A 55,720-nucleotide genomic window follows, 5' to 3' on the forward strand; every position below is an offset into this window, starting at 1 on the left:
TATCGTCGCCTGCCAGATCGGTACCGCCCTCGCCGCCCGCACCGAGCGCACCTCGCTCCGCGCCGTCGGCCTGGTGACCAACCGCCTGCTGCTGTGGGGAATCGCCTTCGAACTCGCCTTCGCCGCCGCCATCGTCACCGTCCCCCCGCTACAGGCGATCTTCGGCACCGCCCCACCCGACCCCCTGATGCTCACCCTCCTGCTCGCCTTCCCGATACTCGTATGGGCACCCGACGAGATACGGCGAGCGGTACGCCGCGCCGGAAGTCGCTGACGTCCCCGCGTCGGTGGCCCATGACATCGGGCTCTTGGTTGACGACATCACGCGCGCGGTGCCGGGAGGCCCCCCTCTGATCCCCCCGATCCGTGCCGCCATGATGCCCGCGCCGATGGCGCTTCCGGCCGCCCCACGGCAGAACGCCGGCGTAGGGGTGGGGGACTCGGGCCGCCGTCGACCCGGCTGAGGACGACGGCGGCGCAGATGGCGTACGCGAGCACGCTGCCGGCCAGAGATCTCCTCGGCTTTATCCCGGCGGGTAGATCCAGCTTCGAGCGCGACTGCCCGCCGTCGTGGCTGGCGGCTACAGGTTCGGCGGTGCCGAGTAGATCCGGCCCGTGTACTGGGCCACTTTGTGTTCCCCGAGGTGGGTGGCGAGGTCCGCCTCGCTGATCATCCCGACCAGCTGCCGGTTCTCTATCACTGGCAGCCGCCGGATCTGGTGCTGTTCCATCAGCCGCAGCACCTCGTCCTCGGGGGCCTCGACGTCGACCCACACCGGCGTGCCCTGAGCCAGCTCGCGTGCCGTGGTCGTGCGCGGGTCGCCTCCTTCGGCGATGCACCGGATGACGATGTCCCGGTCGGTGACGATGCCGTGCAGGCGCTGATCGCCACCGCAGATCGGCAGGGACCCGACCCGCAGATCCCGCATCTTCCGCGCGGCCGTCTCGAGGGTCTCGTCCTCCCGAATGCACTCCGCGCCGCGGTGCATGATGTCTCCGGCCCTGGCCATCCTCATCCTCCTGATCACCGAACGATCTTGGGCAGTGTCGTGGGTGCCGCCATTCAGCAGCGGCAGCGCGGCATCCCCTAGGGGTTGGTCATCAAACATCCGGCGTGCCGCCCGACGGCTGGTTGACATCCGCCAACCCGGGCAAGGTGCCTGTTTCACTGCGAACCGTCGTGAAGAGTACGTAGGTTTGCCGCAGGGGCAGCGGGTGCGCGGGGGTTGGTGTGATGGGTGAGCCGCGGGAGGCGTTCGTCGAGTTGCAGGACCGTCTGCGCCGGCCGGGCACGGGGATGTTGGATCGGCTCCGGCAGGCGCAGGTCAAGGATGGCCGCATCGACGCCGAGGACCTAGAACGGGTCGCCGGCGGGTTCGGCTGGCCGGTGGCGGCCGTGACAGGTTCGGTGACGTACTACGCGGACTTCGCGGAGGGTCGCCGGGGCCGGCGGCACGTGCGGGTGTGCGAGGGAACCTCGTGCTTCGTGAGCGGCCGGGGCGAGCACATCGCGCGGCTGGAGCGGGCGCTGGGCGTGCGGCTGGGCGACCGTGCTGCGGACGGGTCGGTTTCGCTGCAAGGGACGCGCTGTCTCGGGTACTGCTACGACTCGCCCGCCGTACTCGACGGGGAGCTACCAGCCAGTGGGGAGACTCTGGGCGGGCTGTTCGGTGACCCATTGGCCGCGCAGCGGCGGACGAGGCCCGGTTGGGTCGAGCCGTTGAAGATGCGGGCGGCCGACATACCGTACGTGAGCGCGGTCGATCGGCCAGTGGTGCTGGCCGGGCTGGTCGGCGGCGAGGAACCCTGGGCGGTGTGGCCCAGCGTGGTGGCGACCGGTTCACCGAAGAAGGTGATATCCGAGGTCGCCGCCTCGGGCTTGCGTGGGCGGGGCGGGGCCGGTTTCCCGGTGGCGAAGAAGTGGTCGATGACCGCCGGCGAACCCGCGCCCCGGTACGTGGTGGGCAACGGCGACGAGGGTGATCCCGGCTCGTACGGGGATCGGCTGCTGATGGAACGGGATCCGCATCGGATCCTGGAGGGCCTGGCGCTGGCCGGTTTCGCGGTGGGCGCGCGGCACGGGCTGATCCTCGTGCGCTCGGAGTACCCGGCGGCCGCCGAACGGCTGCGTGCCGCGGTGGTCGAGGCGCGGGAGGCAGGTCACCTGGGCGAGCGGGTGCACGGCTCGCCGGTCGACTTCGACGTGGAGATCGTGGTGGGCGCCGGCTCGTACGTGGCCGGGGAGGAGACGGCGTTGCTGCACGCCCTCGCCGGGTTGCGGGCGGCGGTGCGGGCGCGCCCCCCGTACCCGACCAGCCACGGCTTCCTGGGACATCCGACCGCGGTCAACAACGTCGAGACGCTGGCGGCCGTACCGTGGATCGTCCGGCACGGCGGAGCCGCCTACGCACGGCTGGGCCACCCGGACGAGCCCGGCACCAAGCTGGTCTGCCTGAGCCAACGCTTCCGCCGACCCGGCGTGTACGAGGTGGAGTTCGGCGTGCCGCTGCGCCACCTGGTGGAGGAACTCGGTGGCGGGCTGCGGGAGCCGTACCGGCTGCGCGCGGTGCAGGTCGGTGGCCCGCTCGGCGGCTTCCTCACCCCCGACCAGCTCGACCTGCCGCTGCTGTCCGAACCGCTCGCGGAGGCCGGGGCCGCGTTGGGACATGCCAGCCTCGTCGCGGTCGACTCGACCGTGCCGGCGGTGGCGATCCTGCGACACGCGTGGGCGTTCGGGGCGGCGGAAAGTTGCGGAGCCTGCACACCCTGCCGGGTCGGTACCCGCCGCGGCCTCGAGCTGGTCGAGCGGATCCGGGAACCCGCGCAGGCCGCGGCGGCGCTCGCCGACCACGATCCCCTGCTCGAGGTCTTGGATGTGGCGAGCCTGTGCGCGTTCGGGCCTGGAGTGGCCTGCGCGGTGCGCAGCCTGCTGCGGGTGTACTCCGACGAACTGCACCACACGGCCCCCACCAGCAAGGAGGGCGAGTAGATGCGGTTGTCCGTCGACACCATCGGCGTCGAGGTGGCCTCGGGAGCCACCGTGCTGGACGCCGTACGGGCGGCCGGGGCCATGGTGCCGACCCTCTGCTACGACGAGCGGCTCACCCCGCAGGGATCGTGCCGGGTCTGCCTGGTCGGAATCCGGGGGCGGGCCATGCCGGCCTGCACCACACCCGCCACCGACGGCATGGACATCCGGACCGACGACGACACCGCCCGCAGGGCGGCACGGCTCACCCTGGAACTGCTCGTCTCCCAGCTGCCCGCGCGAGCGCTCGACATCCCCGCCGAGCGCAGCGAGCTGGTCCGCGCCTGCCAGCACTTCGGCCTGACCAGCTCCCGGTTCGACGGTGCGACCCGGAACGGGGGCGTCGACCACTCCCACCCGTACGTGAAACTCGACCGGGACCTGTGCATCGCCTGCAACCGCTGCGTACGCGTGTGCGCCGAGGTGCAGGGCACGTTCGCGCTCTCCCTGGCTGGGCGCGGGTTCGACACCGTCGTCGTGGCCGGCACCGGCGGGCCGTGGGTGACGTCTCCGTGCGTGGCCTGCGGCGGCTGCGTCGACACCTGCCCGAGCGGGGCGCTGTCCGAGCCGGGGCTGGCCGACCCGCGTCCCATCGGCAGGACGACCACCACCACCTGCGGCTACTGCGGAGTGGGCTGCACGCTGCGGGTGCACGTACGCGACGGGGCCGTCGCCGCGATCACCCCGGCGCACGACGGCCCGGTCAACCGCGGCCACGCCTGTGTCAAGGGCCGCTTCGCACACGCCTTCACGCGGTCCCGGGACCGGCTGACAACCCCACTGGTCCGCGACGGCGGCCGGGACTCGCCGCTGCGGCCCGCGTCCTGGCAGGAGGCTCTCACCTTCGCGGCGACCCGGCTGGCGGGCATCCGCGACCGCCACGGGCCCGACGCCATCGGCATGATCTCCTCCGCTCGGGCGACCAATGAGGAGAACTACCTCGCCCAGAAGTTCGCCCGCGCCGTGCTCGGCACCAACAACATCGACAACTGCTCCCGGCTGTGCCACGCCCCGTCCGCGGTCGGCCTTGCCGCCGCGTTCGGCCACGCCGGCGGCACCAACTCCGTCGACGACCTCGACGACACCGACTGCATCCTGATCGCCGGGGCGAACCCGACCGAGGCCCACCCGGTCATCGGGGCCCGGATCAAACAGCTGGTGCTGCGCGGCGCGCGGCTCATCGTCATCGACCCCCGGCGCATCGACCTCGCCGAGATGGCCGACGTGCACGTGAAGGCCAGACCGGGATCCAACGTCGCCGTGTTCAACGGCATCGCCCGGGTGCTGCTCGATGAGGGGTACGCCGACCAGGGCTTCCTCCGCACCCGTGCCAGCGGGCTCGCCGAACTCACCGCGCTGCTGGCCGACCATCCGCCCGACCGCGCGGCACAGCTGGCCGGCGTCACGCCGGAGACGCTGGTTGCGGCGGCCCGCCTCTTCGGGGCGGCACGCCGCCCGGCGATCGTCTACGGCCTCGGCATCACCGAACACGCCCACGGCACTGACGGCGTACGCACCCTGTCAAACCTGGCCATCCTCAAGGGCGCGGTCGGCACCCCCGGCTGTTGCGGCGTGCTGTCCATGCGTGGGCAGAACAACGTCCAAGGCGCCTCGGACATGGGCGCGCTGCCGGACATGCTGCCCGGCTACCAGCGCGTCACCGACGCGGGCGTGCGCGCCCGGTTCAACCGAGCCTGGCGGGCGGAGGTGCCGGCCCGGCCGGGGCTGCGCATCCTGGACATGTTCGCCTCAGCCATCGCCGGCCGCGTACGCGCGATGTACGTCATCGGCGAGGACATCGCGCAGACCGATCCGGACAGCGGCAACGTGCGCCGGGCACTGGCCGCCTGCGACCTCGTCGTCAACCACGACGTGTTCCTCTCCGCCACCGCCGAACACGCCGACGTGGTGTTCCCCGCGGTGCCCTTCCTCGAGAAGGACGGCACCTTCGTCAACTTCGACCGACGGGTCCAGCGGGTTCGCCCGGCGCTGGACCCACTCGGACAGGCCCGCAGCGACTTCGACATCCTGCACCTGCTCGCTCGCGCGATGGGCGCCGACCTCGGCTGCCCCACTCCCGCCGACGCGATGGCCGAATGCGCCGCGCTGACCCCCACGTTCGCCGGTATCTCACACGCCCGGCTCGACCGGGACGGGCCGCTGCACTGGCCGTGTCGCAGCCCCGACCAACCCGGCGAGGGGCGGCTCTACCTCGACTCGTTCGCCACGCCCGACGGCCGCGCCGCGCTCGCCGCCCGGCCGTACCTGCCGCCCGGCGAGCAAGCCGACACCACCTTCCCGTACGTCCTGATCACCGGCCGCCGGCTGGTGCACTACAACAGCGGATCGATGAGCCGCCGCACGCCCAACCACCAGCTCCGCCCGCACGAAGTGCTCGACCTGCACCCGGACGACGCCGCGCGGCTCGGACTGGGCGACGGCGACCTCGTCGAGGTGACCAGCCGCCGGGCAACCGTCACCTACCCGGTCCACCTGACCGACACAGTGACCCCGGGCCAGCTGTTCACCACCTTCAGCTTCCCCGACACCCTCACCAACGCCCTCACCTCCGACGCCACCGACACCGACACCGGCTGCCCCGAATACAAGATCACCGCGGTGTCCCTGAGCCCCGTCCCTCATCGAGCTGACAGCCGGGCGGCCGGCCGCTGACTTCTCCGACGCGGGGACCACGCGTACATGGGATGACCGATCTGGCATCCATGTCGCGGTGGTACGCCGATAACAACTGACCGATGTGGGCATGGCCACGACGGCCAGCCACTGGTACAGATCAGGGCCTGCCGTACGTGCGTGGCGGTCGGCACGCCCTGGCACAGCAGCCGCAGCGCATCGACGGTCACGAGGTTCAGATTCCCATCTGGTCAGTGCTGGCCTGACCGCGGCGAGCGCGGCGGCCGGGTCGGCGTGGAACCGGAGGATCTCGATCGCGTAGCCGATGCTGGTCATCCGGGCGAGGACGAACCGGTTGCGGATGGCGTCCGCGGCGACGCGGCTGGCCAGGACGGCGGAGCGGTCATCGGCAGTGCCCGGAACCGGTCGATGTGCCGGTGGCCGGGGCCGTCGGCGAGTGTTACCCCGGTCTGGGCGGTGCCGAACGCGATGGGGAGGTCCCGGATTTCCGGGCAGCGCGGCAAGGGCGACGCGCAAACAGGTTGTCTTCGTCAGCTCGCGTCGGGCGCCAGGCCTGCCCGTTGATTCGCCTGTGCCTTCGGCACTCCGGATGCTTGCAGCAGTTCGCTGATGGCAAGGCGTAGCCGCGAGGCGAGGCCCTTGCCGCAGAACCCGATATCGTCGGCGCATGCCTGGTTGACGTCGTCGATGGCCTGTTGTGCCCGCGCACGCGCACGGTCGGGCTTGCGGCCGGCGAGGAAATCACGATGCAGCAGCCGCACCGCCTGGCCGAGGTGCTCGATCGAGGCTGGAAGGCTCGCCGGTATCGGCTCACCCAGCCGTACCGTCGATATGACCCAGTGCGCCATCTCGCGGCTGTCGGAGTAGGCGAGTTGGAGGTGCTCGGCGGCGTGCTGGTAGCGGCGCAGGATTTTCAAGCGTCGCCACCGCCACGGTGAGAGAAGGGCGATCTCCCCCGCGGCGGCCACCATCTCGATGGTCTTGTTTTTGTGCTTTTCTGCCGCGACCAAGCTCCGCAGGGCGCCCTCAGCCTGGTGGACGTCACGCTGTCCCAAGGCGCGAGCGACCGCGGTGAGGTCACGGGCGACGATGTCCAACGTCGGACCGGCAGCGCGATGAACGACGCGCACGGGGTTGGCCGGCATGATCAGCAGCGCCACGGCGATGGCCGTCACCCCTCCGATCAGCCCGTTGGCGGCCCGCGCCGCGGCGAGGTTCTCCGTGGTCAGCGTTCCCAGCAGCACAGCGGTACTTCCGGCGTGCACCATGACGGCGCCGCTGCCCTGAATCACGGCTGCCGACGAGATCGCGAACGTCACGATCAGCGCGGTCTGAACCGGTCCCGTCCCGATAGCCTCGATGATCAACTGTCCGGTCACCGCGCCCAGGATCACCCCGGCGATGAGTTCCGCCGCTCGCCCGATCCGATTGCCGAGGGCAGCCGCGACCGTGCCGATCGACGCCGCGGGCGCGAACAACGGCTGCGGGATGTGCAGCACGTCGTCCGCGATGAACCAGGACAGACCGGCCGCCACACCTGCCTGGACCGCGATGATGAAGTAGCTGCGAAGCCGCTCGTAAGCCTCCCGGCTCTCTCGCTGCACCAACTGCTCTGGCCGCCCACCCTGGTATCGGCTGCGCACGTCTGACCTCCCGCAGGGGTGGTGCCACGGCCCGCGGGCAACCGATGCTGTGCGATCCCTTGCCGCTGGTGGCTGGGGATGCAACGACGCCGGGGGCCAGGCCGTCAATCCCCGCACGGTCTGGCCCCCCACGACCGCGTCCCGTTCGCAGGCCGAACTGCAGGGCGCCGTCGTCGTCAGGCGTCGGGCATGACAACGATCCGGTTCTCCACCGACATCACGCCCGGCGTTGACCAGGCGACCCGTGCGGCTTCTTCGCGTTCACGCCAGGACCGGACCACGCCGGTCAGGACGACCTTGTCGCCCTCGATGGTCACGCTCAGCCGTTCGCCGGGCGTGTCCACGGCGCGGATGAGAGCCTCCTCGATCCTGTCTCGCGCCGCCGCCACGTCCACCTTCACCCGGGGCCGCAGTGAGATCTGATTCGTGACTCCCCGTACTCCCGACAGGCGCCGTACCGCCCGCTTCGCGGAGCGCCGCTGGAACTCCCACTCGACCTCGCCGCTGAGGGTCACCCAGCCCTTGGTGACGGTGACGTGGATGTTCTGGCTCGGCACCAGCGCGTCCCACTCCAGGGCCCGGGTCGCCGCGGCCGCCAGGTCCGCGTCGGTGCGTTCCGCCGCGGTCGGTAGCCGCACTTCGAGGTCGTTGGCGACCGCCTTCACGCCCCGCACCCGGTGCGCCGCCTCCTCGGCCGCCCACTTCTTCACGTACGAGTCCACCCATCCGGTCAGGGTCACCACACCGTCCTTGGCGGACACGCCGATCTCGTTCGGGTGGACGCGGGCGTCCCAATGCATCTCGGCCAGCACATCCCGCTGCAGCTGCTCGTCCGTCCGGGCCATCGTGGTGGTGGTCATCGCGCTCCTTCCAAAGTTCGCGTCGTCGGCTTCACTGTGAACCACCCGCACTCGTAGGGGTGGACGCACATCGGGACGTCGCGCTAACGAGCGAATCACCACAGTTACGGGGACCAGAACCCGTACCTCTGTTATGGAGGTCCGGATCTTGCGCCGACGAGAGGCCGCATACGCCGCCTCGCTTCCGCCGGACGTTCCCGTTGACACCGGAGCCAACCAGCGGTGTTGTTGACGGGGCTGAGGCTGACGCCTCGTGTCGTGCGGGTTCGGCGTTCGCCGGGTGGTGGCTCGTGTCGCGCCTACGATGGGAGCATGCCGCCCTCGAGACGGGAACTCACGCGCGAGCGGGAGACGTTCTTCCGGTCTCTGTCGTCTCGGGCGGGGCCGGTGCTTCCCTGCTGGGCCGCCGGCGTGGTGTTGATCAAGGTGGAGGAGGGTGACGGCGGGGAGTTCTGGCGGGTGGCGATGCGTGACCGGGCTGTCGTCGTGGACAGGGGCAGCGAGCCGGCCGATGCCACGGTGGTGCTGTCGGCTGACCTGTTCCACGACTTGATCACCGGCGCTGATCAGTTGATCGCCGCGTTGCTGCGTAACGAGGCGACGGTGGTGGGGGAAGTCGCGCTGTTGTTGGTGTTCAGGCGGTTCTTCCCTTCCGCGCCAGGGTCGGGTGACCCGAGGGACGCGGTCGGTGGCAGTCGTTGGCGGGAGCGGATGAACGAGACCGTCACCCGCAGCACACCAGCGGAGCGGGCATGAAGCCGTTGGTCAACATTCTTGACGGCAACACGTTTCTGGTCAGCGACCGGCAGGGGGATGTCGATCCCTCGCCGGCCTTTCCCACGGGCCTGTTCTCCTACGACACCCGCTTCTTGTCCACCTGGCAGTTGACCATCAACGGTGGCCGGCTCACCGCGTTGTCAGTGGATGACCTGCAGTACTACGAGAGCCGGTTCTTCCTCGTGCCCGGTGAGCCGACCCACTACGTGGACACCGACATCTCCGTGATCCGTCACCGCACGATCGGCGGGAGCTTCGATGAGGATCTCGCGGTGCTCAACGAGGGCAACGAGCCGGCGGAACTGGTGGTCAGGGTCGAGATGGGCGCGGATTTCGCGGACCTGTTCGAGATCAAGAACCCGGCCCGCAAGATGGCGCCGGTCACCGTCACCGTCCGCGACGGCCTGCTGTGTTTCACCTACCGTCGGGGCAACTTCGAACGCCAGACGGTGGTGTCCAGCAGCGTGGCCGGCGATGTCGACGAGCACGGCATGACCTTCCGGATCCAGGTCCCCGCGCACGCGGAGTGGCGCACCCGCTTGCATGTGGCGACGAACATCCTGGGCGCGCAGGGGCGGGACTTCCGGGACAGCCTGCGTCTGCACCGCCCCCGGTCCGCGGCGCAGATCGCCGAGGCGCTGACCAGATGGCTGGACGCCACACCGCGGCTGGTCAGCGACAGCGACACGCTCACGTCCACCTACCGTCGAAGCCTCACGGACCTCGCCGCGTTGCGGTACACCTCGGTCAGCACCGCCACTCACCTGGTCGCCGCTGGCCTGCCGTGGTTCATGACCCTGTTCGGCCGCGACAGCATGTTCACCTGCCTGCAGTCCCTGCCCTTCCTGCCGCGTCTCACGCCGCCGACCATCACCGCGCTGGCACTGGCCCAAGGGTCCCGTTTCGATGACTTCCGCGACGAGGAACCCGGCAAGATCCTGCACGAACTGCGCTACGGAGAGTCAGCGGGCTTCGAAGAACAACCGCACTCGCCCTACTTCGGCTCCGCCGACTCCACCATGCTGTTCGTGATCCTCCTCGACGAGTACCACCGGTGGACCGGCGACGACACGCTTCCGAAACGGTTCGAGATGGAGGCCCGCGCGGCACTCGACTGGATCGACACCTACGGCGACCTGCTCGGCACCGGATACGTGTGGTACCAGACGCGCAACCCCGAGACAGGATTGCAGAATCAGTGCTGGAAGGACTCCTGGGACTCGATCTCCTACGCCGACGGCCGGCTGCCCGGCTTCCCGAGAGCCACCTGCGAGTTGCAGGGGTACGCCTACGACGCGAAGATACGCGGCGCCCGGCTCGCCCGGCTGCTGTGGGACGACCCCGCCTACGCGCAGCGGCTGGAACACGAGGCGGCCGAGCTCAAGGACCGGTTCAACCGCGACTTCTGGATCGGCGACGGACGGTACTACGCCCTGGCCCTGGACGCCGAGGGCGGGCAGGTCGATGCCCTGTCCTCCAACATTGGGCATCTGCTCTGGAGCGGCATCGTCGACCAGCAGCGGGCCGCCGACATCGTCGGCCACCTACTCGGGCCGCGGCTGTTCTCCGGCTGGGGAATCCGCACCCTCGCCACCGGCAACGGCCGCTACAACCACCTCGGATACCACGTCGGGACGGTGTGGCCGTTCGACAACTCGATCATCGCCTGGGGCCTGTGGCGCTACGGGTTCCGGGAGGAAGCCGCCATCGTCTGCCAGGCGATGCTCGACGCCGCCCGATACTTCCAAGGCCGCCTTCCGGAGGCGTTCGCCGGATACGATCGGAAACGAACGAAGTACCCCGTGCAGTACCCCACCGCCTGCAGCCCACAGGCATGGTCCGCCGGAACGCCGCTGCTGCTCATACGGGTGCTACTCGGCCTGCAACCCCACGGTGACCATCTCGTCGTCGACCCGGCGCTTCCCGACAGCATCAAACGCATCGAACTGCTGGACATCCCCGGCCGGTGGGGAGTCGTAGACGCCCTCGGCCGCCGCCGACCGGACACCAACCACAACGAACGAGACAGCAGCTCCCGCAGCTGACAAAACAGCCCGGAAACCCGTCGGAGGAGGGCCAAAAGGATGAAAACCGCCAACGAAATCTTCCTGTTCGAACTGGCGGCGATGCAGGACCTCGAACGGCAAGCTCGCTCCATCCTCGGCCTCCTGATCGGCACCCGCATCCACGACCCCACACTCAAACAAATCATCGAACAGATGGCCAGCGCCAGCGACCGGCACTCCGACAGGATCGACACCTGTCTACAGCACCTCGGCGCGGCGCCCCTGCAGACCCGATCCGGCCCCATACGAGGAGTCCAGGACGACTTCCAGGAATTCCTCCGCGGACCTCACAACGACGCGGTCCGCGACCTGTTCGCCCTCAACGCCGCCCAACGCATCACCAAGCTCGCCATCGCCGGCTACGAACACCTCACCGACTGGGCCACCACCATCGCCGCCGTGACCTGCACCCAGTGCCTCCTCAAGAACCTCGTCGAAAAGACAGAAACCTCCCAACAGCTGAGAAAGCTCAACCAAACCCTCAGCGAACAACTCCTCACCACCACCACCACCACCACCTGAACCCACCTGAACCGGCCCGTTACCTTTTTGATCGTCCCCAGCCGGGGACCCTCGGTCGCTCGGCCCGGTGCGACTTTCTGCCCTCCCCCGGCCGGCGCGGCAGGGGCCGAAACACGTCACGATCGATAGAATCACCGTCTCGACGGTACGGCCGCCGGGGTGCCGTTCCGGCTGCTGGCCAAGGACCGGGCGCTGGCGGTGTTCGAGGAACTCGATCCGGTGGATCAGCAGGCCATCCTTGCCGGGCCGCGGGATCAGGCGTTCCGTGAGCTGGTCGAGGGGATGGACCCGGACGACCGGGCGAGGATGCTGCGCGAGGCGCCGGCCAAGGTCGCCGAGCGGGTCCTGTCGGGGTGTCGGCGAACGAGCGGCAGATGACCGCCGCGCTGCTGGGTTATCCGGCCAGGTCGGTCGGGCAGGTGATGACACCGGAGGTGGTGGAGTTTCCCTGGCAGCCCACGGCCGGACAAGCGCTGCAAGCCGTGCGGTACAGGGGCGCGCAGGCGGAGACCGTCTACGCCCTGCCGGTGGTCGACACAGGTCGCCGCCTGGTCGGGTGACCGGGGTGCGCGACGTGGTGCTCAGCCCGCCCGGGCGGCCGGTGGCCGAGCTGGTCGACACCGGGTGCCGCGGTGATCTGGCGTGAGGCCCGGGTGGCACTGCTGCTCGGCGCGCTGCTGGCTCTGGTGGGCCTGACCGTCGGCGCTCTGGTCGTGGGTGGGAAGATCGCTCTGGTCGTCGGCATGTCCCTGGTGGTCATCTGCGCTCGGGCGGCCACCGTTGGCGCGACCATGCCGCTGCTGGCCAAACAGCTGCGTGTCGACCCGGCGGTGGTGTCCGCCCCGATGGTCACCACCCTCGTCGACGCCACTGGACTGATCATCTATCTCCTCGTCGCGCCCGCCGTGCTCAACCTGTGACGGCCCGCGCGCGACGCCACCGTACCGCGTCGGGCACACTGATCGGCTGTGAGCCCGACAGCGCCGCAACCGGTACCGGAGCACGCTGCCGCGGACCGGCGGTGGTTGACCCCCGGCGTGGCCGGGATCGGCGCGGCGAGCTGCCTGGCCGACGTCGGTCACGAGGTGCCCACCGCGCTGCTGCCGTCGCTGCTGACCTCGACGCTGGGTGCGCCGGCGGCGCTGGGCGTGATCGAGGGCGTGTCCGACGCGGCGCGGCCCGATTCGCCGGCGGCGCCCTCGCCGACGACCCGGCTCGCCGGCGGACGGTTGCCGTCGGCGGGTACACCGCCACGGCGGCGCTGGCGGCCGGCACAGGCGCGGCAACGTCGGTGTGGCAGGTCGGTGCGCTGCGCGCCGAAGCGTGGGCGGCGCGTGGGCTTCGGGTGCCGGCGCGTAACGCGCTGCTGGCCGACATCGTGCCCGCCTCCGCGTACGGGCGGGCCTACGGGTTCGAGCGGATGATGGACAACCTCGGCGCGATCGCCGGGCCGCTGCTGGCCCTGGGCCTGGTCGCCGCGGTCGGCACCCGCTGGGCGATCGGCCTGTCCGTCATCCCCGGCCTGCTGGCAGCAGCGGCGATCGTCTACGCGATCCGCCGTGCTCCGACGGCCGAGCCCCGCCCACGGGTACCGCTGCGGATCCGGGTGCGGCCGGTGCTACGCGGCGACCTGGGCCGGCTACTGGCGGCGGTGGCGGCATTCGAAGTCGGCAACGTCGCCGCGACCCTGCTGATTCTCCGGGCCACCGAACTGCTCAGCCCCGACCGCGGGCTGCGGGCCGCCACCACCGTGGTGCTGGGGATGTACGTCGCGTACAACGTGGCCGCGCGGCGGCCGCGTCAGTGCCCGCCGGTCGTGCCGCCGACCGGCTCGGCCAGCGCGGACCCGTCCTCGTTCTCACCGTCGGCGTAGCCGGGTTCGCCGCCGCGTACGCACTGCTCGCTATCCCCAGCCCGGGCCTGTGGGCGCTGGTGGTGCCGTTTCTGCTCGCCGGTGCCGGTATCGGCGCCGTGGAGACCGCGCAGCACGCGGCGATCGCCGCACTGGCCCCACCGCAACTGCGGGGGTCGGCGTTCGGGGTGTTGGCCACCGTGCAGTCGCTCGGCAACCTCGCGGCCTCCGCCGCCGGCGGCCTGCTGTGGACGGCCGTCTCGCCCACAGCCGCGTTTGGTTACCTGATCGGATGGATGCTGCTCGCGATGGCCGGGCTGCTGCTGGTGGCCCGCCCGCGGAGGCATGCGTAACCCCAACGACCACCGGTCACGCCAGGCGCCAGGAGGGCGGCCTCCCGGAGGGCACGCCGCAGCGTGTCCATCGGCGCTGCCCCCGGACATGCGCCTACCCAGCCGGTACAGCCGACAGGCCAACGCAGGCCCCTGGCCCGGCTGAGGGAACACATCCCGCCCTCAAAGAATATGCTGGGTGAGCGTCCAGGACGCCAGCGTTGTTCGTCTGCAGTCGGTAAGCGAGCGCCAGTCGCAGACGGAGTGTCGGCGGGGTCCGGAACCGGCGACGGTGGACGTACTCGGCCGCGGCGACCTCAGCCGGGGTGGGGTTGGGGCGGGCCGTGGCGATCATCCAGCGGCGAGGGTGCTGATCTTCACCAGGTTGTGGGCCAGGATGCCGTGTCCGCACCAGGTGCGGGTGCGGTCGAGCCCATCGACGTGGCTGCGGGCCCAGCCGTATCGGTGCTTGAGGTGGCTGATGCGTCCCTCGCTGCCGGTGCGCCACTTGACGAGTCGTCGGAAGGCGGGTGTGTGTTCCTGCTGTTGCCGGGCGGCGGGTGGTTTTCCTTTGCGGGGTATGGCGACGGTTCTCACGCCGAGATCGTGTAGGGCCTGGTCGACGGCGGCCTCGCCGTAGCCGCGGTCGGCAGTCGCGGCGCGGGGCGGGGCGGGCGACCGAGCCGCTGGGTGATGCGTTCGATCGCGGGCGCCAGCTGCGGGGCGGGGTTGCCTTGGTCCACCGTGTAGTCCACGACGACGCCGTCGTCATTGTCGACGACCTGGGCTTTGTAGCCGAACTCTACGCGCCGGTTGATGCGCCCCTTGGCGATCGGGCGGGCATCCGGGTCGTGCAGGCTGACCAGGCGGGTCGCGGGCGGGCATGTCACCGGACAGGCGGCGGCGAGTCTGCGTCACCACCTGCCCGGTGCGCGCCAACAGAACCGCCAACTCGTCGGTGGCCCGGCGCAGCCGACCGGCAGCGCGTCCGGTGACCCTGCCCAGGGCTCGCTTACCGTTGCGCAGCACCGCGTGGACGTCACGGGCGGCGTGTTCGGCCAGCCGGACCAGCTCACTGGTCACCCGCGTCACGGTCTGCTGGGCCTGCTCCCGGTTGACAGCGCCCCGCAGGTGCAGCTTCGAGGCCAGCTGCCGAACTTTCCGGCTGGCGCTGCGCCGGCGGTCGCGAAACCGAGTCCGGGTGGCGCCACCGGCGGCCTTGACCCGCGCGACGATCCGGCTCATCTTGCCGATCGCCTTGGCCAGGAGCCCGGAGTCGGTCGGGTACTCAACGTCGGCCGACACCACGGTGGTGTCGGCCCGCACTTTTCCCAACCGGATCAGTTTCTGCTCGTTCGCCTTGACCAGCAACGCCTCGTTCAGCTGCGCGACCACCTCCGCCCCGCACCGGCTGGTGGTCTTCATCAGGGTGGTCGGGTGCGGCACCACAACGTCGATGTCGATGCGGCAGAACCGCCGCCAGGAGATCGAGTCGGCCACCTCCCGGCACAGCGTCTCGTAGCCGAGCTGGTGGCGGTGCTTGAGGAACATCAGCCGCAGATAGGTCTCCACCGGCACGCTCGGGCGACCCAGCCGGGCGTCGAAGTGCTCCCGGAACGGGGCGAAGAACCGCTCGTCGTCCAGCAACTCATCAACCCGCTCCAACTCCGCCGGAAGCCGCAGGCACACCTCCGGCAGCACCGACTCCCACAACGACGGCTGCACGTTGCGCGTACGAAGCATCAGATCCCCTTGCGCCGCCCCGACCTCCCCACCGTGACCAACGACAACGAGGCCAGCGACGCAGCGCGCAACCAGCCTCGTCGATCTATTTTTTCGGGTCGAAGTAGCTAGACGGTGAAGGTGGAGAAGGTGGCCTCGGCGGCGTCGAAGCACGATCCGTCTCGGCCCATCGACTGGCGTACCTTACAGCGGGCGCAGGCGCGGGCGAAGTCGGCCAAAGTGCACTCGCCCTCACTGCTGCGGTCGCTGTGGAAGACCACGTCGGCGACAATGCCGCCACGGCGACGGCGGCCAGGGTTCAACGCCGCCACGAACAGGCCGGCGCCATGGCGCTCGCCCCTCGCTGCGGGTCATCGCCTTGGGCTTCCCCGCGCCCTCGCGGTGGCCGCAGGCGGGCGGAACCTGGAGGGGGCCCGAGGGGGTGCTGGTCCCACCTGCCTGCGGCGGAGCCGCGCGGCAACACGGCTCCTCTGAAGTGGCGTCACGGCTGCGGGATTCGTTACGGCCGCAGGGCCGCGGCCTGAATGGGGCACGTCCGCACTGGTGACAGAGGGGACGACGATCGCAGGATGGTCTCTGCAGTTCAACGCCCGTGACGGCGACGTGACCATCTCGGGGTGGACGGCTCGGCGGTGGTGCCGCGCCGCCGGGACCCCGACGACGGCCGGGGCTTGGCCATCATCGAGGCTGTGGGCCACGCGTGGGGTGTGGACAGCCTCGACGACGGCGGCAAACGCGTCTGGGTCCGCCTGGTGAGACCGCCCGTCCCGCCAGGTGAGTAGCGCTGCCAGGTTTTCCGCCGTGACCACGCGGACGCAGGAGGACTGGAGAGCACTGGGGCGGACCCGATAGCACCCCGGCGGACTGGTAGCAAGACCCGGTGACGATCCGTAGCGAATTGGGGGTTGACTCGACGGGGGTTGTCGAGGCGTACTGGATACACGTTCCCGCAGCGCCGGCCGGCGCGGTCGGCCACACAGCAGCGGGCAGGCACCCCCACAACCGGGGTGCCTGCCGTTGTTCGTATCGACGCCGCGGGGCGTGGAGAGATCGGAGGCCCCACATGAAGGATCGTCTGTCGGCGAGTTGAGCCGCCGCACCACCCCCGGCGCCTCTGCGCCGCTGCCGGTGGTGAGTCCTGATCTTTGTGGCTCGGCTTTGCCGTCCGCCCGATGTCCGCGCGTTGACCGCAGCCGGCTGTGCGGGTTGTGGCGACGCCTGCTTGTCCTGGTGCCTGCCCCTGCGCGGGGTCTGGCGTGTTCGTTGACTCGACCACAGTGACTTTTGTCGTCCCCTGCACACACGAGGGGTCCGCCCGGCCGGGCGTCACCCGGCAGGGTCGCGCCTGCCCGGGAACTGACCGGAGCCAGGCAGGCGCGACCTGGGACGGAACCCTAACCGCGTGAAGCCGAACCCTTCAACCACCTGTTTGGAGCAGAACGTGACCTCACACGACAACCCCCTGGATGCGGCGGCTGCAGTCGCGGCCCGCCTTCACACGACAACGCCGAACGCGGCCGTGCACGCGCCGCCTGAACCCAGGTGGTGGGCCGTTGGCGGCACCTGACCAACGTGACCCCGGCTCACCCGCCCGGGTGGGCGCGGGGCGGGAGCGGTGGGAGAACCGCGCCCAGGTGACGATCATGCTTTTGATCGGCGGCGCTGCCGGCGCGGCGTCGTTCACGCATGTGCATGACGTCGCCGCCGGGCACGGTCAGCCGGGCTGGCTGGCCTGGGCCGACGCGATCGTCCTCGAACTGACCTCGATCGCCGCCGGTCTGGAGTTGCGCCGCAAGCGGCGCCTGGGCAAGAGCGTCGCCTTCCCCGCCACGGTGCTCACTGTGGCGGTGCTGCTGTCCCTGGCAGCGCAGGTGGTGGAGGCGGAGGCGTCGGTGATCGGCTGGATCGCCGCCGCCCTGCCGGCGCTGGGCTTCCTGGCGATGGTGAAGATCGCCCTCGGCCGCGCCGACACCGCCCCACCCCACCCGACCGCCCAGCCCGCGCGTGGATCGGCGCTGACCGTCGACGCGTCGGTCCCGGATACCCGCCCGCCGGTCCCCGTCACCGCCGCCGAGGGCCGGGACTCCGCGACCGCGGTCCCCGTCGTCGCGGACCAGCCTCCGGCGGTCCCGGACCGCCGGGACGACGAGGCGTCGACCGGCGAGGGCGGTCCGGAGGTCGCCGCGCTGGTCCCGGCCGCCCGGACCGCCGCCCGCACCCTCACCGCCGCCGGGACACCGCTGTCCCGCAAGGCCCTCGCCCAACAGCTCCGCGCGGACGGGCACCAGTTGTCCAACGCCACCGCCTCCGCCCTCGTACGCGTCCTACGCGCCGAAACCACCCCGCCAGTACCAGACCTGTCACACCAAGAGGCCTGTCCTGTCTCAGTGAAGTTGCCCCGATGAGTCGGCGCTGGCCTGCGTCGGAGCAGGTTGAGTGAGACAGGTGGCTGAGATCTGTCTCATCGGGCTTGCCCCGGAATCGCGTTTTCCCCGGGGCGTCTCACTGAAGGTGCCCCGGATCGCGGTTTGCTCTGGTCGGGGATCGTGATGGTGCTTGGCTTGGCTCGAGGGCGGGGCTGGCGGCGTTCTCGGGCGACGTAGTCCCGGACGGTGGCGTAGGAGACCTCGGCGTGGTGCTGGTCGACGAGTCGTTCCCAGATGGTTGCGACGGTGACGTCGGGGTCGGAGTCGATCATCTTGTCGATGTGGTGGCGGAGGTCTTTTAGGACGGGGTTCTGTTTCGACTGCGAGCGTTTGCGGGGTGTGTCCTCGCCGGTGAGAGCTCGTATGACAGTGGCGCGGTCGGTGGAGAACTGCGCGGCGAGCCTGCTGGCCAAGACCCCGACGGCTTCGTCGCGGATCTTGGTGAAGAGATCTGCCCTGCTGACGAGGTGCCGGACGGACTTGGTGTCGGCTGGGTGGGCGCGGACGCGGTTGACGTAGTCGCGGACCGTTCCGTAGCCAGCCGTGGTTTGCCGTTCTTGGATGAGGTTCTTCCAGATCGACCAGATGGTGGCGCCGGGGTTGTCGGCGATGAGTTGATCCAGGTAGTCGGTGACGTCTTCGAGGATGGGGTGGTGGTGCGGCCGTCGGTGCCCGAACCGGGCGGTTGTGGGGTCTTGGCCGGTCAGGGCCTTGATGATGGTCGGACGTCGCAGCCCGAAGTGTTTGCTCAGTCGCTGGACGTCCACGTCCTGTTCGGCGGCCTGGCGGATGGCGGTGAATAGGCCAACCTGCTTCTTCACGCGCTGCCGTGATGGCTTGCTGGACGCGGTGGGTTCGAGTGCGGGCATGACGCGGATGAGTTCTTCTTCGGGCCGGCCGGTGACGGCGGCCAGGCGCCAGATCTGGATGGACGCGAGCGGTCCGGGTGGGTCAGCGAGGTAGGCGCGCAGATAGCTGGGACGTAGGTGGTTCGCGATGGCCAGCCGTCGGACGAACGAGTCCGGCATCTCGCTGGGGCGCAGGGAGACCTGGATGGGCAGCCGGCGCGGCCGGTCGATGCTGATGCCTCTGCTTTTCATCAGCCTGGGCGGTTTCCCGTCCGGGCGCTTTCGGCGGCCACGTCGATCTCGATGTCGTCGAGGCTGGCGCGGGTGATGCGTTCGCCGCCCTCGATGATGGCCTGGATGGCGGCGCTGCGGATGAGCCTCAGTAGGCTGCCGATCATCCCGTTGGTGCGTTGGTGCAGGTAGACGTCGAGGCCGGTCAGGGTGCCCTGGGTGTGGGCGTGTAACCGCAGGCTGTCCTCCAGGGTGGCGATCAGGGCCGTCCATTCGTCGCCTCTGGGGAATGCCCCGGTGCGGATCATGCTGAACCGGCCAGCGATCTGCTGCCCGCGGGTGCCGGACAGCAGGCCCTCCCGTTCGACGTTGAGGCCGGCATAGACGAAGGTGGCGGGGATGCGTTCGGAGAAGTACTTGAGGGTGTCGGAGGTTTCCGCGCCGTGGCGGGTGGTCAGGCTGATGTTGTGTATTTCGTCGACGCAGATCAGCCCGGTGCGGGCGTCCAGACAGACGCCGCAGACGGCCTCGATGACGTCGGTGATGTTGGCGCGGGTCGTGACGGGCAGTCCGAGGAAGCGAGCCAGTTCAACGGCCATCATCCGTGGTGTGGCGGCCGGTGGGGTGGCGATGTAGATGACCGGGATGTCCTCCGGTGACTCGGGGCGGCGCCGCCGGTGGATGACCTCCATCGTCTTGCCCAGCTGGGCGAGGCTGGTGGTCTTGCCGGTGCGGGCCACGCCGGACACGATCAGGCCGCAGCGCCCGGAGACGGCACACCGGTTCAGGTAGGACAGCCGCCGCCCTTCGGTGATCACCTTGCGAATGGTGGAGGTGGCCACGACCAGCAGCCGGGCGTGGTGGGCCAGCCTCGCCTCGTCGTAGGCGAACTGCTGGTCACCGTCCAGCCGCTTCCATGCCTGCCGGTCGAGCAGATCAGGGACCACGGGAACGCTGTCGACGTAGCGGCGCCAGCCCTCCAGCGTGGTCAACTGCCGGTGCTGGTCGTCGTCGGGCAGGCCGGCATACGAGCCCGTGGTGGCGGCGCCGGTCGTCGCGGTCACCATCGTTTGCTCGCTTCCTGATACGGGTCGAAGACCCCAGCGGAATCACCTTCGCGACCTGGCCATCGCTCTGGTCCTGGTCGGGTTCATCGGCGGGCGCCGAGGCCGGTGCGGCATCGGAGACGGGTTCGGGCCGAGGTGTGGTGGCCCGGGTGCGGGCGGCGACCCTGCGGTCGCGTTTGGAGGCTCGTGAACCGGTGGCGGGTTGCGGACCTTGGCTGGCGCGGCGTAGCAGGTCCTGCACCGCGGCGGCGATCTCGTCCTCGGTCGCCTTGGGCATCTGCGCGCGGACGTGATCCCAGGCCAGCTCGCCGAATGGGACGCCGTCGCGGCGCAGGTGCTTCCAGAACAGGGTGATCCAGCCCGCCTGCGGATCCCCGTGGTTGCGCAGCCAGACCCTCGACACGTCGTAGGGGTCGTAGTGGACCTCCCACAGGTCTTTGCGGGTGGCGATCCCGGAGGGCTGGCGGCGCAGCGGGTTGAGCGCCTCGGCGTCGTAGGTGCGGTGCTTGAGCTTGACGCCGTAGGCGTTGATCGCCTTCCAGCATGCCGGTAGCAGCTCGATGTAGTCGTCGGCGGACAGAGCGACCGGCACGTAGCCGGCCGATTCGACCAGCGCGGCGTACTTCTCGTTCGGGGTGAACATCCGCCCCGGGGCGGCTGGGTCGCGCAGCCCGTCGTGCGGCCGGTTCTGCCAGGCCGCGACGAGCCACTCGTCCAGCAGTTCCTGCAGCTCCAGCATCGACCACAGCGGCTGGGCTTCGACCTTGCGGCCCCGCCGTTCGGTGTTCGAGCCGGTGTAGCCGGACACGAACTGGGCGAACAGCGTCCCGACCGCCGACATCATCTTCTCGATGTGCGGCTTTTCAGCGGGCGAGCCGGGATGGGTGGGCTGGAAGTTGATGCCCAGCGCCGCGCAGGAGGCCCGGAAGTTGCGGGAGATGAACACCTTGCCCTGGTCGACCACGATCGTGGCCGGCACGATCACCGGCCGCGCCGCGGCGTGTTCCAGGCGTTCGTCGATGGCCAGCAACCGCCGGTGCGGCAGCACCGACCGCGACATCGTCAACGCGTCCGCCCAGCCGGGACGCATCGGCTCCGGGGTCAACGCGCGGGCCAGCAACACGCTGGCGTCCACCGACTTGGTCGTCGGGCGCAGCACCGCCGCGGGCACTGTCCGGGTGGCCACGTCGATCATGCCGGTCAGCTCCACCCGTCTCGGTGTGCCGTCATCCAGCAGCACCAGCACGTCCAGCGGGGTGGAATCGATCTGCACCAGCTCGCCTGGCGCGGCAGCGCTCACCGTGCGAAACGGCCCGTCCGGGCGGCTGTCCTGCGATCGGCGGGTGCGTGCCGAACCCGTGGTGTGCAGCCCGGCGGTCAGCTTGCCCAACAGCCGGTAGAGCGTCGCCCGCGACGGCACCACGACCTGGTCGGCGTCGGGCCGCTGGGCCAGGATTTGGCCGGTGCGCCAGACCAGGAAGCTGGCCGTGCGCGTGGACGCGTCCGTGGCCTCGGCGATCGCCGTCTGCATCGCCTCCACCACCCGCGCATCGGCCCGACCGAACCGCGAGGGCCGCCGCAGCGGACGCTGATCCACCAGCGCCGCCAGGCCGCCTGCCTCGTAACGCTGACGCTGCCGCTTGACCTTGCTGGCGTTCACGGCATGGCCGGCCGCGACCAACTCCTCAGCCTTGGCCCGTTCCCGCTGCGTCAGCGTCGTGACCGCCGGGTCGTAACCGGCCCGCGGACGTGACCCCGCTGGCGCGTCCGGCGCCAGCCCATGGATCACCTCCTGCAGGTGCCGCTCCCACCACAACGCCTCGTCAACCACCTGTTGCGGCAACCGGTGCACGACCGCCGTCGCCGACAGCGCCGGGGCGCGTGACCGCTCACCGAGTACCTCGAAGTCCGCTCTGGCCTGTAGGTCAGCCAGCCGGATCGCCGTCACCTCGGCCTGCTCGTCCGCGACCAGCACCAGCGTCCCGGACACCCCCACCACCGTGTGCACGATCTTGTCGAAGCGCACCCGGTCGCCCGGCCGTAGCACCCCCGGCCGCCGTGCCAGCATCACGACCTCCTCCGTTGTCCCTGCGATACCAGCGTCAACGGACCCAGCAGCGCCGAGCGCAGGTCAACGACCAGCACCTGACGCCACAGCAGGTGATAGAGCACCGGCAACACCAGCAGCCGGTCGCCGACCTGTTCCACCCCGGCAAACAGCGGTGTCGGCTGCGCGAACACCTCCAACAACCGCACGATCAGATCCTCCCGACGCCCGCACCGCGGATGCCGATACCGCGACAACCAGCGCACATTCGCGGCGAACACCCCGTCCAGCGTCCCCACCCGGCGAAACCGCCACCCCACCGCCCCGCACGCGACGGCCGTCGCGGCGAACGCCTCCGCGTCGGCCGGTTCGATCCGGTCATCCGCCCGCACGTCGAGCACCACCCCGACGCCGTCGACCTGACGGGCGAAGTAGTCCGGCAGATGGCGACGAGCCCGTCCAGCGGCGGGCCAGTGCAGCCAGAACGGCTGTGACGAGAACGCTGTCACCTGCGGATCGAAGTCCAGCAACATCACATGGTCGCGTTCCAGCCACGACTCGTACCCGACGTGACGGCCCATCGTGGACGACCACCACCAGCCCGGGAAGTTGCGCTGCCCCCGGTACGACGGAAACGACCTCGCCGGTGCCACGTCCTCGAACCGCACGTTCAAACACTGCGCCAGCGGCCTGCGCCGTACGCCGCCGTCAGCAACCGCGAACTCAAGTTCGACGCCGATCCCGTCCCAGCCGGCAACCGCAACGCCACCGCCCACCAACCCCTCCCCACAACAGGCCGGGGCAACTCTAATGAGACAAACAGCCGGGTCGGAGCAACTTTATTGCGACACGCGCAACTTCATTGAGACGGGACAAGGCCGCATGACCGAACCCCGAGTGTCGGCTTCGGTCAGACCGAGCCGCCGCTGTCAGACCAGCGTCAGCGCCTGTCAGCAGGCCCGCGAGCTGACAGATGCTGACCGGGCCTGCCAATCGCTCCCGCCCGCTGCGGCGGCGGGCGCACCGACCTCACACCCACTCGCACCTGCGACCTTGGAGCAACAACGATGATCACCCCGCACCGGGAACCTCACCAGCGTCACCGGCCCGACTCACACCCACTCTCACCGCACCGTCACGCCGAACCCGGTATGCCCGACGGTGTAGGAGTCAGCGTCGATCTCCGTTCTACCGTCCGTCTTGATCCTGACCCCCAACCTGACCCCCCACAGCCGCTCACAGCCCAGGTCAACCCCGCTGTCACCGGTCTGGGACCGCTCCAGACAGACCCTCCAGTCTCGGGTCTCCCCCCAGGGGCTTGCGCTCATGGGTAAACACCTACCGACCGCCGATCCACTGCTGCGCCTGCAGGCCAGCATCACCGCCCGCGACGACCGCCTCCTGGGCTGGCTCTACGACCACGGCGTGCTCACCACCGACCAGATCGCCGCCGCCCTGTTCCCATCGCTGGACTTCACCCAACGCCGGCTGCGCCGCCTCACCGCCCTGCGGGCAGTCGACCGGTTCCGACCCAACAAGCCTGATGGAGGCTCGCACCCCTACCACTACGTCCTGGACCAGCTCGGCTACGACCACGTCCACGCCCAACGCGGACTCGGCCGGCCACGCCGGGACCAGGCTCGCCGCCGCAAACAGTCCCTGACCTCGCGGCCGGACCTGCCGCACCTGCTCGGCGGCAACCAGGTCTTCATCGACCTCGCCGCCCACGCCCGCACCCACCCCGACACCAGCCTGGTCCGCTGGCAACCCGCATCCGCCTACCACGAACCCGGCACCCTCTACCGCGAAGGCGGCGACCCGCAGATCATCATCGCCGGAGCGACCGGCTTCCCCCGCCCCGACGGCGCCGGGGTGTGGACCGAGCGGGGACGGTCCGTGCCGTTCTTCCTCGAGTACGACACCGGGCTCGAACACCTGCACGTCCTCATCGACAAGGTCATCAAGTACGAGCGGCTGTACACGATGAGCACCTGGGCATGGCCGGTGCTGTTCCACCTCCCCTCCGCACGACGGGAGGCGAACCTGCACCACCGCATCGCCGGCATCGGCCTGGAAACGGTCCTCGCCACCACCACCGCCGAACTGCGCGCCGCACTGCACGCAAGCCCCGCCGAGCAGGTCTGGCAACTGGTCGACCGCAGCGGCCGTCACCGCCTCATCGACATGCCATACACCGACACGCGCCACGACAACGAGTTCCCCACCCACACCGCGCCCGACCAGGAAGACCGGGCCGCCTGATGGGGGCGCGGCGGAGCACACGGCCCGCGCGTACGGGCGGCTCACTCGCGCACACGCCGCCGAACCCGCCCCCGCCCGCCCCAACCCGGGGCAGCCGTCACCGCCCGCCCTGCGGCCCTCACCGAGGCGACCAGGCCGGGTTACGCGCCGGGCGGCAGCGCAGCGGCAGTGCCCGCAAGCTGTCACCGTCTGTCACCGGACGCGATGTTCCGCACCGGGTTTGATGGAACATCAATTCGGCGACAGACCCCGCGACCGCCCTGCCCACCCACACCAGCCGCTTACCGCTGTGAGTCGCTGTGAGTGGCGCACGTCTTCACTTCCGCGGCAACCGGAGTTACAGTCCGCGGCCCTTCACCGACGCCGACCCGCCGCCGTCCGCAGGCTGGGCGATCCGGCGATCGATCGTCAACGAGTTCCTACCACCGCGAAGGAGACGCCCATGGCCCGACACGTCGACCTCACGCCACGAGCCGTCCTGGGAGGGACATGGCCACACGCCGTGACCAGACATCACGCGCGAACGCACCACATCCGTCGCCGCCGACCCCGCCCACGCGGACAACCGACGGAGAGGCCCCGACCGCACACCCCGACACCGAACCTCCGGCTCTGCCGGGAACGCTGTCGATGGCCCGCTACCTGACCGACCCCGACACCGAAACCGAGATCCAAGCCCTCGCCGCCGAAGCCGGCCTCCCCACCGTCGACCAAGCCGCCACCCTCGCCCGCCTGCTCCGCCTGCACCAACCCGCACCGCCACGCGCCGCGTGACCTGCGCCCGCCCGCACCGGGGCGGGCGCAGCCTCCTTCACCCGAACGTCGGCCGAGTGAGCATCCATCGCTGGGGCAACCTGCGCCGTGCGGCGACACTACGATGCGGGTCGTGGACACCCCACGCCGACGCGAGCACGCCTCCTGCCTGCCGCCTGAGCTGCGTGACCAGGAGATCGCGCCCGAGCAGATGTTCGCCGAGCCGTGCTCCGGTTACGGGACCGTCTACGTGCACAAAGGCCGCGACCTGCACCGCCGTATTGTCTGGTTCGCCACATGGGTCGACGAGATCACCGCCGACACCGCCGGCATCGATCAAGTCGAGGGCACCCGCGAGACCGTCCTCGCCTGGGCCCGCTCCCGGCCCGCCGCCGCGCACCTGATGCCCGCCGCCGGCGGGCCGGGGTGGGTGCCGCTGCCCGACACCGACGACGACATCGATCTGCCACCCCTCGCCGATTGACACCGCCGGCTCATTGCTTTCAGACGCCACGCCGACGCGCAGAGTAACCTTCAGGTGTCACCCAGCACCTCGCCGCGCTCGCAACCCCCTCTCCTGCCGGCGGCGGGGTGCGGAGCGAGGGATCATGGACCTGACGATCATCACCAGCGGCGAGGGCCCGCTCGTGCGCCTGAGTCTGACCGGTCGCCTCGGCGCAGACGCCAGCGGACTCGTGTACGACGCCGTGCTCGCCGCGCTGCGCGCCGACACCGTCCGGGACGTCGACCTCGACCTCACCGGCCTCGGCCGCTTCGATGCCGCCGCCACCAGCACGCTGGTGGCCTGCCATCGGCCGTGCACGTGCGCGGCGGCATCGTGCGGCTGGTCAACATCCCGCCCGCCGTGCGGCGGCAACTGTTCACCGCTGGACTGCTCGGTCTGCTCGACGGAGACAGCGGCACCGTGCAGGTCCCGGCCCGGCCTGCGTAGCCGGCGGGGCCGGGACCTGCTGGCGAGGGTCGCGCACTGGGTCCTACGAGATTGTGGGTGGCCGCCACATGGGCCAGAGGGTGGGGCCGTCGGGCAGGGTGATGGGTGTTTGGAGTGTGTAGCCGAGGCGTAGGTACAGGTCGCGGTTGCGTGCGTTGCTGGCTTCGAGGTAGGCGGGTGTGCCGGTGTGGTCGAGCAGGTCGTGGTGGGCGGTGAGCAGGGCGGTGCCGATGCCGGTGCGGTGGCGGGTGGGGTCGACCGCGACGAAGGCGAGGTAGTGGTGGGGTTCGCGGGGGTGGGCGGCTTCGAAGGTGGCGTCGAGCAGGGCGAATCGGTGTGTGTAGATGTCGGTGGCCTGTGCGAGGTCGTAGTCGGCGGATGATGGTGGCTGCGGTTGGGCGCGGTCGTACCAGATGGCGACGGCGGACAGGTCGGTGGTGGTGTCGACGTGGCCGTGTTGCAGGCCGCGGTGCAGCATCAGGGCGAAGTAGCGGTGGTGGACGGTCCGACGGTGGGCGAGGTTGGGGATGAGCCAGTCGCCGACCGGTCCGGGCATGAACGCCTCGGCGAGCACGGTGGTGAGCGCGGCGGCGTCGTCGTGGGTGGCGCGGCGGACGGTCACCGCCGGTGTGGTGGGTGGCACGAGGGACTCCCTGCGCTGGGGCTAGACGGGTTGACGGAGGGCGGGGTCGCGCAGCGGCGCGGCGACGCTGGCCGCGCCGAGGCCGATCGCGGCGTACGCGTCGGGTCGGAGGGTGCGCAGGAGCATTGCCCAGAGCAGGCCGGCGAGGCCGGCGGCGGCGTAGGCGGCGGGGAACGCCCAGCGCAACGGGTTGGTGGCGTCGACGCCGAGGAGGGTGTCGAACTCCTGCAGGGTGACGGCGAGGATCGCGCCGAGGGCGAGGGTAGCGGCGAGCGGGGCGATCCAGGTGCGCCACGGGCTTTCGCTGTGGGCGGTGGTGGCGAAGAATCCGATGACGGCGGCGGAGGTGACGGTCATGAGGATGAGCACGCCGAGTCCGCCGGTGACGGTGATCCAGAAGAACAGGTGCACGATCGGGTCCGCCCCGGCCAGGGCGTATCCGCCGATCACCGCGAGGGCGAGGAGGCTCTGGGTGAGCGAGCCGGCCTTCGGCGCGCCGGTGCGGCGGCTGGTGCGGGCCAGCGCGGTGGGCAGGACGCGTTCGCGGCCGAGGGCGAACAGGTAGCGGGCCACCGTGTGGTGGAAGGAGAGCAGGGCAGCGAAGAGGCTGGTGATGAACAGCAGCCGGCCGATGGTGACGACGGTGTCGCCGAGGTGCGGGGACACGAGGTTGAAGATGAGGTCGGTGCCCTCGGTGCGGGCGGCGGCGACGATCTGGTCGGGTCCGGTGGCGACCGACATGGCCCAGGCGGACAGGCCGTAGAGCAGGCCGGTGACCGCGACAGCGATGTAGGTGGCTCGGGCAACCGTGCGACGGGGGTCCTTGGTCTCCTCGGAGAACACGACGGTGCCTTCGAAGCCGACGAATCCGGTGATCGCGGTGACCAGCGCCGCTCCGATACCGGCGGCGACGATGTGCGACGGGGCGAGCGTGTTGAACGTGAGGCTGCCGTCGGCGGGGCGGGTGAGCATGACGGTGTCGAAGAGCAGGGCGACGGCGCACTCGCCGATGAGCATGACGGCCAGGACCTTGCCGTTGAGGTCGATGCGCAGCACACCGAGCACCGCGACCACGGCCCAGCCCGCCAGGGCGCACACCCACCAGTCGATGTTCAGGCCGTAGCGGGCTTGCAGGAACTGGGCCAAGACCGCGCCGAAGCCGCCGTACAGACCGATCTGCATCGCGTTGTACGCCAGCAGCGCCACGAACGCTGCAGCCACGCCGCTGGGCCGGCCGAGTCCCCGGGCGACATAGGTGTAGAACGCTCCCGCGTTGACGATCCGCCGCGACATCGCCACGTAGCCGACCGCGAACAACGCCAGCACCACGGCCACGAGCAGGTAGGCCACGGGAATGCCGGTCACGCCGGTGACCGCGTAGCCCGTGGTCGCGCCGCCCGCGACCACCGTCAGCGGTGCGGCGGCGGCGATGACGAAGAACACCACAGAGGGAATGCCGAGCCGGCCACGCGCCAGTACGGCTGACACGGTGTCCGGCGGGTTGTGAGTCATGAGGTCTCTTTTCCATCGGGGGTGGAGGGGTGCGTTAGCCGCGCGGGTCGGGCGCGGCGGTTCAGGTGCGATGGGTCAAAACGCTATTCCCGATCGCGGTGCCAAGATCGGCCAGCAGGTCCCGCAGGGCCGGCCAAGCCCCGTCCAGCAGCGCGCGCAGGTGCGCACCGGCGGCGTAGGGGGCGCCGTCGAGGACGTACCGGTCCAAGCCGGTGTGCGCCACCAGCCCGGCGAGGGCCAGGTCGAACGGGTCGAGTTGCTCGTAGCGGCGCAGCTTGAACGACAGGCGCGCGGACGGCCACGCGGCGGTGTTGATGTCGGTGGGCAGGTAGACGACACCGTTGCGCCACAGCCGCCGCGTCTGCTCTGGCCGCACCTTGCCGGCCTGCCACATCCGCTGCGCGACCTGCTCGGCAGCGGTATCCGCGACGAAGGCCAGCCACACCTGGGTGGCGGAGTGCTGCGTCTCCGCCACCAGCCGGTCCAGGATCAGGTGCTGCAAGGCGTCCGCGGGTGGCCGGGCGTCCAGGACCCGCACCTGCCCGCGGTCGAAGGTCACTCGGCCTGCCTCATGCAGCTCCAGCAGCAGCGCGGCGGCCAACCCCAGACCCACACCGGCGGCGTGCAGGCGTGGCCGACCCGTCTGGTCGTCATGGGTGACGAAGAAGAACTCGTCCGCCAGGCGCGCCGGACGCGCCGGTGCCGTCCCGACGACCCGGGCGGGCCGCTCGCCCTCGTCAGGCTGCACATGGCGAGGGAAGTGCTGGTAGGTGGTGTCGTCGGGAGGGTTCACCGGAGGCCGCCTTCGGTGCTCGACTGGTTCTCGACGGCGAGGAGGGTGGCCCAGACGACCGGGTTGCCTGCGGCTGCTTGATCGGCCGGTGCGCCGGCGTCACCAGCTGGGCCGGCGAGGAACCCGCCGCTGTTGTCGGGGCTGGCAGGACCGCGCCCGATGGGGTCGAACGGTTCGTCACCCACCGGTAAGAACCACTTCACTCGTCTCGTCGGCCGCCCTCGGCGGGCGGCGGAGATGGTGCAGCAGGTGTGCGGTGCGGTAGCCGGCGGGTTCGGGAAGGCCGGGGTCCGGCTGGCGGGCAGCGGCTCAGGCATCGGATGCTCCAACGGACTTTTGTGCGTGGACGAGGAGGCAGCAGGTGCCGTCGCCGCCGGTCGGCGCGTTGATTGCCTCGATGTGCAGGCATCGCAGCCCGGCCGCGCGGACGGCGGCCTTCCAGCCCTGCGGGCCGGACAGCCATCGGGCGACGGGCACGTGGCTTCCGTCAGCCAGTCGCATCACGGCTCGGCGTGGGCCGAGCCAAGGCGGGTCGGGCACGGAGAACAACAGCCGGCCGCCGGGACGCAAATGCTGGGCGATCAGCGGCAGGAGCTGCTCGGGCGGGCAGAGGCCGACCGCTCCGAAGATGGAGAAGCAGATGTCCAGCGGACGGGTGCGGGTGAGGAAGGCACGCGCGTCGCCGCAGTGCAACCGGATCGGCAGGTGTCCCCAGCGGGTGCGCGCTCGACTGATCTGTGCGGGTGCGAGGTCCACGCCGATGCAGTGGGCGCCGCGCACGGCCAGTGGGGCGAGGTTGTCGCCGTTGCCGCAGCCGAGTTCGGCAATGGTCAGTCCGCGGATGTCGCCGAACAGCTCGGTGCCGGGGCCGTGGCCGGGGTACTGCGTCCACTCGACCCGGCCGGGTGTCATCGGTCGGTCGTGCGGCAACGCGAGGCGCGCCTGCCGGTCCCACGCCTGCCGGTTGATCGTCGTGGAGATGCTCGCGCGCATGAGGGCTACGACTTGGTCACGTCGAGGCAGGCTTGCACGTTGCGCATCTTCTTGCCGAGGTTGACCAGGCTGCGGGCGGCGGCCTTGAGGTCCTTGGAGGCGGCGCGCATCGCGGCCAGGTTCGCCGCGTCGGCGTGGGGGTTGGCCTTGACCCAGCGGTCGATGGCGCGGGCGACGTGCTCGGCGAGTTCGGCTTCCTTGGTCATCACGCTGCGGAAGTGGCCGACGGATTCGGTCCAGTTCCACGGGTGGGGCTCGTGACCGACGCCGGCCGTGTCGAGCTGATAGTTGGTGTACTTCAGCGACGTGCTGATGCCGTCGAGCATGTCCCGGACCGTCACGACCCGGCCGCTGGTGTCCCTGGCAATCGCCACGACCACTCCTCAGATGGTTCCCGGGGTGGCCGCGCACGGCGCGGGAGACGCCGCGCGCGGCCACCGGTTCGGATGAAGGTGGCCCGCACGGGCAGGATGAAGCGGCTTCAGGTGCCGCGCGGCCACCGGTTCGTCTCAGCGCAGCGGGGCCAGGGTCCGCTCGATCCAGGGCACGCGCATGCCGGCCAACTCGCGGCGCATGACTTCGACGTCGGTGCCGAAGGGCACGACGCAGCCGCCGGACATGTTGGGCGCGCCCTGGCAGGCGTGGACCAGCCTGCCGCCGAGAGCCGCGTGCGCGAGGATGCTCTCGCGTCGCCGCAACTCGTTGAACCAGGTGCCGTGATACAGCTCGTCGAGCACTTCAGCGGTCGCCTTGTCCAGATCGTAGACCACCCGGGCAGCGGCGCACAGCATCCAGGCAGGGGAAACGTTGCTGATATGCCCGTCCAGCTCGACCCGGTTCAGCGCCATCAGGGTGCCGCACTCGCGCAGCATCCGCAGCGTCCCGTCGGGCACAAAGTCCAGCCCGGGGTCCTGCAGGTGCTCCTCGCGGAACATGTAGGCGTACACGTCGTGCGCGGTGCGCAGCACCTGCGCCGGGTCGCTGGTGGAGTAGCCGTGCTCCTTGACGAAGTCCAGCACGAGCTGCTCAATGGTCAGGTCTTCGCTCTCCACCGCCGGGAGCAGCTCGTCGCGGACCCGCTGCCAGTCGCACAGCAGCCAGCTCGGGTTCTCGTAGCGGAAGAAGAACTCCTCCGGCCTGATCGTCAGTGTCGGTCCGTCGATGGTGATGCCCGGGATGCGCTCCCAGGTCTTGGTGAACGGCGTGGGCAGGTCGACCTTGATAAGGTCGGCAGTGGCTACCGTCATCGCGGCAATTCCTCTCCAAGTGGGATGTGGCCGTCTGCGGTGGTCGGGCGGTCCTGCGGAGCTAGCCGGCTGGCAGGGCCGCCACTACGAGCAGTGGTGTCCGTCGCGGCGTTTCTCACCTCCTTCTCCCGGCCTTGACTCGGCGTCTGCTGCGGGCAGCCGTGCCGTCGTCAGCACGCCGATCGACCTGTGTCGCCCTTCGCTGGCCGACGTGGCCGAGGTGGAGGCCGCGCCGACAAATAGACCGGGCGTCGGGTCACCCAGCCGTGCTGGCGGCGCGGCCACCTCATCACCCGGCAGCGCGGAGCCGCAGTCACGCACCGCCGGGGAAACTCCGAACACAGTGAGCGTGGCCGGTGAGGGTGACGAGCGCACGACACGCTCCGCGAGCAACGCAGCTCGGTGGCACATCTGCCTCACCCCATTCGACGTGCGCTTTTACGCGGCGCTGCTCGCCCCTGGGGGCCGAGAGCTTGTCCCAACGCTGCTGTCGGTGGATGCAACGGTGCGTGGCCGCGTAGATGCGTTTGGTCTTGCATCGGAGTCTGGCGATGAGCACCATGCCGTTAGAAGCGCACAGCCGGGCCGGATCACTGCCGTTGAGCTGTCATAAGGGGGACATCGACCGGCCTTATCGCCAGCCGGGGCCCGCAGGACTGGTTGCCGCACGGCGAACGGTCCTACCGTCATGGCTAGATCCGTCCGGAAAGGGGCCGGGGATGTCGGAACAGAGACTCACGCTGCTCGCGGTCCTCATCGACCGCGACGAGCGCACCCACAGCGAGATCGTGGCGAGGTTCGAACGGTGCGCACGCGACAACGACGAAGACGCCACCCTCAGCGTGCGCACGCTGAGGCGGTGGATCGCCGGTGACGTGCAGACCGCTCCGCGCCCGTCGCAACGCCGCGTGGCCCGCCTGTTCTGGGGCTACCCGATGGCCGACCTGCTCGCACCCGCCCCCGCCGGGCTGGTGCCGGCGCCGCCGACAAGCGGAGCGGTCACCGCTGCGCCTGTCGGCCCCACCTCGCCTACTCCGCTGGCGGAACCACTCACACCAACGGACGAGCCTGGCCGCTCGTCGGACCCCCTAGAAAGGCAGGTTGCGATGGCAACGCGGCGCGCAGCACGATTCGCCACATTCGCTGAAATCGACAACGTCGGCCCGGAGACGATCGCCCAACTCCGCGACGACGTCGTCCACCTCGCCAACGCCTACATCCACGACCCGCTCGCCTCAATCATGAGCGACCTCCTCGCAGAACAGGAAGCCGTCTTCCAACTCCTGGAAGGCCGGCAGAAGCCGACCCTGAGCCGGGACCTCTACCTGCTGGCCGGAGTCGTGTCCGGCCTGATCGCCAAAGCAAGCCAAGACCTCGGCCGCTTCCACGAAGCCATGACCCACGCCCGCACCCTGTACGTGTGCGCCGACAACGCCGACCACCAGGGACTTCGAGCCTGGGCACGCGGCCTGCAAAGCCTCATCGCCTACTGGGCCGGCCGCCCCCAAGAAGCAGTGCGCTACGCACAAAGCGGCGCCGAGTACGCCGCCAACGTCACCGGCTCCGTCACGTCGTGGCTACCCGCCCTGGAGGCCCGCGCCTGGGCGCTCATGAACTCCCCCGACGACGCCAACCACGCACTCGGACGAGCCGCAGACCAACGAGCCGCCCACCGACCCGACGACCTTGACGCCATCGGCGGCCTGCTCGCCTTCCCGCAGGCCAAGCAGAGCTACTACGCCGCGGGAACGTACGTCTACCTCGACGGCGAACACGACCGGGCCCAGTCCGAGGCGCTGGCCGCCCTTAACCTGTTCGAGCACGGCCGCCCAGAAGACCGCTCCTTCAGCGACGAGGCAGGCGCCCGCGCCGAACTCGCCCTCGCCCGCGTCAACGCCGGCCACGTCGACGGCGCCAAAGAAGCACTCGCTCCCGTCCTCGAACTCGAACCCGACCGGCGCATCGGCGGCATCCTCACCAGCGCCACCCGCGTCCACCAGGCGCTACGCGGCCGGCACCACGCCCAATCCCCGGTAGCACGACACCTGCGCGAGGAGATCGAAGCGTTCTGCCGCGTCCCCGCCGCCGCCCTCCCCGCCTGACCGACACACACCAACCCGACTACCGTCATCGTCGTGTTCCCCGTAACGATCACCGGTCCCCGCCTGACCCTGCGCGAGTTCCGGACCAACGACCTGGACGCCTCGATGGCGGTAGTCGGCGACCCCGAAGTCACCCGCACCCTCAGCTTCGAGCCCCGTAGCCGGGCAGAACAGACCGAACGCCTGGCACAAGACATCGAGCGGGCGCAGGCAGAACCTCGGCCGGACTACTACCTCGCCGTGGCCAACAACGCCGACCTGCTCATCGGGTTCATCCGCATAGGGCTCGGACGCGACCACAGCGGCGAACTCGGCTACGCCATCCGTCGCCGAGACTGGGGCAGAGGCTACGCCACGGAGGCCGCCACCCTCATGCTCGACTTCGGCTTCAACACCCTGCGGCTCCACCGCATCCAAGCAGCATGCGGCCCGGACAACCACGCCTCCCAGCGCCTGCTCGCCCGACTCGCCTTCACTCCCGAAGGCCGCATCCGAGACCACGTCTTCACCAACGGCGCCTGGAGGGACTCCCTCCTGTACTCGATCCTCGATCACGAGTGGAAGAGCCTCTTGTCGTCTGATGACGCAATGCCTCGGACTGCCGCTGGGTAGATCCCCGGCACAGCGGCGAACCTCTCGGAAGAACCCGACAAACTCCAACGGCCTACATGTCAGGCGTCAGCCTTACCCTCCATGCCATGACGACTTGGCTGTACGCCTACGACGGCGGGAAGCCATTCGCGTGGACATCAGATGGCCGCGACTACTGGATCGTCGGTGGCAGTACCTGGTGGGCGCGGCGGGATGGCAAGTGGCTTTACTCCCCGCGCGGCCGCGTCGTGGGGTACTTCGACGGCCAGACGGTGTACGACAGTGACACGCACCGACCTGCCTACTTCGTGGGCTAAACCCGACGTCCGCCGCGATCCCTGGAAACCGACCCCGCTGGCTTTTATAGGTCCTTGACTACCGTCAAGAGCCAGTGCCACGACGCGCTGCGCCGGCTGCGCGACGTGGTGCCCGCACCCGGTGGATCCGGCGACGGCCTGGCCGCCGGAAGGGAGGTGAACCCGTGAACGAGACGGAGCTGACCCGGCTGCTGACCCGGGCCACCGAGGAGATCCGCCCGAGCCGGCCGGCCGCCGCCGGATGGGAACGGGCCGGCCAGGTCCGTCGTGCCCGCCGCGCCGCCGCGGCCGCCGCCGTCGCCGTGGTCCTGGTCGGCGGCGGTACGACGGCGCTCCTGCACCACTCCGGCCCGCCCCCCGCGGCACCGCCCAGCCCGGCCGTGACCTCCGCCCCGAACGCGCCGGTCGTGCAGCGGCCCCCGGACCGGCTCGGCGAGGCGGGCGACCCGCTCGGCCGGCTCGGCGACCGGGTCCGCGCCGCTCTCTCCGCCCGCCCGGTGAGCCGGGCGCTGGCGCTGTACCAGCCGGTCGACCCGGCCACCGGCGAGGCGGGCCCGGTCCGGGTGCTGGGTGACGACGGCATCGTCCGGGAACTCGACGTGGTCACGCTCGCGCCCACTCGCGACGCCGGGGGCAACGAGGCGACGGCCCTCAAGCCGGGCAGCCTGTCGCCGGACGGCCGGACCGCCGCGTTCGCGCAGACCGGCGAGGTGGTGGTGGTCGACCTGACCGACGTCGGGGTCCGCCGCTATCCGCTCGCGGGCTATCTGGAGCACGTGGTCTGGGTCGGTGACCGGCTGATCGTCGGGGACAACGACACCGCGTACGAGCTGGACCGGCGCACCGGAGCGACGCGGAAGCTGGCTGTCGATCCGTGGACGCTCGTCGTACCCGAGCCGGACCGGTCCGGCGACCTGCTCACTGTGGGCGGCTGGTCCGGGGACGGCGGCCTGGCCGTACGCCGGTTCCCCGCCGCCGGCGGCACACCGGAGCGGCGGCCGGTGACCACCGGGGCGCTTCCCCCCGGCTACCGCCTGGACGAGGTCTACGGGCGGGGCTGGCAGCGCGGCGACCGGATCGGCCAGGCCGGATGGACCACCACCGCCAGTGGCGCCGGCACCTCCAGCGGGGGCGAGGGCGTGGCGGTGCTGGACGCCCGCACCGGCGCGGTGACCCGCCTGCTCGACCTGGGCCGGGAGGGCCGAGCCAAGGGGTGCTGCGAGGTGTACGGCTGGACCGCCGACGGCGAACTGCTGTTCCGCTACGACGCCGGTCTGGCCCGGTGGCGACCCGAGACCGGCGCTGTCGACCGGGTGGCGGACAACGTGCCCGGCAGCCTGTCGATCGCCGCCCGCTGACCGGCCGGCCCCACCGTCGGCACGGCGGGACCGGCCGGGACGCTCAGCGCGTCAGGCCGCCGGGCTGGTCGCCCTTCACGACGGGGGCCCGCACCAGGTTGCCCCACTCGGTCCACGAGCCGTCGTAGTTGCGCACCTGCGGGAAGCCGAGCAGGTGGTGCAGCACGAACCAGGTGTGGCTTGACCGCTCACCGATCCGGCAGTACGCCACCACGTCGTCCGACGGGCTCAGCCCGAGCTGGTCGGCATAGATCGCGCGCAGCTCGTCGGCGGACTTGAACGTGCCGTCGTCGTTCGCGGCGGACTTCCACGGCTTGCTCACCGCTCCCGGGATGTGCCCGCCACGCAGCGCGCCCTCCTGCGGGTAGTCCGGCATGTGCAGCATCTCGCCGGTGTACTCACCGGGCGAACGCACGTCCACCAGCGGCCGCCCCGCCTCCACGTGCGCCATGACCTGCTCCCGGTACGCGCGGATCGGCGCGTCGTCGCGCTCCGGCACCGGGTACGAGGCGCGGGGCCGGCTCACCTTGTCCCGGGTCAGCTCCCGTCCCTCGGCGACCCACTTCTGCCGACCGCCGTCGAGCAGCCGCACGTCCGGGTGACCGAAGAGGGAGAAGACCCAGAGGGCGTACGCGGCCCACCAGTTGAAGTTGTCGCCGTAGAAGACGACCGTGTCGTCCCGCCCGATGCCCTTTGCCGCGCACATCTCGGCGAAGCTCGCGGCGTCCAGGTAGTCGCGGGTGACCTGGTCGTTGAGTTCGGTGTGCCAGTCGACCTTGACGGCGCCGGGGATGTGGCCGGTGTCGTAGAGGAGCACGTCCTCGTCGGACTCGACAACCACGAGCCCTTCGTCGCCCAGGTGCTCGGCCAGCCATTCGGTGGTGACCAGGCGCTGCGGGTCGGCGTACGACTGGAGGTGGGGATGCGGATCGCTCGGCACAGGCATGATCCCCAAGGTACGCCGGATCCGGAGCCACGGATGTGACACCGGCCCCACCGCCTCGGAAAAGTGGTGGGGCCGGTGCGGTCAGGCCGCTGCTGCTCTGCGGCTACTCCGCCGACTGGACCTGCGGCTCGTCGTTCACCAGGAACGTCCAGACCTGCTCGGGCGAGCGGGTGCCGTCCGCGGTGACCCCGACGACAGTGAGCGTGTGCGTCCCGCCCTCGGTGGGCGTCCAGCTCACCGTCGCCCGGTTACCCGTCTCGACGCGCTGCTCGACGCCGTCGTCGAACCGGTAGAGGAACGCCACCGTCGTGGTGAGTTGCGACGTGAACCGGAACTCGCCCGGCTGGCCCGGACCGCCGGTGGGCACGTCCGTCCGGTACGGGTCAGCGGTGACGGCGGGGCGCAGGTCCCGCACCCGGAAGGACAAGGTCGCCGCCTCCGACTCGGTGCCGTCCCGGCTCACGCTCCGCACGACCAGGTTGACCACGCCCGCCTCGGTCGGCGCCCAGGTGACCGACGCGGTGCCGTCGGCCTGCGCGGCCACCACCTTCTGGTCCTCGCCGGTGAACTGGTAGCGGTAGCTGACCGTGTCGGGCAGGCGGGGGGTGAAGGTGAAGACGCCCGGAATACCCTGCCCTCCGCTGGGGATGGGCAGGTAGACGGTGGCCGAGACCTTCGGCGCGGTCGGCAGGGTGAACTGCCGGCTGCTGGTGGCCTCCACGCCGCCGGCCGTGACGCTGGTGACGGTCAGGGTGCGGGAGCCACCCCGGGTCGCGGTGACGGTGATCGCGGCAGAGCCGTCCGCCGCGGCGTCCACCGTCTGCTCGGGGTCGCCGTCGAGGGCGTAGCGGTAGCGCACCACGCCGTCCATCTGCGGACGCAGCTGGAACGTGGCAGGCACCCCGATCTCGCTCAGCCGTCCCTCCACGACCGGCGACACGTCCGAGGCGCGGAACGTGTACTCGGTGGTCGCCGAGCGGTTGCCGACCGCGTCGAGGCTCCACACCCGCAGGGTGTTCGGGCCGCTGTCCGGGGTGAGCGTGACGGTGGCCGTGCCGCCCGTCCGGTCCGCGTCGATCGTCTTCTCGACGCCGGAGTCCAGCGAGTAGCTGTACCGCACCACGTCGGCGGCGCCGTTGGCGGTGAAGGTGAACTCGCCGGGCAGAGCCGGGTACCACCCGTCGTCGTCGGGGAAGTCGGTCGACGTCACGACGGGCGGCGTGGCCGGCCCCTGGACGTCGAGGCGGAAGTAGCAGACCGGGCTCCACTCACCGGCGGCCCGGCTGTCCGCCGCCCGCATCTGCCAGGCGTACGTCCGGTCGTGCTCGAACGGCGACGGATAGATGGTGTCGTAGCGGCCGACGGCCCGCTCGCCGTCGCGCGCGTAGTCGGTCTGCTCGATCCGCGCCTCCGGCTGGTCGACCGGCCAGGCCGCGAAGGAGACGGTGAGCTGGTCCGTGCCGCCGCTGTCGTTGCGGTCCCGGTCGTGCACCACTCCGGAGGGGACGGGGTAGCGGATGACCTGGTACGGCTCGGTGGTGGTGCACGCCGTGCCGGTCTCGCTCCGCAGGTCGGTCGGCACGCCGGGGCGGAAGTTGTAGTCGATCGAGATGCCGACCTTGCTGGCGTACTTCCGGGCCAGTGCCGGGTCCCGCTCGGCGTCGGCGGGCAGCCGCAGCGAGAGGGTCAGCGTCGACCGGCCCTCGGCGAGCGCCTGGCGCAGCCCGTCGATCGCGTCGAACTCCACCCGGGGCGCCGGGCAGACGGTCTGGTCGGTGAGCTGGCGGCTGTCGACCAGCCCCAGGTCGGCCGGGGGGTTCCGCCAGCTCGACCGGGTGGTGTAGGCGGCGGTACGCCGCAGCTCCACCACGGGACGTCTGGTGCAGTCGCCGCCCGCCGTCTCCTTCACGTCGAGGACGGCCGACTGGATGTCCGCTCCCCGGTAACGGGAGATGTCGAACGTGAAGTAGGCGCGCGAGGTGTGCGGGCGGCCCTTCTCGTCCTTCCAGGTGCCGACCGGCACGTCGCCGGGACGGTCGACGGTGATCGTGGTGGGCGAGTGCGAGTCGGTCCAGGCCCACGAGGTGTTCGTCTCGTAGCGGATGTCGTACGCGGCTGCCGGCGCCGCGGTAGCGGCCACCGCTCCGGCCGCGACCACTATCGACAGCGCGGCGGCGAGCACGCTTCGCCGGCCGGTTCGACGTGGATTTCTGTCAGGCATGAGGGTCATCCCTCATCCACCTTTCCCCGATTTCGCCCCGTACTCGATCGACGGGGGTAGCGGATGCTATCCAGTGGGGCGGACATCGGGCGATCCCGATAAGCGGATGACCGGACACATCGGACGATCCGGCGGTGAAGGTCCAGCCGTCCGGCGGGGGTCAGGCGCGGCGGTGCACCAGGCGCCCGGCGACCACTGTGGCCAGGCAGGAGCCGTCCGGGCCGAACACGGCGAGGTCGGCCCGCCCGCCGGCCACCAGCGCGGGCGGCCGCACGCCGGGCAGCACCGCCACGTCGTTGCGGGCGGCGGCGGCCCGCAGCGCCGGATCGGCCACGTGCTCCTCGACCACCGCCGCGACGCCGAGCCGGAACAGCGCGTGCACCCGCTCGCGCGGCGTGGGCGCCGGAGGCAGCGGGCCGTCGTGCACGAGCGCCGGCCCGAGCGTTCCGGCCCACCGCCGCACCCGCACCCCGGGGTACGCGCCGGGAAGCTCGTCCGTCGGCACGATCGCCTCGACCCGGTCACCGGCGACCACGACCGCCCACCCGGCTCGGGGTGGGTCGTCGGGTGTCAGCCGCAGCAGGTCGGCGGCGTGGACGGTACGCACGCTCAGTCGAAGTCGACCGGCCTGAGCACCGGACGCTTCGCGGTGATGAAGTCGCCGGACGAGCGCCCGGTCAACCGGCGCCTGATCCACGGTGCCAGGTGCTTGCCGGCCCAGCGCAGGTCGGCGGCGCGCGCGGCCAGCCACGGGCTGGGCGCCGGGTGCGGCGGCACCAGCAGCCACTCCTCGTCGCAGCCGACGCCGAGCGCGGTGAGCACCTGCGCGGCGACCCGGCGGTGGCCCTCCGCGGAGAGGTGAATCCGGTCGGTGCTCCAGAGCAGCGGGTTGAGGTAGGTGTCGTCGGCGTACAGGTCGACCAGGATCGCGCCGTGCCGCTCGGCCACCTCGCCGACCACCCGGTTGAGCAGCGCCACGCGCGGGGCCATCATCCGCTGGCCGGGCAGCCGGGACATCACGTCGGCGAACCGGAACAGCACCACGTCGCTGCCGACGGACCGCAGCCGCTGCACGACCGCGTCGAAGCGGGGGACGAAGGCGTCCGGGTCGAAGCTGCGGCGCAGCACGTCGTTGCCGCCGGCCGCGAAGCTGATCAGGTCGGGCTTCATGGCCAACGCGGACGGCACCTGCTCGGCCACCACGTTCGGGAACAGCCGACCGCGGATGGCCAGGTTGGCGTAGCCGAAGTCGGGCCCGGCCTCGACAGCCAGACGGGTGGCGACCAGATCGGCCCAGCCTCGATAGCTGCCGTCCGGATACGCGTCGTCCATGCCCTCGGTGAAGCTGTCGCCCACCGCCACGTAGCTGCGCCAGCGCACGGCGCCTCCCTCAGACGTCCCGGCAGAAGTGCGTCGCACAGTCTGTCACCGCACGGACCGGTCCCGCTGGCCCTGGACGCCGGACGTGGCGGATGTCTCGACGTCCTGTGCGCGACAGCCACCCCGGGGACAAAAGCCCCGACACGTCCGGGCGGGGCAGAATCCGTCGTCCGGACCGGGGATGATGTTTGCCGTCATCCCGCCGGGCGGAACCGTCCGGCTGGTCCCGCACCCGGCACGAGTGAGGAACCACATGACGCAGGGGCACCCACCGGCGGCAGGTTGGCCGTCGCCCGGCAACGCCGACCCCCGGTACGGCGCACCACTGCCGCCCGCGCAGCCGGTGCCGTGGGGGCCGCCGCCCCCGGCCCCGAAGTCCCGCCGTGGGCTCTGGATCGGGCTCGCGGCGGGTGCGCTCGCGCTGGCGGTCTGCGCCGGCACAGCGGTGGGCGTCGGGCTGAGCCTGCGCGGCGACGACGAGGACGGCCCGGCGCCGAAGGCCGCAGCCGGCGCGAACGGCGTCACCGTCACGGACGCCGAGCTGACCGCCCTGCTCGACCGGCACAGCCAGGCGCTGGCGGCGAAGGACCTGGACGGCTACCTGGCCGCGTTCGACCCGGCCCGCAGGGAGCTGATCGCCGGGCAGACCCAGCTGTTCCGCAACCTGGGCAAGTTGCCGCTGTCGGTGGCCCGCTACGAGACGATCGAGAAGCAGGGCCGCGTCAGCGACGCCTTCGGGCAGGGCGTCACGTTCCAGCTCGACGTCTCCTTCGTGCACCAGCTGGACGGCTTCGACCTGGCGCCGGTCGCCGAGTGGTACCGCTGGACGATCGTCCGCGACGGCAAGGACGCGCCGATCCGGGTCACCGCGGTGACCGGCGCGCCGGCCGGCGGCAACGGCGACTCGAAGACCGTCTACTACCCCGGGCCGTGGGACAAGTGGCAGGAGATCCATGTCGAGCGGACCCCGTTCGCCCTGATCATCACCGACGCGGCCCGGGCCGACGTGGCGAAGCGGTACGCCCCGGCCGTCGACAAGTCGGTGACGAGCAACCTGGCCGTGTGGCGGGCCAACGCGCCGCCCGAGCCGGTGTCGGACAAGTTCGTCGTCACGCTCGCCGCCGGCAAGGAAGAGATGACCTCGCTCTACCGGATCGGCACCGAGAAGGCCACCGAGGCGGGCTACTCGGTGGGCATGGTCGCGGCCGAGCGCAAGGACGGCAAGACCACGATCGGCGGCACCCGCATCGTGGTGGACACCAGAGATCGTTACTTCACCCGCTCCGGCGGCGACAACGACGCCCACATGGTGTTGCGGCACGAGATCGCGCACTCGCTGATGACGCCCCGCACCGACCCGGCCGCCATGGACGAGTTCAGCAAGCTCGACGAGTGGGTGGTCGAGGGCTTCGCCGAGTACATCGCCTTCCACGGCCGCCCGCTGTCCGCCAGCGACCGCACGGCGCAGGCCCTGCAGTTGGTCCGCAACGGCTGGAACGGCACGCTGCCCAGCAACGGCGACTGGGAGAAGAGCGGCCTGCTGACCTTCCACTACTGGCTCGGGCACACCGCGATGAACCACCTCGCCGAGAAGCACGGCGAACCGAAGCTGTTCCGCTTCGTCGAGGCGGTCTACGCCGGCACCCCGACCGACCGCGCCGCCCGGGACGTGCTCGGCGTGTCGCTCGACGAGTTCCAGGCCGGCTGGGCCGACTACGTCCGCGAACTGGCGGGCTGACCGAAACGGGAGACGACCGATGACGTATCAGCACCAGCAGTACCCGCCGCCCGCGTACCCGCCGGTGGGCCGCCCGGGTCCGGGGGGTGCGCCGCCTGCGGCGCCGAAGCGGCGCGGGCGCGTGGCGTTGCTGGTGGCCGGTGGACTGGTGGCCGTGCTCGCGGTCGCGGCCGGCACCGCCTACGGCGTGTCCCGGCTGGTCGGCGGCGGTGACGACGACGGGAAGAAGCTGCGTACCGCGTGGGTGCTCGACTTCCCGGAGTTGCAGCGCAACGGACTGAAGACGTACGACGGGCAGGACATGTTCGGCGCCTGGCTGGTCGGCGACGCGGTGGTCCGGGCCCAGCCGGACGGGATCATCGCCTACCGGCTCGGCGACGGCGGCCAGGCGTGGGGCGTGCCCGCGCCGCAGGCGGCCTCGCTGTGCGCTGCCGCGCAGACCCTCGCCGAAGGGCGGGGTGTGGTGGCGCTCGGTCCGGCCGACTCGTGCGACACGCTCGTCGGGTTCGACGCGGCCGGTGGCACGCAGACGTGGCGGGTGACGTTCCCTGTCGAACGCCGGGCGGGCCGGTCCGAGACCGTCGCCCCCGACCTGTCGGTGGCCGCCGGGCAGGTGGTCGTCCGCAGCGGCGAGAGCGTCCTCGGCTACTCGCTGGCCGACGGCAAGCGGCTGTGGCAGACCGACGCCGACCGGCTGCTGCCCGGCCGTGACTGCCGCCTGACCGACGCGCAGGCCGCCGGGGACCAGGCGGTGGTCACCGCGCGCTGCGACGGCGACCAGGGCGCGCTGCTCGGCCTGGACCCGGCCACCGGCAAGCCACGCTGGCAGCAGAAACTGCCCGCCGCGCAGCAGAGCGACGGGGTGCTCAGCGTCGACCCGCTGGTCAGCCGGCCCGGCCTGAGCACCGAGACGTTCGTCGCGCGCGACGCCACCGGCAAGGAGCGGGCCACGTTCGGCAACCCCGTCGACGGTACGCGGTTCAGCGACCTGCCGGTCAACCGCTCCAACACGGTCAGCGGGCCGGAGATCCGGCCGTACCTGACCGACGCGGACACGCTCTACCTGCCGACCGAGTCCTCTCCGGTGGGCGACAAGATGCGCCAGGCCAACCAGGTGGTGGCGATCGACCTGGCCACCGGGAAGCGGCGCTGGGTGTCGGCCGGGCACACCGACAGCGAGGTGGAACTCGTCCGCCTCGACGAGCAGGGCCTGCTGGCGTGGGAGGTGGGCGACCGGAGGGATCTCGCTCCGCGGCTGGTCCGGATCGATCCGGCCACCGGGAAGGTGAGCGTGGTGGCCGAGGCGCCGCTGTCGGCCGGCACCGAGGGCAGCGACGCGAAGGTGCTGGAGCGCGACGGCACTGTGGTGCTGGTGCCGTGGAAGCACGTCACCGCGGACGCGGCGATCACGGTCCTGCGGTGATGATCTGCATGTCCCGCAGAGCCGAGGGCTCCGTCCGCTCGGTGATCTTCCTGCCGGTCGCGTCCACCAGTACCACCACGTAGCGGTCACCGCTGCGGACCCGGACCACCATCGACCCGTCCGGCTGGAAGAAGACCTGCCGCAGTTGACGTCCCTCCAGCGGCAGCGACACCTCCTCGCCGGTCCGGGTGTCGAGCACGGCGTTGACGAGAAGCTCCCGTGCGGCGTCCCCGTACGTGCCGTTCCGGTCGATCCGCAGGAGCGCGAGCCGCCGTCCGTCGGGGGAGAGACTGGACAGGTCGAAGGAGACGTACCGGCTGCCCTTGGCGCCCAGGCCCGGCACCGTCCGTCGGTTCCTGCCGTTCCGGTCGGTGAGGACGATCGTGCCGTCGGAGCCGTCGGCGAACGCCAGTGTCCCGTCCGCCGCGAACACGGCGTGACAGCCGTCGAGGCCCGTCACCCTGGTGAACTTCCCGGACGAGACGTCGAGCACGCCGGTGGCCGGGTCGTCGCCGGCAGCGTTCAGACGCACGACGAGCTGCTGCGATTTCGGCAGCCAGACGGGTGACCAGCAGATGTCGTCGACGCCGTCCCGGAGCTTGCGCCGCCCCGAGCCGTCGAGGGCCGACACCCACACCGCACCGGTCGTCTCGACCCAGGCCACCCTCTTTCCGTCGGGTGACACCGAGACGTTTACCTGCGCCGGCCCGTACGGGAGCCCGAGCAGGCGGACCGGATCGTCGCCCGGTCGCCAGGACTGAAGCCGGACGGTGCTCGTCGGGGACGGGGCGTTCGCCAGGTCGGACGGGCCGTAGACGAGCCGCCCGAAGGTCGCGTCACCGTTCGGCCCCTCGCCGGTGGTTTCGCTGGACCCGGCCGACGGCGTGCTCGACGGCTCGACGGACGGGGTCGCAGTGGGCTCGACCGGCGGGGCGGTGACGGTGACCGACGGCCCGGCCGGCACGGGCGTCTGACTGTTCGGCCGGATCGCCAGTGCCGTTCCGGTCGCGGCGGCCAGCACCACCAGCACGGCGGCGGAGGTGGCGGCGGCCCGCCGGATGCCGAGCCGCCGCGAGGTACGCAGTGCCCGGTCCCGCAGGTCGACCGGGGTGACCTCCTCGGCCAGGTCGGCCAGGTCGAAACGCAGTCGGTCCTGGTTCATCGGGCGGTTCCTTCCGTGACGTACAGCTCGGCGAGCTCCGGTGCCACGCTGCGCAGCTTCGTCAGCGCCTTCGAGGTCTGGCTCTTGACGGTGCCGACTGTCACGCCGAGCAGCTCGGCGGCCTCGGTTTCGGTGCGGTCCTCGAAGAACCGCAGAACCAGCACGGCCCGCTGTTTGGGAGAGAGCCGGGACAGCGCGGCCCGAAGGGTCAGCCGGAGCGTGGTCTGCTGGGCGTGGTCGAGTGCCGAGTCGCCTCCGCGCGGCTCGGGCACGTCGCCCGGCATCGACTCGGCCACCCGGCGACGTCGCCACCAGGAGACCTGCAGGTGGTACATGACCTTCCGGGTGTACGCCTCCGCGTTGCCGGTCTCGTGCAACCGGTTCCAGGCACGGTGCGTACGGGCCAGGGCGGACTGGACGAGATCCTCGGCCAGATGCTGGTCGCCGGTCAGCAGGTAGGCGGAGCGCAGCAGCGCGGGCGTACGAGTTCGCACGAACAGGTCGAACTCAGTCAGGAGAAGATCCACACGAGCCGGTCCTTGGGGTCAGGTGGTGCACCAGCGTGACGCCTTCCGAGACGCCACCCGCCCACGCCATGGTTGCCGCCGCCCGTGGCACTTTCCCGACAGGACCCGGCCGGCGTCAGCAGTCGAAGACCGACCAGCAGATGTCGTTGCGCAGCCGCTGGTCGTCCAAGACCAGCTCGCGGATCTCGGCCGGGAGCTGGTCGCGCTGCCACCGGCACTCGGCCCGCCCGGCCACGTCGCCGCGACCGGCGGGCGCCGCAGCGCGTACCGCCTTGATCGCGTACGCGGCGGCGCCGAGTTCGTGCGCGGCGACGTGGGCCACGACGGCGGCCTGTCCGGCGGCGTACGCGGCGTTGCGGGCCGCCCCGCGCAGGTCCCGGGCCCCGCCCATGGCGTGACCCCCGGCCGCGCGCGCCTCCATCATCCTGACCTCGCCCCGCACCCAGGCCCGGGCGTACGCGATCGCCTCGCGCGGACGGCTGTCGTCCGGCCGGACCGCCTCGAACAGGCCGAGGACGTGCTCGGCGCAGGTGGCGGCCCAGAGCGCCAGCAGGTGGTGGTGCTCGTCGGTGAGCGTCCCGCCCCGGCGGATCGTGGTGAACCGGGGATCGCGGACCTTCGGCAGGATCACGACGCGGCCTCGCGGTGGCGCAGGTCGTGGTCCAGTTTGCTCATCAGCCGGGCCACACGGCTGCCGCCGCCGGTCAGGGGCGGATAGCGGCGGAGCACGTCGACGAGTGCGGGCGTGGCGAGCTGCCGGTACCGGACCAGCATCGCCTGCCCGACGGTCTCGTCGCCGCCGGCTTCCAGTTCGGCGACGCGCGCCGCGTTCGCGGCGGCCCGCAGGATGTGGCCGACCTGGGTGGCCTTCGCGATCGGGTGCAGGTACGCGGCCGCCGCGGCGTCACCGGCGGCCCGCGCGGCCAGGCGCGCGGACTCGGTGGGCGCGGACCGGGCGGCCCGGTGCGCGTCGAGGGACGTGACCCGCTGGAGTTTCGTCCGGGCCGCACCGCGCGCGAACGTCCAGGCCGCGTCGATCGCCGCGCGGGGACGCGGGTCGTCCGGAACCGCCCGCTCGTAGACCGGGAGGACGTCCTCCGCGTGCCGGACCGCGTACCGCGCCACCTCGCGCAACTCGTCCACCGTCAGGTCGAAGTCCCCGGGCGCTGTCATGTCGCGGGCATCGTATCGGCGATGCCCCGCCGGTACGGGCCCCAGCCAACGAACCTCTCGAACAGGTCGCGCGGGGTCGGCCCGTCGTGCGGGTTGAGACGGAACAGGTCGTGGGTGGCCTCGTGGTAGAGCCCGGACAGGTAGACGGCCAGATCGACCGGGTGGTCCGCGTACTCGGCCTTGAGCAGCAGGCGGGCCGGCGCGCAGGGCCACGGTCCGCCGCAGGCGCGGCAGAGCCAGAGCGGCCGGATCGGCAGGTGGGCCTGGTGGTCCGGCGGGTAGGGGCGCGGCCGATCGGGGTACGGCCCGAGCCGCGGTACGGGAAGGTTCACGCGTGACAGTCTGCTGATCAGGGCACTACTCTCGGAAGTCGTCGCGGCCGGTCCGGGGAGAGGCCGGGAGACCGGCCGCAGTCTGAGGAGAGCGTGTGGAGAACGAGCCGACCGCCGAGCTGATCCGCGCGCAACTGCGGCGGCTTCGGCTGCGGGCCGAGCTGAGCCAGGAGGAGTTCGGGAGGCTGGTGCACTTCTCCGGCTCCCAGGTGTCGGCCGTCGAGCTGGGCCACCGGCCGCTCGACCGGTTCTTCCTCGCCCGGGCCGACGAGGTGCTGGGCACCGGCGGGCTGTTGATGTCGCTGCTCAAGCTCGCCGAGCGCGACGGCCAGCCGAGCTGGTTCCGCCCCTGGCTGGAAGCCGAACGCCAGGCGCAGCAGTTGCGTACCTACCAGCCGACCCTGGTGCCCGGACTGCTCCAGACCGAGAACTACGCCCGCGCGATGATCCGCACAGATGACCTGATCACCGATGACGAGGTGGAGCGGCGCCTCGGAGTGCGGCTGGACCGGCAGTCGATCCTCTCCGACCCGGGCCGCCCGAGGTACATCGCCGTGATCGAGGAGTCCGTCCTGCGCCGCGCCGACGAGGGCTACCGCGGGCTCATGGCCGAGCAGATCGCGCACCTCATCGAGTGCGCCGAGCACCCGCACATCGGCATCCACATCGTGCCGACCTCGGTCACCATGCACGTCGGCCTGGTCGGACCATTCGCGCTCGCACGGGCAGCGGACGGCGGCTGGGTGGGGCATCTGGAGAACCAACTCGGCGGCGTCGTGATCGACAAGGACGAGGACGTGGCTATCCTGCTGTCCAGATGGGAGAGTGTCCGCAGCGAGGCACTACCGCGCCGGCAGTCGGTCGAGCTGATGAAGGACGTGATGACCTCATGGAGCTGACCGGAGCGATCTGGCGGAAGTCCACCCGCAGCGGCACCCAGGGCGACTGCGTCGAGGTGGCGGACAACCTGGCCGGGGTGGTCGGGGTGCGGGACAGCAAGGACCCGGCCGGACCGGTGCTCACCTTCACGCCCGACGCCTGGCGTGCCTTCGTCCGGGTCGGTTGGGGCCGCGCGTCGCGCTGATCAGCACCGTGTGCTTGCGCACCCGGAAGGCGCCTTCGGCGTCGATGCGAGCCTCGACCGCCGCACGCCCGGCCGACTCCTGCGCGGCGGTGAGCGGCCCGATCATGCTAGTGATGTACGCCAGGATCGGCTCCGCGGCGGGCACCGCCAGCTCGTCCGGGTAGCGCTCGACTGTCACGTCGGTGAAGTGGGCGGCGACCCGGGCCGGTGTGGTCTCGGCGGTGACGTCGTTCTGGTGCAATCCGACCGCCAGGCCGGGGCGCCCGATCGCCGGGCCGAGCGCGTCCAGCTCGACCATGTGGTCGCGGCCGTTCACGGCGACGGCGAGTCGCCCGCCGGGACGTAGCACCCGCGCGAACTCGCGCAGCGCGGCGTCCGGGTCGTCCAGGTGGTAGAGCATGCAGTTGGCGATCACCGCGTCCGTGACGCCGGCACGGAACGGCAGGTGCGTGGCGTCGCAGCGCAGCACCCGGGCATCGGGCACCTCGCGCAGCCGCTCGCACATGGCGGGCGAGAAGTCGGTGAGGGTGAGCCGGCCACGATGGCTCACGCGGTGCCACAGCTCGCCGGTGCCGGCCCCGACCTCCAACACGTCCCCGCCCAGCGGCAGCCGCTCGCCGAGCCACGCGAACCAGCTCTGCGGGTTCGTGCCGTACGAGTGCAGCGCCATGCGAGCGGTCAGGTTATCGGTCGTCGTCGCGTACTGGCTGGTCGCGCGTGCCGACGCGGTGGCGCCCGTCATGAGAGGTAGAAGCAGAACGGGTGACCGGCCGGGTCGAGGAGCACCCGGACGTCGTCCTGCGGCTGGAAGTCGGGCAGCGTCGCGCCGACCGACACCGCGTATTCCACCGCCGCCTCCAGGTCGTCGACCTTGATGTCCAGGTGGACAGACATCTGCTGGTCGCCGGGACCGGCCGGCCACACCGGCCGCACGTAGGCCGGCTCGTCCTGGAACGCCAGCCAGTGGCCGCCCTCCGGCGGGGCGAGGAGGACCCAATCGGGTTCCTTCTCGCGCCGGGTCCAGCCGAGCAGCCGCTCGTAGAACGCGGCCAGGTCCTCTGCGGACGGCGCGTCCAGCACCGTGGTCGTCAGCTTCATCAGCGGTCGCTCAGCCATGCCGCATTCCTACCCGGCACCCGCGACATTTGCTGGCCCGTCCGCACCATCTCGGCGAGGTGGCGGCATCCGACTGGTGTCGATGCCGCCACCTCGCCGAGCCGGCGACGATCGGTCCGCACGGACACCGAAAGGGGTCGCCCGGCCCTCCGCTCGCGCCGTACGCTGCGGCAATGCTGCTGCGCATGTCGACCCTGCTGCTCCGGACCCTGCGCGAGGACCCGGCCGACGCGGAGGTGCCGAGCCACCGGCTGCTGCTGCGCGCCGGATACGTCCGCCGGGCCGCGCCGGGCGGCTACACCTGGCTGCCGCTGGGCAAGCTCGTGCTGGACCGGATCACCGCGATCGTGCGGGACGAGATGACCGCGATCGGCGACCAGGAGGTGCACTTCCCGGCGCTGCTCCCGGCCGAGCCGTACCGGACCAGCGGGCGGTGGACCGAGTACGGGGACGACATCTTCACGCTCGCCGACCGCAAGGGCGCCGACCACCTGCTCGCGCCGACCCACGAGGAGCTGGCCGCGCTGCTGGTGAAGGACCTGTTCACCTCGTATCGGGACTTCCCGGTGACGCTGTTCCAGATCCAGACGAAGTTCCGCGACGAGGCCCGTCCCCGGGCCGGTCTGCTGCGCGGGCGCGAGTTCCTGATGAAGGACGCCTACTCGTTCGACCTGGACGACACCGGGCTCCAGGCGGCGTACGACCGGCACCGGGCCGCCTACGAGCGCGTCTTCACCCGGCTCGGGCTGGACTTCACCACTGTCCACGCGATGTCCGGCGCGATGGGTGGGTCCGCGTCGGAGGAGTTCCTGGCCGCCACACCGGTCGGTGAGGACACGTTCGTCGGCTGCACCGCCTGCGACTACGCGGCGAACACCGAGGCGGTGGTGACCCGCGCCCCGGCCGCCGGTGACCCGGACGCGCACCCGCCCGCCGAGGCGCACGACACCCCGGAGACGCCCACCATCGCGGCTCTGGTCGAGCTGGCCGAGGCCCGGAAGCTGGGCGGGTGCGCCGACTGGACCGCTGCCGACACGTTGAAGAACGTGGTCCTCAGCGTCCGCCGGCCCGGCGCCGAGCGGGCCGAACCGCTGGTGATCGGTCTGCCCGGTGACCGGGAGGTGGACCTCAAGCGGGTCGAGGCGGTGCTGGCCCCGGCCACCGTGGCGGTCTTCGAGGACTGGGACGCCCACCCGGAGCTGGTCCGCGGCTACATCGGGCCGCAGATCCTGGCGAAGCACGGCATCCGCTATCTGGTCGACCCCCGCGTGGTGCCCGGCACCGCCTGGCTGACCGGCGCGAACGAGCCGGGCCGGCACGCCACCGACGTGGTGTGCGGGCGCGACTTCGTACCGGACGGCACGATCGAAGCGGCCGAGGTGCGCCCCGGTGACCCCTGCCCGGCCTGTGACGGGGGCGAGCTGACCATCCGGCGGGGCATCGAGGTCGGGCACATCTTCCAGCTCGGACGCCGGTACACCGACGCGTTCGCGGTCGACGTCCTCGGCCCGGAGGGCAAGCCGGTCCGGCCCACGATGGGCTGCTACGGCATCGGCGTGTCCCGGGCGGTCGCCGCGGTGGCCGAGCAGCACCACGACGACCGAGGGCTGGTCTGGCCCGCGGCTGTCGCGCCGTGCGACGTACACCTGGTCGCCGCCGGGAAGGGGCCGCAGCTCGACGCGGCGCTCGACCTCGGCGGGCGCCTCGCCGCCGCCGGCCTGCGCGTGCTCGTCGACGACCGCACCCACGTCTCCGCCGGGGTGAAGTTCACCGACGCCGAGCTGATCGGCGTCCCGCGCGCCGTCGTGGTCGGCCGCCGCCTCGCCGACGGGTACGTGGAGCTGCGCGACCGGGCCAGCGGCGAACGGATCGAGGTGCCGGTGGAGGACATCGTGGAGCGTCTGCGCGACGAGGTCGGCGCGACGCGCCACAACGGGGTGTAGCGAACGCGGCACCGGGTACCGCAGACGGATCGACCGAAGTGTTCGGAGGCTCTCATGTACCGCGTCAGTGACGTGATGACCAGGCAGGTGATCTACCTCCCGGCAGAAACCCCGCTGGACGAGGCGGCCCGGGTGATGAAGGAGTCGGACATCGGCGACGTGGTGGTGACCGACGGCGCCACGCTCGCCGGCATGCTCACCGACCGCGACATCGTGGTGCGGGCGGTGGCCGAACGCGCCGACCCGGGCACCACCACGATCGGCTCGATCATCACCCGTGAGGTGGTCATGATCGAGCAGCACTGCACGGCGAACGAGGCTGCGGCGCTGATGCGCGAGCGCAACATCCGGCGCGTGCTGGTCTGCGACAACGACCGCAAGCTCGTCGGCATCGTCTCCCTCGGTGACCTCGCCATGCAGCTCGACCCCCAGTCGGCGCTCAGCGACATCAGCGAAGCCCCGCCGAACGCGTGAGGGCGGTGCCCCGCTCGCGTGACGTGGGGCACCGCCACCACCGTCGCGTGACGGCGCGCGGCGGCGGATAGCCTCGACTCATGCCCGAGATGCCGACCAAGCTGGCCGAGATCGTGGACGAGTTCGCCGCCGCACCGCGCGACGTCGTGCTGGAAATGCTGCTGGAGTTCGCCGACGTGATCCCGCCCCTGCCCGAGGGGGTGGACCGGGCCGAACTGGAGCAGGTCCCCGAGTGTCAGACCGCGTTCTTCCTGCGTGCCGAGGTGAACGCGGACAAGACGGTGAGCACTGTCTTCGACTGCCCGCCGGAGGCGCCCACCACCCGCGCGTTCGCCGGCATCCTCGCCGAAGGGCTGGCCGGGGCGAGCGCCGAGGAGGTGCTGGCCGTACCGGATGACCTCTACCAGCGGATGGGCCTGGCCCAGGCGATCAGCCCGCTGCGGGTACGCGGCGGCACCGCCATCCTGGCCCGGCTCAAGCGCCAGGTCCGGGAACAGATCGCCTGACCGGCGGGTTGTCGCTGGTCATGGACATCGAGATCTACGCCGACGTGGTCTGCCCCTGGTGCTGGATCGGCAAGCGCCGACTCGAACAGGCCCTGGAGGCGTACGACGGCGACGTGACGGTCCGGTTCCGGCCGTTCCAGCTCGACCCGACGCCGGTCACCGAGCCGAAGCCGCTGCTGGAGGCGCTGGGCGACAAGTTCGGCGGGCGGGACAAGGCCGAGGGAATGGCCGCGCACGTCACGGGCGTCGCCGCGGGCGCGGGTCTGGACCTGCGGTTCGACCGGGCGGTGGCGGCGAACACGTTCGACGCGCACCGGCTGGTGCGTTTCGCCACCGAGCGCGGCCGCTCCGCCGAGATGGTCGAGCGGCTCTACCGGGCGCACTTCCACGACGGCGTCGACGTCGGATCGATCGACGCGCTCGTCACGCTGGCCGGCGAGGCCGGTCTGGACGAGACCGAGGCGCGGCAGTACCTGGAGTCGAACCTCGGCCGCCGGGAGGTCGCGGCCGACCTGAGCGACGCGCACCAGCTCGGCGTCTCCAGCGTGCCGACGTTCGTGCTGGCCGGAAAGTACGCGGTCACCGGCGCCCAGGAGCCGGAGACGCTGCTCGCCGCGTTGCGCGAGGTGGCGCAGCGCGAAGCGGCAGCCTGATGTTTCACGTGGAACAAGATCGATGCGGATGAGGACCTAGGCCGGCTTGGCCAGGTCCTCCACCACCCTCGCCCCGGGCAGCGCGCCGAGCGCCGGCCCGGGCAGGGCGATCTTGCTGTGCCGTACGCCCGATCCGATGATCACGTGCGGGGTGGCGATCACCCGCGAGTCGACGAGGATCGGCCAGTCCGCCGGCAGCCCGATCGGCGTGATGCCGCCGTACTCCATTCCGCTCAACTCGACCGCCTCGGCCATCGGCGCGAAGCTCGCCTTGCGCACGTCGAGCAGCTTGCGGACCACACCGTTCACGTCGGCGCGGGTGGTGGCGAGCACGACGCAGGCCGCGTACCGGGTCTCGCCGCCGCGCTTGCCGGCGACCACCACGCAGTTGGCCGACTCCGCCAGTCCCACCTGGTACGCCTCGCAGAACGCGGCGGTGTCGGCCAGGTCGGCGTCGATCGGGGCGACGAGCACGTCGTCCACGTCCACCGGGGCCCCGGCCGGCCACTCCTGCAGCGCCGCGGCGACCGGCGGGGCCAGCAGGTCGAGCCGTGCCCGGGCCGGCTCCGTCTTCAGCGTCCCCATCATGTCGCGATCCTCGCACCCGCCCCGCGGATCGACCCTCCGGGCCCCGCCGCCGCCCCTCAGTTGGGATTGCTGAGGAACGCGTTCTCCTGCGCGAAGTCCCGGTTCTCGGCGGTGGTGAGCTGCCGACGGCGCAGCACCTCGGGACGGTTCGCCTCGGCGTCCTCGATGCCGTGCCGGACGCCGACCCGGATCACGCCGTAGAGGAAGACGAAACCGAAGACGTAGAGGAGCACTGTGGCGACGAAGACCAGCATGCGGTCACCGTAGGCCGGTGCGGATCCGACCGGATCTCATCTTCCGCCGGTTCCCCCGTACGTGTCCGCGAGGTAGTCGGCCCAGGTGCGGGTGCCGGTCGGCGTGGCCGTCGTGGTGAGTCCGCCGCCGCGCAGTTCCCGCCCGAGCCGGCCGGGAATCCGGACCGGCAGCAGCGGCCGGCGCACCCGCCGGGCCGCGAGCCAGGTGCGGGCCGCCTCGTCGAAGCGCAGCACCTGCGGCCCGGCGAAGTCCTCGACCCGGTGCGACGGCCCGGCGAGCAACATCACCGCCAGCCGGTCCGCCACGTCGATCGGGTCGACCGGCTGGGCGAGTACCGCCCGGTCCCCGATCACCGGCCCGAGACGGCTCGCGCCTTTCAGCAGCTCCGCCAGGAACTCCGGGAACTGGGTCGCGCGCAGCACGCTCCACGGCACCGACCCGGCGGCCACCACCTGTTCGGCCGCGAGCTTGTGCCGGTAGTAGGCGATCGGCACCCGGTCGACGCCGACGATCGAGACGTACACCAGGTGACGGACCCCGGCGTGGTCGGCGGCCACTGCCAGCCGGCGGGTGCCGAGCACGTCGACCTCGTGGGTACGCCGCTGCGGCGACGAGGCCAGGTGCAGCACCGCGTCCACCCCGGCGACCGCCTCCGCCAACCCGGCGCCGGTGGCCAGGTCGGCGGTCACCCACTCGACCCCGTCTCCGGTACGGGGCCGGCGGCTGACCGCCCGGAGCGTGAAGCCCTCGTCCCGCAGCCGGGGCACCGCCACCCGCCCGAGCCGTCCGGTCGCCCCGGTCACCAGCACCCGCATCGCCACTCCTTCCAACCGCGTGCAGCCGCCACACCGCGGCTCCACTGTGGGACGGGACGCCGACCCGGATCGTGACAGCGACCCGCTCGACGGCACTCCACCCGATCCTGCGCCACCCGACGGCCCTCCCGACCCGGATCGCCCCACCCCAGCCCGCGCACCGGCCTTCCGCTCCCCATCGATGCTGACCAAGGAGTTCGGGTCGGATCACGTCGCCTGACACAAACTCCTTGATCAACCAGCAGAGGCGGGGGTAGAGGGCCGGGCGGCGACACCTCAGCCCGCCGGGCGAGGCACCACGCGGCCGGCAAGCGCCAGGCCGAGCAGGCCGCAGCCCGCTGCCACCGCCAGTGTGGTCGCGTAGCTGGCCGGGCCGGGTGACGAGCCGGCGGCCAGGACCGCGCCGGTCAACGCCAGCACGGTGGCCGCGGCGAGCGAGTCGCCCAGTTGCAGCGCCGAACTGTTGCGGCCCTGTTCGGCCGGGGCGGACTGCGCCAGGGTGAGCACCGACAACGACGGGTAGAGCAGGCCCATGCCGAGCCCGGCCACGGCCCAGGAGAACACCGCCGGCAGCACCGGCAGCCCGGGCAGCAGCGCCGACGCGACGCCCGCCGTGCCGAGCGCGATGCAGGCCAGGCCCGCCCGGGGCAGGCTGGCGGCCGAGCGGGGTGAGCCGATCCGGCCCTGGATCCACGAGCCCACCGACCAGGACAGCGCCCCGACCGTCAGCACCAGCCCGGCGCCGGTGGGCGAGAAGCCGCGCTCCCGCGACAGCATCAGCGGGATCACCACCTCGGCCGCGACGAACGCCGCCGAGGCCAGCGCGCGCAGGCCGATCACCGTCGGCAGGCCACGTGCCGCGCGCAGGAACCCGGACGGCAGCAGACGCGGCGCGCAGGCGAACAGCCCGGCCAGCGCCGTCCCGATCAGGGCGGCGGCGAGCACGCCGCGCTGCTGCCCCCCGTAGTGCAGCAGTGCGGCGCTCGCCCCCGCCCCGCAGGCCCAGCCGATGCGGGCCAACGCGCCCGCGGGTGGCCGGGTCGGCACGGTGCCGGCCAGCGCCTTCAACCCCGGCTGGATCAGCAGCGCCGCCGGAATGGCCACCGCCGGTACCGCGAGGAACACCCATCGCCAGCCCAGGTGTTCCACGATCAGGCCGGCCAGCGCCGGGCCGACGAGCGACGGCACCACCCAGGCCGCGGCGAACGCGGCGAAGATCCGCCGCCGCAACTGCTCCGGGTACGCCTGACCGACCACCACGTAGAGCGCCACCGAGACCAGTCCGGAGCCGAAGCCCTGCACCACCCGCCCGACGACCAGCACCTCCATGGTCGTCGCGGAGCCGGCCACGACCAGCCCGGCGACGAACCAGGCGACGCCGTGCCACATCGCCGGCCGCGGCCCGCGCGCGTCGCACCAGATGCCGGAGGCGACCATCGCCACCACGCCGGAGGCGAACGAGCCGCCGAACGCCAGCGCGTACAGGCCGAGCCCGTCCAGGGCGCGGGCCACTGTCGGCATGGCGGTGCCCACCGCGAGCGCCTCGAAGGCGAGCAGGGACACCAGGGCGACGCTGCCCACCGTCATCGCCCGCAGGCGCGGCGACCACAGGTCGACGGGTGGATCAGCCGGGACGGCGGTGGTGCTGGTCATGGGTCACAGCCTCGGACCTCACCCCGGGTTGAGGTCAACTGTGGTCCCCGTCTCGTCCGGCGGGAACGACGGGAGCGCGAACTTCTGCCGTCCGGGTGGCATAACGGACGC

General features: G+C 71.3%; 56 protein-coding genes and 3 pseudogenes (1 of these 59 running past the window's edge). 29 read left to right on the forward strand and 30 right to left on the reverse strand.

The genetic code is table 11. From position 1 onward, the window contains the following. Nucleotides 1-274 carry the final stretch of a cation-translocating P-type ATPase gene (locus AMK25_RS04975; RefSeq protein ID WP_073826940.1) on the forward strand. It extends 2,462 nt beyond the left edge of the window, so 274 of the gene's 2,736 nt are visible here — the last part of the coding sequence; the start codon falls outside the window, past its left edge; it ends in the stop codon at nt 272-274. Nucleotides 275-581: 307 nt separating this feature from the next. Here the strand turns inward: AMK25_RS04975 and AMK25_RS04980 are convergent, their stop codons facing one another. Next, complete coding sequence (locus AMK25_RS04980; protein WP_073827091.1) at nt 582-1,010, reverse strand: CBS domain-containing protein; 429 nt, start codon at nt 1,008-1,010, stop codon at nt 582-584. Nucleotides 1,011-1,234: 224 nt separating this feature from the next. Between AMK25_RS04980 and AMK25_RS04985 the strand changes: the two genes are divergently transcribed. After that, nucleotides 1,235-2,989 carry an NAD(P)H-dependent oxidoreductase subunit E gene (locus tag AMK25_RS04985; protein WP_073826941.1) on the forward strand — a complete coding sequence of 585 codons (1,755 nt, stop codon included), beginning with the start codon at nt 1,235-1,237 and terminating at the stop codon, nt 2,987-2,989. Continuing rightward, complete coding sequence (gene fdhF / locus AMK25_RS04990; RefSeq protein WP_073826942.1) at nt 2,990-5,701, forward strand: formate dehydrogenase subunit alpha; 2,712 nt, start codon at nt 2,990-2,992, stop codon at nt 5,699-5,701. A 512-nt stretch (nt 5,702-6,213) separates the two neighbouring features. On the opposite strand, the gene AMK25_RS04995 is transcribed toward fdhF, so the two are convergent. Beyond that, nucleotides 6,214-7,326: an FUSC family protein gene (locus AMK25_RS04995; RefSeq protein WP_083664610.1), complete on the reverse strand. Its 1,113-nt coding sequence runs from the start codon at nt 7,324-7,326 to the stop codon at nt 6,214-6,216. A 176-nt stretch (nt 7,327-7,502) separates the two neighbouring features. Beyond that, on the reverse strand, nt 7,503-8,186 hold the full coding sequence (locus AMK25_RS05000) for a BON domain-containing protein (protein ID WP_013731290.1): 684 nt from the start codon (nt 8,184-8,186) through the stop codon (nt 7,503-7,505). 411 nt (nt 8,187-8,597) lie between these two features. Here AMK25_RS05000 and AMK25_RS05005 point away from each other — a divergent pair, with 411 nt between their 5' ends. The 8 genes and pseudogenes from AMK25_RS05005 to AMK25_RS32325 all read left to right on the forward strand — a co-directional run bounded on the left by AMK25_RS05005 (nt 8,598) and on the right by AMK25_RS32325 (nt 13,756). Further along, nucleotides 8,598-8,942, forward strand: coding sequence for an SCP2 sterol-binding domain-containing protein (locus AMK25_RS05005; RefSeq protein WP_143194671.1), 345 nt, complete (start codon nt 8,598-8,600; stop codon nt 8,940-8,942). Then, nucleotides 8,939-11,008: an amylo-alpha-1,6-glucosidase gene (locus AMK25_RS05010; protein ID WP_073826944.1), complete on the forward strand. Its 2,070-nt coding sequence runs from the start codon at nt 8,939-8,941 to the stop codon at nt 11,006-11,008. Before AMK25_RS05005 ends, AMK25_RS05010 begins: the two co-directional genes overlap by 4 nt. 39 nt (nt 11,009-11,047) lie before the next feature. Further along, nucleotides 11,048-11,551 carry a YciE/YciF ferroxidase family protein gene (locus AMK25_RS05015; RefSeq protein WP_073826945.1) on the forward strand — a complete coding sequence of 168 codons (504 nt, stop codon included), beginning with the start codon at nt 11,048-11,050 and terminating at the stop codon, nt 11,549-11,551. Nucleotides 11,552-11,704: 153 nt separating this feature from the next. Beyond that, nucleotides 11,705-11,929, forward strand: a pseudogene (locus AMK25_RS32310) (magnesium transporter MgtE N-terminal domain-containing protein); the annotation flags it as partial. After that, nucleotides 11,926-12,111: a hypothetical protein gene (locus AMK25_RS32315; protein WP_073826947.1), complete on the forward strand. Its 186-nt coding sequence runs from the start codon at nt 11,926-11,928 to the stop codon at nt 12,109-12,111. The pseudogene AMK25_RS32310 and the gene AMK25_RS32315, both read left to right, overlap by 4 nt. A gap of 72 nt (nt 12,112-12,183) precedes the next feature. Continuing rightward, nucleotides 12,184-12,471: a magnesium transporter gene (locus tag AMK25_RS32320; protein ID WP_073826948.1), complete on the forward strand. Its 288-nt coding sequence runs from the start codon at nt 12,184-12,186 to the stop codon at nt 12,469-12,471. A 101-nt stretch (nt 12,472-12,572) separates the two neighbouring features. After that, a complete protein-coding gene (locus AMK25_RS05035) occupies nt 12,573-13,424 on the forward strand; it encodes an MFS transporter (RefSeq protein WP_198937432.1) in 852 nt (283 codons plus the stop codon). Next, nucleotides 13,355-13,756: an MFS transporter gene (locus AMK25_RS32325; protein ID WP_198937433.1), complete on the forward strand. Its 402-nt coding sequence runs from the start codon at nt 13,355-13,357 to the stop codon at nt 13,754-13,756. The genes AMK25_RS05035 and AMK25_RS32325 overlap by 70 nt, the downstream gene beginning before the upstream one ends. A 330-nt stretch (nt 13,757-14,086) precedes the next feature. Here AMK25_RS32325 and AMK25_RS05045 read toward each other — a convergent pair. Continuing rightward, nucleotides 14,087-15,478, reverse strand: a pseudogene (locus AMK25_RS05045) (ISNCY family transposase). Between the two features lie 1,553 nt (nt 15,479-17,031). Here AMK25_RS05045 and AMK25_RS05055 point away from each other — a divergent pair. Further along, nucleotides 17,032-17,883 (forward strand): DUF2637 domain-containing protein, encoded by an 852-nt coding sequence (locus AMK25_RS05055; protein WP_073826950.1) that lies wholly within the window; start codon nt 17,032-17,034, stop codon nt 17,881-17,883. Nucleotides 17,884-17,939: 56 nt separating this feature from the next. Here AMK25_RS05055 and AMK25_RS05060 read toward each other — a convergent pair whose 3' ends face one another. The 4 genes from AMK25_RS05060 to AMK25_RS05075 are packed head-to-tail and all read right to left on the reverse strand — an operon-like array spanning nt 17,940 to nt 22,873. After that, nucleotides 17,940-19,004 (reverse strand): hypothetical protein, encoded by a 1,065-nt coding sequence (locus AMK25_RS05060; RefSeq protein ID WP_073826951.1) that lies wholly within the window; start codon nt 19,002-19,004, stop codon nt 17,940-17,942. Next, nucleotides 19,004-19,975 (reverse strand): ATP-binding protein, encoded by a 972-nt coding sequence (locus tag AMK25_RS05065; RefSeq protein ID WP_241826234.1) that lies wholly within the window; start codon nt 19,973-19,975, stop codon nt 19,004-19,006. Before AMK25_RS05065 ends, AMK25_RS05060 begins: the two co-directional genes overlap by 1 nt. Beyond that, on the reverse strand, nt 19,920-22,076 hold the full coding sequence (locus AMK25_RS05070; protein ID WP_241826235.1) for an integrase: 2,157 nt from the start codon (nt 22,074-22,076) through the stop codon (nt 19,920-19,922). The genes AMK25_RS05065 and AMK25_RS05070 overlap by 56 nt, the downstream gene beginning before the upstream one ends. A 41-nt stretch (nt 22,077-22,117) precedes the next feature. After that, nucleotides 22,118-22,873: a TnsA-like heteromeric transposase endonuclease subunit gene (locus AMK25_RS05075; protein WP_073826953.1), complete on the reverse strand. Its 756-nt coding sequence runs from the start codon at nt 22,871-22,873 to the stop codon at nt 22,118-22,120. Between the two features lie 550 nt (nt 22,874-23,423). Between AMK25_RS05075 and AMK25_RS05085 the strand changes: the two genes are divergently transcribed. The 5 genes and pseudogenes from AMK25_RS05085 (at nt 23,424) to AMK25_RS32940 (ending at nt 26,064) form a co-directional block, all read left to right on the forward strand. Then, entirely contained in the window at nt 23,424-24,359 is a 936-nt protein-coding gene (locus AMK25_RS05085; protein ID WP_073826955.1) for a replication-relaxation family protein, read from the forward strand. Nucleotides 24,360-24,989: 630 nt separating this feature from the next. After that, nucleotides 24,990-25,133 (forward strand): hypothetical protein, encoded by a 144-nt coding sequence (locus AMK25_RS32605; RefSeq protein ID WP_238432884.1) that lies wholly within the window; start codon nt 24,990-24,992, stop codon nt 25,131-25,133. A 112-nt stretch (nt 25,134-25,245) separates the two neighbouring features. After that, nucleotides 25,246-25,596, forward strand: coding sequence for a hypothetical protein (locus tag AMK25_RS05095; RefSeq protein ID WP_143194672.1), 351 nt, complete (start codon nt 25,246-25,248; stop codon nt 25,594-25,596). Nucleotides 25,597-25,720: 124 nt separating this feature from the next. After that, nucleotides 25,721-25,921, forward strand: a pseudogene (locus AMK25_RS33175) (STAS domain-containing protein); the annotation flags it as partial. A gap of 14 nt (nt 25,922-25,935) precedes the next feature. After that, entirely contained in the window at nt 25,936-26,064 is a 129-nt protein-coding gene (locus AMK25_RS32940; protein ID WP_274534139.1) for a hypothetical protein, read from the forward strand. A 43-nt stretch (nt 26,065-26,107) separates the two neighbouring features. Here the strand turns inward: AMK25_RS32940 and AMK25_RS05105 are convergent, their stop codons facing one another. The 7 genes from AMK25_RS05105 to AMK25_RS05135 all read right to left on the reverse strand — a co-directional run bounded on the left by AMK25_RS05105 (nt 26,108) and on the right by AMK25_RS05135 (nt 31,252). Continuing rightward, on the reverse strand, nt 26,108-26,707 hold the full coding sequence (locus tag AMK25_RS05105) for a GNAT family N-acetyltransferase (RefSeq protein WP_241826236.1): 600 nt from the start codon (nt 26,705-26,707) through the stop codon (nt 26,108-26,110). Nucleotides 26,708-26,728: 21 nt separating this feature from the next. Next, entirely contained in the window at nt 26,729-28,219 is a 1,491-nt protein-coding gene (locus AMK25_RS05110) for an APC family permease (protein WP_073826960.1), read from the reverse strand. Nucleotides 28,220-28,280: 61 nt separating this feature from the next. After that, nucleotides 28,281-29,012 (reverse strand): GOLPH3/VPS74 family protein, encoded by a 732-nt coding sequence (locus tag AMK25_RS05115; protein WP_241826237.1) that lies wholly within the window; start codon nt 29,010-29,012, stop codon nt 28,281-28,283. Beyond that, nucleotides 29,009-29,197, reverse strand: a complete 189-nt coding sequence (locus tag AMK25_RS05120; protein ID WP_073826961.1) for a hypothetical protein — start codon at nt 29,195-29,197, stop codon at nt 29,009-29,011. Before AMK25_RS05120 ends, AMK25_RS05115 begins: the two co-directional genes overlap by 4 nt. Before the next feature lie 124 nt (nt 29,198-29,321). After that, on the reverse strand, nt 29,322-30,005 hold the full coding sequence (locus AMK25_RS05125) for a class I SAM-dependent methyltransferase (protein WP_073826962.1): 684 nt from the start codon (nt 30,003-30,005) through the stop codon (nt 29,322-29,324). Nucleotides 30,006-30,010: 5 nt separating this feature from the next. After that, entirely contained in the window at nt 30,011-30,379 is a 369-nt protein-coding gene (locus AMK25_RS05130) for a hypothetical protein (RefSeq protein ID WP_073826963.1), read from the reverse strand. Nucleotides 30,380-30,514: 135 nt separating this feature from the next. Then, on the reverse strand, nt 30,515-31,252 hold the full coding sequence (locus tag AMK25_RS05135; RefSeq protein ID WP_073826964.1) for a hypothetical protein: 738 nt from the start codon (nt 31,250-31,252) through the stop codon (nt 30,515-30,517). A 719-nt stretch (nt 31,253-31,971) separates the two neighbouring features. Here AMK25_RS05135 and AMK25_RS05140 point away from each other — a divergent pair. The 4 genes from AMK25_RS05140 (at nt 31,972) to AMK25_RS05155 (ending at nt 35,620) form a co-directional block, all read left to right on the forward strand. Beyond that, a complete protein-coding gene (locus tag AMK25_RS05140) occupies nt 31,972-33,354 on the forward strand; it encodes a hypothetical protein (protein WP_073826965.1) in 1,383 nt (460 codons plus the stop codon). Nucleotides 33,355-33,387: 33 nt separating this feature from the next. Continuing rightward, nucleotides 33,388-33,966, forward strand: coding sequence for a GNAT family N-acetyltransferase (locus AMK25_RS05145; protein WP_073826966.1), 579 nt, complete (start codon nt 33,388-33,390; stop codon nt 33,964-33,966). A gap of 86 nt (nt 33,967-34,052) precedes the next feature. Further along, nucleotides 34,053-34,262, forward strand: coding sequence for a hypothetical protein (locus AMK25_RS05150; RefSeq protein ID WP_143194673.1), 210 nt, complete (start codon nt 34,053-34,055; stop codon nt 34,260-34,262). A 164-nt stretch (nt 34,263-34,426) separates the two neighbouring features. Continuing rightward, a complete protein-coding gene (locus tag AMK25_RS05155; RefSeq protein ID WP_073826968.1) occupies nt 34,427-35,620 on the forward strand; it encodes a hypothetical protein in 1,194 nt (397 codons plus the stop codon). A gap of 43 nt (nt 35,621-35,663) precedes the next feature. Here the strand turns inward: AMK25_RS05155 and AMK25_RS05160 are convergent, their stop codons facing one another. The 4 genes from AMK25_RS05160 to AMK25_RS05175 all read right to left on the reverse strand — a co-directional run bounded on the left by AMK25_RS05160 (nt 35,664) and on the right by AMK25_RS05175 (nt 40,167). Next, nucleotides 35,664-36,566, reverse strand: a complete 903-nt coding sequence (locus AMK25_RS05160; RefSeq protein WP_073826969.1) for a sulfurtransferase — start codon at nt 36,564-36,566, stop codon at nt 35,664-35,666. A 103-nt stretch (nt 36,567-36,669) separates the two neighbouring features. Continuing rightward, on the reverse strand, nt 36,670-38,787 hold the full coding sequence (locus AMK25_RS05165) for a hypothetical protein (protein WP_143194674.1): 2,118 nt from the start codon (nt 38,785-38,787) through the stop codon (nt 36,670-36,672). A gap of 160 nt (nt 38,788-38,947) precedes the next feature. Further along, nucleotides 38,948-39,394: a hypothetical protein gene (locus tag AMK25_RS05170; protein ID WP_073826971.1), complete on the reverse strand. Its 447-nt coding sequence runs from the start codon at nt 39,392-39,394 to the stop codon at nt 38,948-38,950. Between the two features lie 2 nt (nt 39,395-39,396). Continuing rightward, nucleotides 39,397-40,167: an SGNH/GDSL hydrolase family protein gene (locus AMK25_RS05175; protein ID WP_073826972.1), complete on the reverse strand. Its 771-nt coding sequence runs from the start codon at nt 40,165-40,167 to the stop codon at nt 39,397-39,399. A 253-nt stretch (nt 40,168-40,420) separates the two neighbouring features. Here AMK25_RS05175 and AMK25_RS05180 point away from each other — a divergent pair, with 253 nt between their 5' ends. Together AMK25_RS05180 and AMK25_RS05185 are read left to right on the forward strand one after the other, a co-directional pair. Continuing rightward, nucleotides 40,421-41,905, forward strand: coding sequence for a hypothetical protein (locus tag AMK25_RS05180; protein ID WP_073826973.1), 1,485 nt, complete (start codon nt 40,421-40,423; stop codon nt 41,903-41,905). A 19-nt stretch (nt 41,906-41,924) separates the two neighbouring features. After that, complete coding sequence (locus AMK25_RS05185; RefSeq protein WP_073826974.1) at nt 41,925-43,328, forward strand: PQQ-like beta-propeller repeat protein; 1,404 nt, start codon at nt 41,925-41,927, stop codon at nt 43,326-43,328. Here AMK25_RS05185 and AMK25_RS05190 read toward each other — a convergent pair. The 5 genes from AMK25_RS05190 to AMK25_RS05210 all read right to left on the reverse strand — a co-directional run bounded on the left by AMK25_RS05190 (nt 43,312) and on the right by AMK25_RS05210 (nt 46,522). Further along, on the reverse strand, nt 43,312-44,490 hold the full coding sequence (locus AMK25_RS05190) for a WD40 repeat domain-containing protein (RefSeq protein WP_073826975.1): 1,179 nt from the start codon (nt 44,488-44,490) through the stop codon (nt 43,312-43,314). The genes AMK25_RS05185 and AMK25_RS05190 overlap by 17 nt on opposite strands. Further along, nucleotides 44,487-45,017, reverse strand: a complete 531-nt coding sequence (locus AMK25_RS05195; RefSeq protein WP_073826976.1) for a SigE family RNA polymerase sigma factor — start codon at nt 45,015-45,017, stop codon at nt 44,487-44,489. Before AMK25_RS05195 ends, AMK25_RS05190 begins: the two co-directional genes overlap by 4 nt. 115 nt (nt 45,018-45,132) lie before the next feature. Then, nucleotides 45,133-45,648 (reverse strand): putative immunity protein, encoded by a 516-nt coding sequence (locus AMK25_RS05200; RefSeq protein ID WP_073826977.1) that lies wholly within the window; start codon nt 45,646-45,648, stop codon nt 45,133-45,135. Continuing rightward, nucleotides 45,645-46,190, reverse strand: coding sequence for a putative immunity protein (locus AMK25_RS05205; protein ID WP_073826978.1), 546 nt, complete (start codon nt 46,188-46,190; stop codon nt 45,645-45,647). The genes AMK25_RS05200 and AMK25_RS05205 overlap by 4 nt, the downstream gene beginning before the upstream one ends. Beyond that, nucleotides 46,187-46,522, reverse strand: coding sequence for a hypothetical protein (locus tag AMK25_RS05210; protein WP_443189898.1), 336 nt, complete (start codon nt 46,520-46,522; stop codon nt 46,187-46,189). The genes AMK25_RS05205 and AMK25_RS05210 overlap by 4 nt, the downstream gene beginning before the upstream one ends. Before the next feature lie 95 nt (nt 46,523-46,617). On the opposite strand from AMK25_RS05210, the gene AMK25_RS05215 reads away from it, so the two are divergent. Both AMK25_RS05215 and AMK25_RS05220 read left to right on the forward strand, forming a co-directional pair. Beyond that, nucleotides 46,618-47,421: a DUF5753 domain-containing protein gene (locus AMK25_RS05215; protein ID WP_073826980.1), complete on the forward strand. Its 804-nt coding sequence runs from the start codon at nt 46,618-46,620 to the stop codon at nt 47,419-47,421. After that, the gene (locus tag AMK25_RS05220; protein ID WP_073826981.1) at nt 47,412-47,606 is read left to right on the forward strand and encodes a DUF397 domain-containing protein; all 195 of its coding nucleotides are present in this window, start codon (nt 47,412-47,414) and stop codon (nt 47,604-47,606) included. Before AMK25_RS05215 ends, AMK25_RS05220 begins: the two co-directional genes overlap by 10 nt. Here AMK25_RS05220 and AMK25_RS05225 read toward each other — a convergent pair. Further along, nucleotides 47,548-48,276, reverse strand: coding sequence for a class I SAM-dependent methyltransferase (locus AMK25_RS05225; RefSeq protein ID WP_274534140.1), 729 nt, complete (start codon nt 48,274-48,276; stop codon nt 47,548-47,550). The genes AMK25_RS05220 and AMK25_RS05225 overlap by 59 nt on opposite strands. Nucleotides 48,277-48,344: 68 nt before the next feature. Continuing rightward, nucleotides 48,345-48,722 (reverse strand): VOC family protein, encoded by a 378-nt coding sequence (locus AMK25_RS05230; RefSeq protein ID WP_073826983.1) that lies wholly within the window; start codon nt 48,720-48,722, stop codon nt 48,345-48,347. Nucleotides 48,723-48,895: 173 nt separating this feature from the next. Here AMK25_RS05230 and AMK25_RS05235 point away from each other — a divergent pair, with 173 nt between their 5' ends. The 4 genes from AMK25_RS05235 (at nt 48,896) to AMK25_RS05250 (ending at nt 52,298) form a co-directional block, all read left to right on the forward strand. Then, the gene (locus tag AMK25_RS05235; RefSeq protein WP_073826984.1) at nt 48,896-50,665 is read left to right on the forward strand and encodes a proline--tRNA ligase; all 1,770 of its coding nucleotides are present in this window, start codon (nt 48,896-48,898) and stop codon (nt 50,663-50,665) included. Between the two features lie 54 nt (nt 50,666-50,719). After that, entirely contained in the window at nt 50,720-51,139 is a 420-nt protein-coding gene (locus AMK25_RS05240) for a CBS domain-containing protein (RefSeq protein WP_073826985.1), read from the forward strand. A gap of 80 nt (nt 51,140-51,219) precedes the next feature. Beyond that, nucleotides 51,220-51,645, forward strand: a complete 426-nt coding sequence (locus AMK25_RS05245; protein ID WP_073826986.1) for a SufE family protein — start codon at nt 51,220-51,222, stop codon at nt 51,643-51,645. A gap of 20 nt (nt 51,646-51,665) precedes the next feature. Further along, a complete protein-coding gene (locus AMK25_RS05250) occupies nt 51,666-52,298 on the forward strand; it encodes a DsbA family oxidoreductase (protein ID WP_073826987.1) in 633 nt (210 codons plus the stop codon). A gap of 36 nt (nt 52,299-52,334) precedes the next feature. Here the strand turns inward: AMK25_RS05250 and AMK25_RS05255 are convergent, their stop codons facing one another. The 4 genes from AMK25_RS05255 to AMK25_RS05270 form a co-directional block, all read right to left on the reverse strand. Continuing rightward, complete coding sequence (locus AMK25_RS05255) at nt 52,335-52,883, reverse strand: YbaK/EbsC family protein (RefSeq protein WP_073827094.1); 549 nt, start codon at nt 52,881-52,883, stop codon at nt 52,335-52,337. 59 nt (nt 52,884-52,942) lie between these two features. Next, nucleotides 52,943-53,140 carry a hypothetical protein gene (locus AMK25_RS05260; RefSeq protein WP_043327658.1) on the reverse strand — a complete coding sequence of 66 codons (198 nt, stop codon included), beginning with the start codon at nt 53,138-53,140 and terminating at the stop codon, nt 52,943-52,945. Nucleotides 53,141-53,176: 36 nt separating this feature from the next. Then, complete coding sequence (locus AMK25_RS05265; RefSeq protein ID WP_073826988.1) at nt 53,177-53,956, reverse strand: SDR family oxidoreductase; 780 nt, start codon at nt 53,954-53,956, stop codon at nt 53,177-53,179. Between the two features lie 276 nt (nt 53,957-54,232). Then, on the reverse strand, nt 54,233-55,609 hold the full coding sequence (locus AMK25_RS05270; protein ID WP_073826989.1) for an MFS transporter: 1,377 nt from the start codon (nt 55,607-55,609) through the stop codon (nt 54,233-54,235). Nucleotides 55,610-55,720 lie beyond the last annotated feature (111 nt).

Source organism: Micromonospora sp. TSRI0369 (assembly GCF_001905625.1).
Classification (GTDB): Bacteria; Actinomycetota; Actinomycetes; order Mycobacteriales; family Micromonosporaceae; genus Micromonospora; species Micromonospora echinospora_A.

What these genes read in the sequence shown, in the direction of transcription:
- AMK25_RS04980 (WP_073827091.1), bottom strand. Translation starts at nt 1,010, where the DNA reads ATGGCCAGGGCCGGAGACATCATGCACCGCGGCGCGGAGTGCATTCGG.
- AMK25_RS04985 (WP_073826941.1), top strand. Translation starts at nt 1,235, where the DNA reads ATGGGTGAGCCGCGGGAGGCGTTCGTCGAGTTGCAGGACCGTCTGCGC.
- fdhF (WP_073826942.1), top strand. Translation starts at nt 2,990, where the DNA reads ATGCGGTTGTCCGTCGACACCATCGGCGTCGAGGTGGCCTCGGGAGCC.
- AMK25_RS05000 (WP_013731290.1), bottom strand. Translation starts at nt 8,186, where the DNA reads ATGACCACCACCACGATGGCCCGGACGGACGAGCAGCTGCAGCGGGAT.
- AMK25_RS05010 (WP_073826944.1), top strand. Translation starts at nt 8,939, where the DNA reads ATGAAGCCGTTGGTCAACATTCTTGACGGCAACACGTTTCTGGTCAGC.
- AMK25_RS05015 (WP_073826945.1), top strand. Translation starts at nt 11,048, where the DNA reads ATGAAAACCGCCAACGAAATCTTCCTGTTCGAACTGGCGGCGATGCAG.
- AMK25_RS32315 (WP_073826947.1), top strand. Translation starts at nt 11,926, where the DNA reads ATGACCGCCGCGCTGCTGGGTTATCCGGCCAGGTCGGTCGGGCAGGTG.
- AMK25_RS05060 (WP_073826951.1), bottom strand. Translation starts at nt 19,004, where the DNA reads ATGAAAAGCAGAGGCATCAGCATCGACCGGCCGCGCCGGCTGCCCATC.
- AMK25_RS05085 (WP_073826955.1), top strand. Translation starts at nt 23,424, where the DNA reads ATGGGTAAACACCTACCGACCGCCGATCCACTGCTGCGCCTGCAGGCC.
- AMK25_RS32605 (WP_238432884.1), top strand. Translation starts at nt 24,990, where the DNA reads ATGGCCCGCTACCTGACCGACCCCGACACCGAAACCGAGATCCAAGCC.
- AMK25_RS05110 (WP_073826960.1), bottom strand. Translation starts at nt 28,219, where the DNA reads ATGACTCACAACCCGCCGGACACCGTGTCAGCCGTACTGGCGCGTGGC.
- AMK25_RS05125 (WP_073826962.1), bottom strand. Translation starts at nt 30,005, where the DNA reads ATGCGCGCGAGCATCTCCACGACGATCAACCGGCAGGCGTGGGACCGG.
- AMK25_RS05135 (WP_073826964.1), bottom strand. Translation starts at nt 31,252, where the DNA reads ATGACGGTAGCCACTGCCGACCTTATCAAGGTCGACCTGCCCACGCCG.
- AMK25_RS05140 (WP_073826965.1), top strand. Translation starts at nt 31,972, where the DNA reads ATGTCGGAACAGAGACTCACGCTGCTCGCGGTCCTCATCGACCGCGAC.
- AMK25_RS05150 (WP_143194673.1), top strand. Translation starts at nt 34,053, where the DNA reads ATGACGACTTGGCTGTACGCCTACGACGGCGGGAAGCCATTCGCGTGG.
- AMK25_RS05160 (WP_073826969.1), bottom strand. Translation starts at nt 36,566, where the DNA reads ATGCCTGTGCCGAGCGATCCGCATCCCCACCTCCAGTCGTACGCCGAC.
- AMK25_RS05165 (WP_143194674.1), bottom strand. Translation starts at nt 38,787, where the DNA reads ATGCCTGACAGAAATCCACGTCGAACCGGCCGGCGAAGCGTGCTCGCC.
- AMK25_RS05180 (WP_073826973.1), top strand. Translation starts at nt 40,421, where the DNA reads ATGACGCAGGGGCACCCACCGGCGGCAGGTTGGCCGTCGCCCGGCAAC.
- AMK25_RS05185 (WP_073826974.1), top strand. Translation starts at nt 41,925, where the DNA reads ATGACGTATCAGCACCAGCAGTACCCGCCGCCCGCGTACCCGCCGGTG.
- AMK25_RS05190 (WP_073826975.1), bottom strand. Translation starts at nt 44,490, where the DNA reads ATGAACCAGGACCGACTGCGTTTCGACCTGGCCGACCTGGCCGAGGAG.
- AMK25_RS05205 (WP_073826978.1), bottom strand. Translation starts at nt 46,190, where the DNA reads ATGACAGCGCCCGGGGACTTCGACCTGACGGTGGACGAGTTGCGCGAG.
- AMK25_RS05220 (WP_073826981.1), top strand. Translation starts at nt 47,412, where the DNA reads ATGGAGCTGACCGGAGCGATCTGGCGGAAGTCCACCCGCAGCGGCACC.
- AMK25_RS05225 (WP_274534140.1), bottom strand. Translation starts at nt 48,276, where the DNA reads ATGGCGCTGCACTCGTACGGCACGAACCCGCAGAGCTGGTTCGCGTGG.
- AMK25_RS05230 (WP_073826983.1), bottom strand. Translation starts at nt 48,722, where the DNA reads ATGGCTGAGCGACCGCTGATGAAGCTGACGACCACGGTGCTGGACGCG.
- AMK25_RS05235 (WP_073826984.1), top strand. Translation starts at nt 48,896, where the DNA reads ATGCTGCTGCGCATGTCGACCCTGCTGCTCCGGACCCTGCGCGAGGAC.
- AMK25_RS05240 (WP_073826985.1), top strand. Translation starts at nt 50,720, where the DNA reads ATGTACCGCGTCAGTGACGTGATGACCAGGCAGGTGATCTACCTCCCG.
- AMK25_RS05245 (WP_073826986.1), top strand. Translation starts at nt 51,220, where the DNA reads ATGCCCGAGATGCCGACCAAGCTGGCCGAGATCGTGGACGAGTTCGCC.
- AMK25_RS05250 (WP_073826987.1), top strand. Translation starts at nt 51,666, where the DNA reads ATGGACATCGAGATCTACGCCGACGTGGTCTGCCCCTGGTGCTGGATC.
- AMK25_RS05255 (WP_073827094.1), bottom strand. Translation starts at nt 52,883, where the DNA reads ATGGGGACGCTGAAGACGGAGCCGGCCCGGGCACGGCTCGACCTGCTG.
- AMK25_RS05260 (WP_043327658.1), bottom strand. Translation starts at nt 53,140, where the DNA reads ATGCTGGTCTTCGTCGCCACAGTGCTCCTCTACGTCTTCGGTTTCGTC.
- AMK25_RS05265 (WP_073826988.1), bottom strand. Translation starts at nt 53,956, where the DNA reads ATGCGGGTGCTGGTGACCGGGGCGACCGGACGGCTCGGGCGGGTGGCG.
- AMK25_RS05270 (WP_073826989.1), bottom strand. Translation starts at nt 55,609, where the DNA reads ATGACCAGCACCACCGCCGTCCCGGCTGATCCACCCGTCGACCTGTGG.